57 protein-coding genes, 3 tRNA genes and 1 riboswitch are annotated in these 57671 nt (G+C 29.6%); of the genes, 19 read left to right on the top strand and 41 right to left on the bottom strand.

The annotated features are described in order from the left end of the window. Positions 1-187: 187 nt before the first annotated feature. The 12 genes from AAC008_RS13915 to rmuC form a co-directional block, all read right to left on the bottom strand. Positions 188-721 carry a hypothetical protein gene (locus AAC008_RS13915; protein ID WP_339890025.1) on the bottom strand — a complete coding sequence of 178 codons (534 nt, stop codon included), beginning with the start codon at positions 719-721 and terminating at the stop codon, positions 188-190. A gap of 164 nt (positions 722-885) precedes the next feature. After that, positions 886-1497, bottom strand: coding sequence for a porin family protein (locus tag AAC008_RS13920; protein WP_339890027.1), 612 nt, complete (start codon positions 1495-1497; stop codon positions 886-888). A gap of 171 nt (positions 1498-1668) precedes the next feature. Next, complete coding sequence (locus AAC008_RS13925) at positions 1669-2298, bottom strand: chloramphenicol acetyltransferase (RefSeq protein ID WP_253114208.1); 630 nt, start codon at positions 2296-2298, stop codon at positions 1669-1671. A gap of 794 nt (positions 2299-3092) precedes the next feature. Beyond that, positions 3093-4157, bottom strand: coding sequence for a tyrosine-type recombinase/integrase (locus AAC008_RS13930; RefSeq protein WP_339890029.1), 1065 nt, complete (start codon positions 4155-4157; stop codon positions 3093-3095). A 201-nt stretch (positions 4158-4358) separates the two neighbouring features. Then, the gene (locus AAC008_RS13935) at positions 4359-5009 is read right to left on the bottom strand and encodes a hypothetical protein (RefSeq protein ID WP_339890030.1); all 651 of its coding nucleotides are present in this window, start codon (positions 5007-5009) and stop codon (positions 4359-4361) included. 98 nt (positions 5010-5107) lie between these two features. Further along, positions 5108-7222, bottom strand: a complete 2115-nt coding sequence (locus AAC008_RS13940) for a hypothetical protein (protein WP_339890032.1) — start codon at positions 7220-7222, stop codon at positions 5108-5110. Positions 7223-7240: 18 nt separating this feature from the next. Next, on the bottom strand, positions 7241-9148 hold the full coding sequence (locus tag AAC008_RS13945) for a transglutaminase-like domain-containing protein (protein WP_339890033.1): 1908 nt from the start codon (positions 9146-9148) through the stop codon (positions 7241-7243). 103 nt (positions 9149-9251) lie between these two features. Then, the gene (locus AAC008_RS13950) at positions 9252-11279 is read right to left on the bottom strand and encodes an FG-GAP-like repeat-containing protein (protein WP_339890034.1); all 2028 of its coding nucleotides are present in this window, start codon (positions 11277-11279) and stop codon (positions 9252-9254) included. 14 nt (positions 11280-11293) lie between these two features. Continuing rightward, positions 11294-12409 carry a hypothetical protein gene (locus tag AAC008_RS13955; RefSeq protein WP_339890035.1) on the bottom strand — a complete coding sequence of 372 codons (1116 nt, stop codon included), beginning with the start codon at positions 12407-12409 and terminating at the stop codon, positions 11294-11296. 83 nt (positions 12410-12492) lie between these two features. Then, the gene (locus AAC008_RS13960; protein WP_339890036.1) at positions 12493-13041 is read right to left on the bottom strand and encodes an acyl-CoA thioesterase; all 549 of its coding nucleotides are present in this window, start codon (positions 13039-13041) and stop codon (positions 12493-12495) included. A gap of 2 nt (positions 13042-13043) precedes the next feature. Then, the gene (locus tag AAC008_RS13965) at positions 13044-13418 is read right to left on the bottom strand and encodes a 6-phosphogluconate dehydrogenase (protein WP_339890037.1); all 375 of its coding nucleotides are present in this window, start codon (positions 13416-13418) and stop codon (positions 13044-13046) included. Continuing rightward, positions 13405-14799 carry a DNA recombination protein RmuC gene (rmuC, locus tag AAC008_RS13970; RefSeq protein WP_339890038.1) on the bottom strand — a complete coding sequence of 465 codons (1395 nt, stop codon included), beginning with the start codon at positions 14797-14799 and terminating at the stop codon, positions 13405-13407. The genes AAC008_RS13965 and rmuC overlap by 14 nt, the downstream gene beginning before the upstream one ends. Before the next feature lie 163 nt (positions 14800-14962). On the opposite strand from rmuC, the gene AAC008_RS13975 reads away from it, so the two are divergent. Continuing rightward, on the top strand, positions 14963-15529 hold the full coding sequence (locus AAC008_RS13975) for a pseudouridine synthase (protein ID WP_339890114.1): 567 nt from the start codon (positions 14963-14965) through the stop codon (positions 15527-15529). Positions 15530-15594: 65 nt separating this feature from the next. Beyond that, positions 15595-16050 carry a tRNA (cytidine(34)-2'-O)-methyltransferase gene (locus AAC008_RS13980; RefSeq protein WP_339890039.1) on the top strand — a complete coding sequence of 152 codons (456 nt, stop codon included), beginning with the start codon at positions 15595-15597 and terminating at the stop codon, positions 16048-16050. A gap of 38 nt (positions 16051-16088) precedes the next feature. Here the strand turns inward: AAC008_RS13980 and AAC008_RS13985 are convergent, their stop codons facing one another. The 5 genes from AAC008_RS13985 to AAC008_RS14005 all read right to left on the bottom strand — a co-directional run bounded on the left by AAC008_RS13985 (position 16089) and on the right by AAC008_RS14005 (position 21137). Further along, positions 16089-16859, bottom strand: coding sequence for a dienelactone hydrolase family protein (locus tag AAC008_RS13985; RefSeq protein ID WP_339890040.1), 771 nt, complete (start codon positions 16857-16859; stop codon positions 16089-16091). A 64-nt stretch (positions 16860-16923) separates the two neighbouring features. After that, complete coding sequence (locus AAC008_RS13990; RefSeq protein WP_339890041.1) at positions 16924-17703, bottom strand: ABC transporter ATP-binding protein; 780 nt, start codon at positions 17701-17703, stop codon at positions 16924-16926. Positions 17704-17789: 86 nt separating this feature from the next. Next, positions 17790-18818 carry an iron ABC transporter permease gene (locus AAC008_RS13995; RefSeq protein WP_339890043.1) on the bottom strand — a complete coding sequence of 343 codons (1029 nt, stop codon included), beginning with the start codon at positions 18816-18818 and terminating at the stop codon, positions 17790-17792. Positions 18819-18919: 101 nt separating this feature from the next. Beyond that, positions 18920-20056, bottom strand: a complete 1137-nt coding sequence (locus AAC008_RS14000; protein WP_339890045.1) for an ABC transporter substrate-binding protein — start codon at positions 20054-20056, stop codon at positions 18920-18922. A gap of 217 nt (positions 20057-20273) precedes the next feature. After that, entirely contained in the window at positions 20274-21137 is an 864-nt protein-coding gene (locus tag AAC008_RS14005) for a T9SS type A sorting domain-containing protein (protein ID WP_339890047.1), read from the bottom strand. A gap of 74 nt (positions 21138-21211) precedes the next feature. Then, positions 21212-21506: riboswitch (cobalamin riboswitch) on the top strand. A 29-nt stretch (positions 21507-21535) separates the two neighbouring features. On the opposite strand from AAC008_RS14005, the gene AAC008_RS14010 reads away from it, so the two are divergent. Then, positions 21536-23362 carry a TonB-dependent receptor gene (locus AAC008_RS14010; RefSeq protein ID WP_339890048.1) on the top strand — a complete coding sequence of 609 codons (1827 nt, stop codon included), beginning with the start codon at positions 21536-21538 and terminating at the stop codon, positions 23360-23362. A 4-nt stretch (positions 23363-23366) separates the two neighbouring features. After that, positions 23367-24443: a DUF5074 domain-containing protein gene (locus AAC008_RS14015; protein ID WP_339890049.1), complete on the top strand. Its 1077-nt coding sequence runs from the start codon at positions 23367-23369 to the stop codon at positions 24441-24443. 54 nt (positions 24444-24497) lie between these two features. On the opposite strand, the gene AAC008_RS14020 is transcribed toward AAC008_RS14015, so the two are convergent. Continuing rightward, positions 24498-25940: a S41 family peptidase gene (locus AAC008_RS14020; protein ID WP_339890050.1), complete on the bottom strand. Its 1443-nt coding sequence runs from the start codon at positions 25938-25940 to the stop codon at positions 24498-24500. 136 nt (positions 25941-26076) lie between these two features. On the opposite strand from AAC008_RS14020, the gene AAC008_RS14025 reads away from it, so the two are divergent. Genes AAC008_RS14025 through AAC008_RS14040 form a run of 4 tightly spaced genes read left to right on the top strand, consistent with a single transcriptional unit; the run spans position 26077 to position 28065 of the window. After that, on the top strand, positions 26077-26559 hold the full coding sequence (locus AAC008_RS14025; RefSeq protein ID WP_339890052.1) for a sigma-70 family RNA polymerase sigma factor: 483 nt from the start codon (positions 26077-26079) through the stop codon (positions 26557-26559). 3 nt (positions 26560-26562) lie between these two features. Further along, a complete protein-coding gene (locus AAC008_RS14030) occupies positions 26563-27003 on the top strand; it encodes a hypothetical protein (RefSeq protein ID WP_339890054.1) in 441 nt (146 codons plus the stop codon). A gap of 5 nt (positions 27004-27008) precedes the next feature. Next, positions 27009-27530 carry a DUF4252 domain-containing protein gene (locus AAC008_RS14035; protein WP_339890055.1) on the top strand — a complete coding sequence of 174 codons (522 nt, stop codon included), beginning with the start codon at positions 27009-27011 and terminating at the stop codon, positions 27528-27530. A gap of 1 nt (position 27531) precedes the next feature. Beyond that, complete coding sequence (locus AAC008_RS14040) at positions 27532-28065, top strand: DUF4252 domain-containing protein (protein WP_339890056.1); 534 nt, start codon at positions 27532-27534, stop codon at positions 28063-28065. 32 nt (positions 28066-28097) lie between these two features. On the opposite strand, the gene AAC008_RS14045 is transcribed toward AAC008_RS14040, so the two are convergent. The 7 genes from AAC008_RS14045 to AAC008_RS14075 form a co-directional block, all read right to left on the bottom strand. Continuing rightward, a complete protein-coding gene (locus AAC008_RS14045; protein ID WP_339890058.1) occupies positions 28098-28541 on the bottom strand; it encodes a sterol desaturase family protein in 444 nt (147 codons plus the stop codon). Positions 28542-28661: 120 nt separating this feature from the next. Beyond that, complete coding sequence (locus AAC008_RS14050; RefSeq protein ID WP_339890059.1) at positions 28662-29501, bottom strand: phytoene/squalene synthase family protein; 840 nt, start codon at positions 29499-29501, stop codon at positions 28662-28664. A gap of 2 nt (positions 29502-29503) precedes the next feature. Continuing rightward, positions 29504-30964 (bottom strand): phytoene desaturase family protein, encoded by a 1461-nt coding sequence (gene crtI, locus AAC008_RS14055; RefSeq protein ID WP_339890060.1) that lies wholly within the window; start codon positions 30962-30964, stop codon positions 29504-29506. 1 nt (position 30965) lies between these two features. Then, positions 30966-31865, bottom strand: a complete 900-nt coding sequence (locus AAC008_RS14060) for a MerR family transcriptional regulator (RefSeq protein WP_339890061.1) — start codon at positions 31863-31865, stop codon at positions 30966-30968. 102 nt (positions 31866-31967) lie between these two features. Further along, positions 31968-32050, bottom strand: a tRNA-Leu gene (locus AAC008_RS14065). Positions 32051-32093: 43 nt separating this feature from the next. After that, positions 32094-32166, bottom strand: a tRNA-Lys gene (locus tag AAC008_RS14070). Positions 32167-32195: 29 nt separating this feature from the next. Then, positions 32196-32268, bottom strand: a tRNA-Lys gene (locus AAC008_RS14075). 134 nt (positions 32269-32402) lie between these two features. Between AAC008_RS14075 and AAC008_RS14080 the strand changes: the two genes are divergently transcribed. Next, complete coding sequence (locus AAC008_RS14080; protein ID WP_339890062.1) at positions 32403-32915, top strand: shikimate kinase; 513 nt, start codon at positions 32403-32405, stop codon at positions 32913-32915. Here the strand turns inward: AAC008_RS14080 and AAC008_RS14085 are convergent. The 3 genes from AAC008_RS14085 to AAC008_RS14095 are packed head-to-tail and all read right to left on the bottom strand — an operon-like array spanning position 32907 to position 34368. Beyond that, a complete protein-coding gene (locus AAC008_RS14085; RefSeq protein ID WP_339890063.1) occupies positions 32907-33401 on the bottom strand; it encodes a phosphoribosyltransferase family protein in 495 nt (164 codons plus the stop codon). The two genes, AAC008_RS14080 and AAC008_RS14085, sit on opposite strands and share 9 nt — an antisense overlap. A gap of 6 nt (positions 33402-33407) precedes the next feature. Then, a complete protein-coding gene (locus tag AAC008_RS14090) occupies positions 33408-33980 on the bottom strand; it encodes a methyltransferase domain-containing protein (RefSeq protein ID WP_339890065.1) in 573 nt (190 codons plus the stop codon). Then, positions 33973-34368: a S4 domain-containing protein gene (locus AAC008_RS14095; protein WP_339890067.1), complete on the bottom strand. Its 396-nt coding sequence runs from the start codon at positions 34366-34368 to the stop codon at positions 33973-33975. Before AAC008_RS14095 ends, AAC008_RS14090 begins: the two co-directional genes overlap by 8 nt. Positions 34369-34447: 79 nt before the next feature. Here AAC008_RS14095 and AAC008_RS14100 point away from each other — a divergent pair, with 79 nt between their 5' ends. Beyond that, entirely contained in the window at positions 34448-35341 is an 894-nt protein-coding gene (locus AAC008_RS14100; protein ID WP_339890069.1) for an FKBP-type peptidyl-prolyl cis-trans isomerase, read from the top strand. 74 nt (positions 35342-35415) lie between these two features. On the opposite strand, the gene AAC008_RS14105 is transcribed toward AAC008_RS14100, so the two are convergent. The 5 genes from AAC008_RS14105 to AAC008_RS14125 form a co-directional block, all read right to left on the bottom strand. Then, positions 35416-36369, bottom strand: a complete 954-nt coding sequence (locus AAC008_RS14105) for a transketolase C-terminal domain-containing protein (protein ID WP_339890071.1) — start codon at positions 36367-36369, stop codon at positions 35416-35418. Positions 36370-36380: 11 nt separating this feature from the next. Further along, on the bottom strand, positions 36381-37046 hold the full coding sequence (locus tag AAC008_RS14110) for a hypothetical protein (RefSeq protein ID WP_339890073.1): 666 nt from the start codon (positions 37044-37046) through the stop codon (positions 36381-36383). A gap of 2 nt (positions 37047-37048) precedes the next feature. After that, entirely contained in the window at positions 37049-37897 is an 849-nt protein-coding gene (locus tag AAC008_RS14115; RefSeq protein ID WP_339890075.1) for a transketolase, read from the bottom strand. Positions 37898-38038: 141 nt separating this feature from the next. Next, a complete protein-coding gene (locus tag AAC008_RS14120; protein ID WP_339890077.1) occupies positions 38039-39421 on the bottom strand; it encodes an NAD-dependent succinate-semialdehyde dehydrogenase in 1383 nt (460 codons plus the stop codon). A gap of 5 nt (positions 39422-39426) precedes the next feature. Continuing rightward, positions 39427-39726 carry a hypothetical protein gene (locus AAC008_RS14125; protein ID WP_339890079.1) on the bottom strand — a complete coding sequence of 100 codons (300 nt, stop codon included), beginning with the start codon at positions 39724-39726 and terminating at the stop codon, positions 39427-39429. Between the two features lie 179 nt (positions 39727-39905). Between AAC008_RS14125 and tgt the strand changes: the two genes are divergently transcribed. The 7 genes from tgt to AAC008_RS14160 all read left to right on the top strand — a co-directional run bounded on the left by tgt (position 39906) and on the right by AAC008_RS14160 (position 48945). After that, positions 39906-41036: a tRNA guanosine(34) transglycosylase Tgt gene (tgt, locus tag AAC008_RS14130; protein ID WP_339890081.1), complete on the top strand. Its 1131-nt coding sequence runs from the start codon at positions 39906-39908 to the stop codon at positions 41034-41036. A gap of 4 nt (positions 41037-41040) precedes the next feature. Further along, positions 41041-42129, top strand: a complete 1089-nt coding sequence (locus AAC008_RS14135; RefSeq protein WP_339890083.1) for an LptF/LptG family permease — start codon at positions 41041-41043, stop codon at positions 42127-42129. After that, entirely contained in the window at positions 42116-43003 is an 888-nt protein-coding gene (locus tag AAC008_RS14140) for a DMT family transporter (protein WP_339890085.1), read from the top strand. The genes AAC008_RS14135 and AAC008_RS14140 overlap by 14 nt, the downstream gene beginning before the upstream one ends. A 71-nt stretch (positions 43004-43074) precedes the next feature. After that, the gene (locus AAC008_RS14145; RefSeq protein WP_339890087.1) at positions 43075-44028 is read left to right on the top strand and encodes an acetyl-CoA carboxylase carboxyltransferase subunit alpha; all 954 of its coding nucleotides are present in this window, start codon (positions 43075-43077) and stop codon (positions 44026-44028) included. A 150-nt stretch (positions 44029-44178) separates the two neighbouring features. Continuing rightward, entirely contained in the window at positions 44179-45729 is a 1551-nt protein-coding gene (dnaB, locus tag AAC008_RS14150) for a replicative DNA helicase (protein WP_339890089.1), read from the top strand. Positions 45730-45806: 77 nt separating this feature from the next. Then, positions 45807-47081 carry an asparagine synthetase B gene (locus AAC008_RS14155; RefSeq protein WP_339890091.1) on the top strand — a complete coding sequence of 425 codons (1275 nt, stop codon included), beginning with the start codon at positions 45807-45809 and terminating at the stop codon, positions 47079-47081. Between the two features lie 598 nt (positions 47082-47679). Beyond that, positions 47680-48945, top strand: a complete 1266-nt coding sequence (locus AAC008_RS14160) for a hypothetical protein (RefSeq protein WP_339890093.1) — start codon at positions 47680-47682, stop codon at positions 48943-48945. 67 nt (positions 48946-49012) lie between these two features. Here AAC008_RS14160 and AAC008_RS14165 read toward each other — a convergent pair whose 3' ends face one another. Together AAC008_RS14165 and cphA are read right to left on the bottom strand one after the other, a co-directional pair. Continuing rightward, positions 49013-49288 (bottom strand): hypothetical protein, encoded by a 276-nt coding sequence (locus tag AAC008_RS14165; RefSeq protein WP_339890096.1) that lies wholly within the window; start codon positions 49286-49288, stop codon positions 49013-49015. Between the two features lie 28 nt (positions 49289-49316). After that, positions 49317-51941, bottom strand: a complete 2625-nt coding sequence (gene cphA / locus AAC008_RS14170; protein WP_339890097.1) for a cyanophycin synthetase — start codon at positions 51939-51941, stop codon at positions 49317-49319. Positions 51942-52340: 399 nt separating this feature from the next. On the opposite strand from cphA, the gene AAC008_RS14175 reads away from it, so the two are divergent. Beyond that, a complete protein-coding gene (locus AAC008_RS14175) occupies positions 52341-53213 on the top strand; it encodes a cyanophycinase (protein ID WP_339890098.1) in 873 nt (290 codons plus the stop codon). Positions 53214-53268: 55 nt separating this feature from the next. Beyond that, a complete protein-coding gene (locus AAC008_RS14180; protein ID WP_339890100.1) occupies positions 53269-54111 on the top strand; it encodes an isoaspartyl peptidase/L-asparaginase in 843 nt (280 codons plus the stop codon). 2 nt (positions 54112-54113) lie between these two features. On the opposite strand, the gene AAC008_RS14185 is transcribed toward AAC008_RS14180, so the two are convergent. From AAC008_RS14185 to rplT, 6 genes are all read right to left on the bottom strand, one after another. Next, complete coding sequence (locus tag AAC008_RS14185; RefSeq protein WP_339890102.1) at positions 54114-54674, bottom strand: OST5 family protein; 561 nt, start codon at positions 54672-54674, stop codon at positions 54114-54116. Continuing rightward, on the bottom strand, positions 54674-55630 hold the full coding sequence (locus AAC008_RS14190; protein WP_339890104.1) for a transglutaminase domain-containing protein: 957 nt from the start codon (positions 55628-55630) through the stop codon (positions 54674-54676). The genes AAC008_RS14185 and AAC008_RS14190 overlap by 1 nt, the downstream gene beginning before the upstream one ends. Before the next feature lie 22 nt (positions 55631-55652). Beyond that, entirely contained in the window at positions 55653-55958 is a 306-nt protein-coding gene (locus AAC008_RS14195) for a type II toxin-antitoxin system RelE/ParE family toxin (RefSeq protein WP_339890106.1), read from the bottom strand. Beyond that, positions 55942-56181 (bottom strand): hypothetical protein, encoded by a 240-nt coding sequence (locus tag AAC008_RS14200; protein WP_339890108.1) that lies wholly within the window; start codon positions 56179-56181, stop codon positions 55942-55944. Before AAC008_RS14200 ends, AAC008_RS14195 begins: the two co-directional genes overlap by 17 nt. A gap of 64 nt (positions 56182-56245) precedes the next feature. Then, a complete protein-coding gene (rlmF, locus tag AAC008_RS14205; protein WP_339890110.1) occupies positions 56246-57220 on the bottom strand; it encodes a 23S rRNA (adenine(1618)-N(6))-methyltransferase RlmF in 975 nt (324 codons plus the stop codon). Between the two features lie 48 nt (positions 57221-57268). Beyond that, on the bottom strand, positions 57269-57613 hold the full coding sequence (gene rplT / locus AAC008_RS14210; RefSeq protein WP_026717052.1) for a 50S ribosomal protein L20: 345 nt from the start codon (positions 57611-57613) through the stop codon (positions 57269-57271). Positions 57614-57671 lie beyond the last annotated feature (58 nt).

Consider the following 57671-nt stretch of genomic DNA (forward strand, 5'->3'; position numbering starts at 1 on the left):
TAGGAGAGAAGTTCTTTTGAAAATAATTTTTTCTTGGCTATGAACGCTAACGTTTGACGGCTTGTGGCAGTTGCGTAAATTTAGCACTTAATTTCACAAGTACAAAACTCCTAATGAATTTTCGGAGAAAATTCAAACAAAGACCAAGCCAAGCAATTGCTACAAACCGTTGTTAGCTGCAGTAGTTTCATTCGGAATTGCTGTTTCCAAATCTTTTGGTTTTTTTATTAAATATAAACTCACATGTATTAGTGTAACACCATCCATCTAAACACAAGCAAAATTCTTTTTCTAGTCTTGGCTTTATTTTATATGGATCAGATTCAAGGTTGACAATATATCCAACTATTAAACTATCTTTTTTTGAATTAGTATATCCTAAAAATTGTTTATCATACTTTGCTAAATCTTTTTTAAATAGACGTAAACTTGAGTTTTTTTGAAAGGGTGCTAGTATAGAATCAAAATTTGAAGGTAAGTTTTCTTCTATATATTTAATAGTTTCTACATCAGGAGTAAAAACACCAGTCACTTTGTTAGGATGAGTTAGGATTTTTTTAGCATATTCAGCAGGAAAAATAATTGTTCTGCCTTCACCCAATTTAATGACCTTTATTCGCTCCCTTACATTAGCATTTTTTTCTGTTTTTCTCTTTTCTTTATTTGAGCAAGAGAATAACACAAAAACTGTAATAAACAACAACTTTAGGATATGTTTCATTTATAAGCGTTTTTTTTATTGCAGCTAACGGTTAGCGGCTTTGTTTCAGTGGCTTGTGATTAAACACTGACCAAAGCAAATATAAACAAAATTACGAATCATAGCGGTTTTTCCGAAGGAAAAACCAAGCCCAAGCCATTGAACAAAACCGTTGTTGGCAGTAGTTATTTTTTAATAATAGATTCTAAATTCAATGTTAAGTTTAGATAACCACCAATATTTCTAGATTTGTTTATTTTAGAATTAATTGGGTTTGTTAAATTTATTTCAGGAATTAATTCTAAACCAAAATGTTTGGCAAAATTTACTCCAAAACCTAACATAGCACCAAAACTTTCTCTTTTATAAAAGTCCTCATTTTTTTGACCATCTAATTTTACATTTAGAATATTTGACATTCTGAAGCCTCCAATTATGTAAAACCCTTTATTATAATCTTTATTAACATCATATTTCAAAAGTGTTTGTATTTGTAGTGATTGGATTTCAGCTTTATCAAATAAATAACTTGTAATCTGATTTCCAGTTACCACATAATGCTTGCCTTCCTTTATGTTATTATAAATTATGTTTCCTCGAACTCCAAAACTACTATTGAATTGATGTTCCAGAAATCCACCAAAATTTAAGCCACTATATCCAGCTCCGTCATTTATTGGTCCACCTATACTTATATCATAAGCATTAAATCCAAGTATTGGACCGTAACTTAAGTTTTGGCCTTTAGAATAGCTGAAAATCATTAAAAAAATTATAGAAAGCTTGATTTTTTTCATTTTATTTTTAAGGTTTTGTGTATATAATTACTGCCAACGGATTGCGGCTTGCAGAAGTTGGGGGAAAATATGCCCAAAACTTTTGATTAAGTACTGAATTCAAAAGTAAAAATAAACTTTAAATTCAATACTAAAGCCCCAATTTTTGCAAACCGTTGTTGGCGGTAGTTCTTATTCTTTATCAAGTTGCCTTTGGAATTCACTTAAATATTTTGCCAAGTGAAAACCATCAACTAATCCATGATGTGCCTCAATTGATACCGGAAGATATTTCTTTCCTTCTCGAATGCTAAATTTTCCAAATGTAATTTTTGGAACTGATTCAGTCCTATCAAAGTTTGTTGGATGCAATAATCCTGTAAATGAAGTCCAAGGAATAGTTGAGTGCCTAATTAAATCTTTCTTTATATCGTCATCGTTTAATCTTAGTCCAGTTGAGTTGAGTACTGTCTGAATTTCGTTTTGCAGTTCTTTATTAAAAGTTTCAAAATCATCAGAGAAATTGACGAAAATAAATCCAAAAGTTCCATCTGCTCTTCCGACTGTAGCGCCAGCATTTATTTTCTCAAATAACGCCACTTTATTATCCACTATTCTTAATCTCAATTCTTCTACAGAATTTACAGCAATCATAGACTTATGAAGATAATGGGCAAAAAATGAATTTCCATTTTCTTTCGCATTATCATAAGCTATAGTACAATCAACTTCAGTTGTTATTCCAAAATATGGGCTTGCCATTCTTGAAAAGAATTCAAAATGTTCTTTTCTATTCCAACTTTCGATGTTGATTATTTCCATTTATGTTTCAATTTAGTTTAGTGTTTTAGAATTACCGCCAACGGTTAGCGGCTTTGTTTCAGTTTTGCTGATTAAGCACCAAGCCTTAACAAATATAAACAAATTTTTGATTTAGAAATTACCAAAATAAAAAAAGACCAAGCCTGCAAAATTGAACAAAACCGTTGTTGTGGTTTCGTGGCTGTTTAAATTCAAATTGCGTCAATTCAGAATGAATTTATGTAAGTTGAATTCAAACTCTCAACACAAAGCTTTTCTGCATAGAAATTCCGCAACAAATTTCACGCAAACTTTTCGACAAAGTTCAGTCTTTTGTTTTTAAAATGATTTTGATGAATAAATGATTTTCAGAATTTCTTACGTTAAAAACTAAATATTTTAATGATTTAATGTTTTGATGATTTTATTGAATTTTCGCAAAATAATTCAAGTAAACTTTTCGACAAAGTTCAGTTTTAGGTTTTTACATTAAACACATTATATTCGCAAAATAATTTTCGACAAAGTTCAAGAATCGCAAAGTTTTTCAGGTTAGATTTTCTACAAAAATTGATACAAAATTTTCAAGAATTCAGAAACAAAATTTTACTTCGTTCAGGTTGAAATTTCCAAAAATGTTGATTTGAAAATTATTTTCAATGCCATGAACCACAACTCTTATATATACGAACCTAAAAACCATTTAAATACGTAATATACTGTTAATTAGTTATTTATGAGAATATATATCAAAATACGAAATTCGTTTTTATTTTTTTATATTTTCTCATTAGTCAAATATATAAATTGTTTTCTTACAAATTATCTAATGGACTAATTATTTTTCTTAAACTTAAATCTGTTACTTGTGTATATAATAATGTTGTTTTTATATTGTTGTGTCCTAATAATTCTTGAATAAATCGAATGTCTGTTCCGTTTTCTAATAAGTGTGTGGCATAACTATGTCGCAAACTATGAACTCCTTGCTTTTTAGTAATGTTAGCTTTATCTAACGATTTTCTAAAAAATTGTTGCACACTCCTCGTTGTGTATTGTCCACCATATTGTCCTTCAAACAAATATTCTTTGGGTTTGTACGCTATATAATAGGAGCGAAGCTGCTCTAAAACACTTTCGGGTAAATTAACATAACGATCTTTTTTTCCTTTGGCTCTCTCAATAAAAACACGCATTTCTATACTATCGATATCATTTATCTTTAAATTTATGATTTCTGAAACTCTTAAGCCCATTCCATAAATTAATTTTAAAATAGTATTATGCTTTAAGTTTGGTGTAGCTGCTAAAATTCTTTTAATTTCTTCTATATTAAATCCTTTAGGTAGTTTTAAATGTTTTTTTGGTCGCGGAATTTCTATGGCAAATTTTTCATAATTAAGTACTTTTTCATAATAAAATTTTAAAGCATTTACTCGACTATGTATGGTGTTTTCTGTCAGCTTTAATTTTGTAATGCAATACCAAACGTAGTTTTTTAAGTCTTCAGTTTTTAATTCTGTAGCTTCTCTGGGTTGAATATATATGAAAAATTGAATTAATTCACTGCAATAATTTCTTATTGTATTTTCACTATAGCCTTTTATTTGTATGGTTGCTTTTGTTTTTTTTATTTGTTTTTGATGAAATTCTGAAATTTTAGATGCTAAAAAAGAACTCATCTCTTTTTCAGGGGAAATTCCGAATTTTTCTCTATAAAATTGAACATCTGGAACATACCAACATTTATTGGTTATGCTATATTTATGCCCAACCCAACTTTTAACTTCTTGGGTTAATAGATAGTTTTTTTCAAACTGAATAAAAATAACTTTTTGGTCATTGTGTGTTCCCAATTTAAAGGAAAATGAATTTGGCATATAGTTGATTTTTTGGCGTTTAGTAAATCAAATTTACACTATTTGCAAATACAAATCAAGATTGTTTTCTGTTTTTTTTAAAGAATTTAAATTTAAAGAATTACTGCTTTTTTGATACTTAAAGGGTTCTTATTTGTGATAAAAAAAAAGCACAATAAATAAATAGTGTGCTTTTGTGCTTTTTAGTAGGTAAATTAAAACTTAGCCTCCCATTTTTTCTTGAAATTCTTCCATGGTTACTTTTTCAAATCCTGCAGGAACAATGAATGCGTCTTTTGATACAACTTTAAAAACTTCAGTTGCTTTTAACTCTAATGTTGCTTCTGGAGTAACAATTTTCATTTCTAAAGGAAATCCTTTTAATTTAGATTCTTTAGCAGAAGACATCATTTTTATATCATCAGTTATGTAAAACTCTCCTGTTTTATCGTCATTGTATGTTACAGTAGCTTTATAACATTTAAAACCAGCAACTTCTTTTGTTGCAGTTTTGTCGAAAGTAACTGTTGCTATATTATCTAAATCTGCCATGTCAACACCTTTAGAAGCATTTTCATCTATTCCAGTAATTTCGTATTTGTTACCCATTGCATCCATTGTCATTTTTGTAGATTTTGGATCGTTTATTTTTTTGTAGATTTTAGTTAAAACCATTCCACCCATCATATCAACTTCTACAGCAACATTCTCATTGTCAAAATAGTTTGTCATTATGATGTCTCCCATCATAGCCATTTGTTCGTTATCGCTAGTCATTTTGTATTTTACAACACCACTAGTCATTACTTGACCGATTGAACTAATAGAAACTAATAGCAAAAGGCAAATTGAAATCTGTTTAATTTTTTTCATTTTGTTTAGTATAAAATTTTTTATAAATATATTAAAAATAAATTAGATTATTTATTTCAGATCAAAATCTAATATGAATTTAACTTTTTTGTACTTTTTTAATTTTTCTTGAGTAGTATCTTTTCTTGTGAAAATTGATAAGATGCATCTAGAAATTCTATCATCTTACTCCAATTAGCATTTGGTTCATACGAATGATAGTAGCATTTTGATGTAACAATTGACAATTTGTTGTTCTTAATTTCTGCTACAGTTTTGAAACTCCCAGTAACATTTTCAACGGACACGTTTATTTTTTCTAATCCAGCAACTGTGTATCCTTCTGGAATGTCGAGGTTAATTGTATATTCATAGCTTCTTGGAAAAATAGAATAAATGTTATTTGTTCGTTTACTTTCTTTATCTTCAATGTCAACTTGTGATGAAATGAATTTTCCAATTTCAAGAATATAATTTGGACCAGCCTTTTTAATTAAACTGTTAGTAATTACAAATTTTTCATCATAGGTTAAAGGATCATTTTTTCCAAATCTTCCTGTGTTTTTAATAACTAGTTCGTGTTTGTCTAATTTAACGCCATATTCTTGCTCAGCTTCAGTTTTAAATTTTTCATTTTTGTTGTCTTTAATTTTTTTAATTAAAGCCTCATACTCTTTTTTGTATTGTTCTTTTTTCTTTTTATTACTCACCATGTCTAATAATGGTTTTGTGCCATATTTTTCATAATCTTCATTTACATAATCATAAAATAGTATTTTAGATTCTTGTTCAAACTCTTTATTGTGACCATATAATGATGATGTTTTAGCAACATTAATTGTATTGAAATCTGAAGCTAAAGTTATATTTGTTGTAACTTTTGAAATGTTGTCTTTATAAGTAGATTCGGGAAGTTTTATGCTTTCAATGTCATCTACTTTTCTGTTTTTGGATACTTTTAAGGCATATGCATTTGTGTTTTCAATTTCGTAAGCAAACATTTCGGGAGATGAATATGGTGTGAATAACCCGAAATAAATTGGGTTTTCAGTGTATATCTTTAAAAGAATCTTTGTGTTGCTTTGAATTAAAATATCTTTTATTGGACCATTTTCTCTTCCAGTAGAAACAATGATATCATAATCAATTCTGTTCTTTTTAAGGAATTGCATGAAATAATTTATAAAAGGCTGTTCTTTGGTAAAGAACGTTGGATTATAGCCATAAAGATCAAATGGATACATGATTTTAGCTTCATCAATTACAAAAGCTTCAACATATCTTGTGTAAAATTGATGTCTTGTAAAATAGTAAACTGCTTTAACTTTATCTTCTTGAGAATCAAATGTTTTTCCTTTTAAGAAATCATTAATTACATCAATATCACCACTTGGAGAGAATTTAGTATTATAAAAGTTAAAAATATCTTCTTTAGAAACAACAGATTTTACTATGCTTTCTTTCTCTGGTAAAAAGGCTTCAGCACGTTCTTCAAATTTCCCTGAACGAGCAAAAAATACCTGAAATTTATAACATGGCAGTTCTACTAATGGCAAAAACCAACGCGGAAAATCATTTTTTGGAATGTCTTGTGCTTCTAATTCATATCTTCTTTCATTACCTTTTTTTGTTGGAATTTCTTTTAATTGTGGTGCACCATTATAGGTATTGAAATTTACAAAAAAATCATTTTCTGTTTGAAAAATTAATTTGTAATTCATAATAGGATAGGTACTTCCTAAAGTGCTTTCAACAGGTTCAAAACCAAACGCTTCAATTGAATAAGAATTAGAAACATATTGACTATAAAAATCAATAATATCACCAATTTCAAGTCCTGAAACAGCAATTTTTTTGTAATTATCTACAATTTTAGCTTCTTTTTCAATGTCAATTTCTACTTCTTTACCTGATGGTTTAATAATTTTTATTCCAACAGCACCATCTTTTTCAAATGAAAATTCAGAAAACTCAGTAACAGCTGCTTGATCTAACAGCTTTATACGTTTTCTATAGGATGAAGTAAAGGTGACGCTTTTACCAAATTTGTGATAATCATAATCTTCAAATTTAATGATTTCAACAGCGGATTCGTTTTTATATTTTTCTGGAATAGTTGTGACTTTTTTGTAGGTATCATTTGCACCCCAAAAAAATTCTTTGACTTTGTTTTTATCTTGTGCATTGGCAATAAAAAATAAGCCTAAAAATAGAAAAGTAAGTATTTTTTTCATGGAATTATGAATCTGATTTTATTTAGTTAAAACGATTTGTTCGGAGTAATTTTTTGTGAATTGTAAATGATTTTTTTTCCATTCTTCAAATTTTGAAGATTTTAGAATAGGTTTTTTAAAATCAAACATTTTATGATAAATAATAGTATTTCCTTTTACTTCATATTTTAAGGAAATAGTATAATCTTCGTTATTTATTTCAAAGTTTGTAGGAAGTCTTGATACTTTATAACCTGTAGGAATTTCTAAAATAATTGTAATATCATCATGTGATTTATAATCGAACATAATGTCTTTTTTACGCTCTTTTAAGTCTAAATATTTATATTCTTTGTCGTAATCTAAATCAACATACATTTCATTATCAAAACTAGAAACATGATTCGCTAATTTTGTTTCATAAGAAATATTTAATTTTTGATCTCTGTTACTTAAATCTGAAGTTATAATATTTGAAATGTTATAATTTTTGTCGTTTCCGGATAAAAACCATTTTAAGGCATCTTCTTTTTTATCATTTTTAACATTGTTGTATTGATATAAAAATGTTGCGCGACTTTCTCCAATAAACTCTTTGTTTACAGAACCTGTTAAATTTTCGTTTTCAATTTTATAGTTAGTGATTATTTTTTCTGAATTTGTTATTGATTTTTGTACAGGAACTTTGTCAATAATAAACTTGTTTCCGTCTTCAATTAACACTTCTTTTCCTTGAATTCTTTCAGCATATTCTCCAAATGAATTAAACTTCTCTGTTCCATCTAAAAAGTATTTTTTGCCATCTTTAATTAAGGTGCAAATCATATGATTATCAACAGATAAAGAAGGAATACTATAATCATAAGCAATATGATTTGTTCCAATCCAAGTTAATCTTGCATCAAAACCAGCTAATTTCAACATTTGTTTGGTAAGATTCGCCATTCCTTTGCAATCACCATAACGTTTTTCAAAAACATTTTGAGAATCATCGGGTTTAAAGCCTGCAATTCCGTCTTCAAAAGCAATATATCTTATGTTATCTTGTACCCAATAATAGATGTTTTTAATTTTTTCGTCATCAGTTTTTGCATCTTTAGTCAATTCTTTTACTTTATTTGCAAAAATAGCTGGCTCATCTTTCATAGAATCTACTAATGATTTATACCATTTATATAAATCTGCTGTGCTGTTAAAAAGTGTTTTCTTTTCTGTTTTTTCTGTGTATGATTTGGCAATAAATAAAACATGAGGATACAAATAACTTGGACCTGGAGCATTGTTTTCTTTTACAGATGGATCCATGTTTTTTATGACATATTTATAGATTTTATTATCTCCATCAGGAGTTGTGGTTTTTTTAATATCATAAGAATTAAAGTTGAATTCTTTAATTTCTAATTCTAACCATTTTGGAACTTTAATTGTTATTGTTTTTTCAATTACTGGATATTCATCATTAAAGTAAATGCTTGTGAAATATTTAATATCTCTAATTTCCTTTTCCATTTCATAATCATACGAATAGCCTTGAACAGGAAAGTCTAATTGTACATGTTTTACTTTGGCATCATTATAGAATAAATCATTGCTTTTGTAAAATTCATCTTTTGGATAAAAGGCAGCAGTTTTATTGTTTCTGTATTTTATACTAAATGTTTTTATTTCAGATTCACTATCATAAAACTCATATTTTGAAATATCAGCTCTGTGATTGATGTTCATTAAATTTTCATTTATTTTGTAATTTACTTCAACAGAATTAATACTTTTATTAATGGCAAAACTCACGTTTTCTTCGCTTTTTAGAATAACAATATCGGATTTGTCATATTTTACTCTTAACGATTTAGCTAGCTTAATATCTTCTGGAGTTGGATCGATATTTTTTTGTGCAATAGCAAAAAGTCCAGTTAAAAGAATGAATAGAAATACTATTTTTTTCATAAGTCATAAATAAGTTACAATGATATAAAAAATCACAATATGATTTGCAAAAAAAATAGTCTTTTGTAAATAAAAGACTATTTTTTATAAAGGCTTGACTAATTTAATTCTTCTTTAAGAAACTTTCAGAATATTTTTTGCCATCTTCGGTTTGTATCGTTAAAATGTATAAACCTTCAGCTAAATCTTCTACAGAAATTGTATCGTTTTCATAAAGAATGTTTTTTACAATTTTTCCTTGAGTAGTATAGATTGAAATATTTTTAATACTTAGTTGACTTGCATTAGAAATTGAAAGCGTTTTTGATGTTGGATTTGGATAAATAATGATTTTATTTAATTCAGAATTCACAACACTTAAAGGACTAGAACCTTCAACTACGGTCAGAGCTTGATTACTAGAAGGATTATTAATTACATCAACAGTTCCAGAAGGCCAATGAATTATAACTTGTGTTATTGCAGTTTCTGTTCCAATTCCAAAATGGGCATTCATAGTACTTTGATGACTAAATCCGTGTCCACTTCTTATTTCTCTAATTTGTTTTCCCCAGGCACCATAAATTTCTACTCTTGCTCCAATTCCATTTCTATTGCTGGCAACTCCTTGTAAGTTAACTTTAATCCAATTGTTTGCATTTGGAACATTATAATAAACATTTCCACCATATTGAACATCTAAAAAGCCATCATTGTTTAAATCTCCAATTCCACCTTCGCTGAAAGTTAAATCATAACCAGTAAAAGTTAAATCACCGTTGTTTAAATAAATTTCTTTTCCATTTTGCCAAAAGAAATCTACCCAGCCATCATTATTAAAATCAACGGCTTGTACTTCCCAAGAACCAACTTGTGCGGCTATTCCAGTTGTTGCATAAATGTCTGTAAATGTTCCATCACCATTATTTCTAAAGAATTTATTGGTGTCTGAAATGTTTGATAATAAAAAATCCATATCGCCATCATTGTCAAAATCTTCAATAGCTGTTGACCAAGATTGTGAGCCATCATTTAATCCGGCAATTGCACCAGATTCTGTAAATGTTCCGTTACCATTATTTTTATATAATAAATTAATTCTTTGTGGATCACCAACAGGAGCACCACCACGGCATTTTGCAATATATAAATCCATATCACCATCATTATCATAATCAGTCCACATCGATTGATAGTTTCCTCCAACAGCTAAAGTTGGCATTAAAGAAATGTCAAAAACCAAATCTCCACTCCCTGTATTTCTGTAAGCGTGACTTTGAGCCACATCATGACAAGCCCATAAATCTAAATGTCCATCATTATTTATATCTACGAAATTAGCTCTTTGAGTAAAAATATTTTGAGGATAAGATACTTCGGTATAATTTGTACCCGTTGCATTTGCTTTTACAATGGTTAACCTACTAGAACCTCCAAAAACTATATCATTAAAACCGTTTCTGTCATAATCTCCAGCTGTAATGCTCCAGCTTGGAGTTGTTGTTAATCCAGGTAAAGCAATTGTTGAAGAAATAAATCCTCCACTTGTTTGCTGATGTAAAATTGTCATTGAAGTAGCTCCTACAGTTACAATATCATCTAAATAATCACCATTCATATCTACAACACAGCAAATAGTTGAACTTGATGAAATGCTTTGAGAGGTAAAACTGATTGGAAGAACAATAATTGGTGTTTCTATTATTTGAAAATCAAAACCTGCTGAACTCCAGCGATTATCAAAAGCTATATAATAGGTTGTTCCAGCTGTTACATTAAATGTTACTGTTGATAAATACGAATTTGTATTTCCACTATTGCATTGTAAAACACCTGAGTCATCATCACTTGCAATACATGATAAGCTAGTACATGTTCCTCCGTAAATATGTAATCTAGTGTCTTTGCAAATATTAGCGGCTAAATCTGTTGTTACAGTAACGGTATAAGCTTGTGTTGGAATATATTTATACCATTCACCAGCAGTTGGATTTCCAGATCCAATACAATCAGGAGTTGGAATTTGAGTTCCGTTTACAGCTGCAACTGTATGTGTTCCAACTCCAATAGTTGGAGCAGTATCACAAGTGTCCTGAGCAACTGTTATTTGAAAACTTATTAAAAAGTAAAATAGGATTGTAATTTTTTTCATGTTTTCATCTTTTTTTAGTGACAATCTGCTGGTAAAGAATTTATCCAATCACTAATTAATTGTATTCCTTCATTATGAATTACTGTGCGGCCTATTATAGGCATCATTGTAGCACCTTCTGTTGTGTTCATTCTGTGGATTAACTCGGAATGATTAGCATCACCACCATTTATTACAAAAGGGCCATTTTCTATATAAAATAAAGGTGTCATGCAAACTCCGAAAGTGTCTAAATTAGTATTACTAAAATTAAATCGCATACTAACATAATCACAATGTCCACCGGTTCTATGGCAATGTGCACAATTGACATCTATATAAGATCGTGCTCTTTGTTCTAATGTTTTTGAAGTATCATTCCAATCGACAGCTGAGTAAATTGTTGAAGTATTAGGAACATCATTTCCTAAAAAGCCAATACTTTTCCATTTGGCAATTTGGTTTTGACTTCCGGTTGAATAATTATAATTGGTATTTAAATTTTGAGGTTTTGGACCAATTGGAATAGTTATTTCTCCACCAGTTGTTTGGTTAGGGTTTATTTTATGACAAGTTAAACATTCCGTTTGAGAAGGTGTTTTATAAGTTGTGGTTTTTGTAATGCCATTTTCTTTCCATTCAATAGGAATAAACACTCCTTGTTCAACCGTGTCTAAAAACGCTTCTGTTTGTTCAGTATTCCAAATATAGTCGTAAGCTTTCCAACCGTCTGATTTTCTTATTAGTAATCTAGTTTCAATTATTTTTCTTGTGTTGTTTGGTTGAACATTGTCATAATAAAAAGTTTTTAAAAGAGCCGTTCCAACTGGGAATTCAAATACATTATCATCTCCATTATAAGTTGCTGTTGTTCCATTTGGCAGCCAAACAAAACGCATTTTATGAGCATAGTCAGCAAATAAAGAGGAAGCGGGTTCATAAGGTAGAACACCAGTTGTAGGTAGATGGTTTTTTAGTTCATCTTTAAAAAAATGATAATCAGATAATTTCGAATAAGGAACTTCTTCTAAATTTACAGAAACAGGTATTTCTGCAATAGGTATTTCAATATATACATCATCTTCATCTGAAGAACATGAAATAAAAGTTAAACCAAGAAAAAAAAATATTAAATAGTAGATTTTATTCATTCTATAAAATTTTATATTACATAACAAATATAATTTTTTTTAAGATAAAATGAATTAAATTCAAACTTAATTTACAGTAATTGTTATTTAATCAGCAACTTAACATTATAATTTGATAGATTGTCAAGTGATTTTTCTGATGTATGATCAAATTTATCTTCTAGAATTTTATTTTTCTTTTTTTGATTTATTCGGATGACACAATCGTAAAACCGTCTAACATCTTCTAAGCTTGAAAGTATTAAAGTGGGTACTTTTGCATTATTTCCTTCTTCATCTTTTGCAACCATTGTAATATAACTTGAATTGCAATGCCTGATTATTCCAGTTTTAATATTTTCTGAAACAACTCTAATTCCGACAACCATTGAACTATTACCAACGTAGTTTACAGAAGCTTTTAACGTTAATAACTCACCGATTTCAACAGGATTTAAAAAATCCACAGTATCAACGGAAGCTGTTACACAATATAGACCCGAATATTTGGAAGCACTTGCAAATGCTATTTGATCCATCAATTGTAATAAATAACCACCATGTATTTTTCCGCTAAAATTGGAATGTGATGGTAGCATTAATTCAGTAAAAGTTATTTTAGAATTGTTAACTGTATTAGTTTTTTGTGTCATGTTTAGTTGTTAAAATGAGGAGATTTTTCTGCATAAACATTTTTTATAAAATAGCGAGTATCTCCCCACCAAAAAAATGTTCTATAGCGTTCTACGTATTCAACTTTTACATATTGACCTTGTAGTTCTTTTAATTTCTCAATAGCTTCGGGATTATTATCCATTACTGAAAAAGTAAAAATTTGAGCACCAGAAATTCCTTGACTAATTTCTCCTTCCCAAGTTTTTACAACGTATCCTTTTGTACTTATTTTGATTAATTCACCCGAACGAATACCTTCACTATAAGGTACGTAGTACACAAATGTGAAATAACCAGCAATAAACAACACAATAAACAAAGTGCTGTAGATTAATACTTTTTTAAATTTGCTCATAATTTTCTTCCTTATCAATTAAATTTTCTTCTAATTCGTTTGCTCTTTTTATTATAGTTTCAGGTAAAGCTTTCTTTGCCTTTGCACCCATTTTTTTCAATTTTTCAACACTTGTAACTAAGTTACCTTTTCCTTCAACAAGCTTATTCATTGCATTTCCATATTCAGATTTGGCTTCATCCATTTTCTTTCCAATCTTAATTAAATCAGAAACAAAACCTTCAAATTTATCATACAGTGCTCCAGCTTGACGAGCAATTTCAATAGCGTTTTCTTGCTGTTTTTGATTGGTCCACATGCTATCAATTGTACGTAATGTTGCTAATAGAGTAGTAGGTGTTACAATTACAATATTTTTTTCAAAAGCTTTATTATACAAGGTATTATCGTCATTTAACGCTAATGCAAAAGCAGGTTCAATTGGAATAAAAAGTAAGACAAAATCTGGACTTTCCATTTGATAAATGTCTTGGTAATTTTTAGCACTTAATTGCTCCACATGACGTTTAATTGAGGTCACGTGTTCTTTTAAGTAAATAGCTTTTAAATCGTCATCTTCTTCATTTACAAATCGTTCATAACCTGTTAAAGACACTTTTGAATCGACAACCATTTTCTTTCCGTCAGGTAAATTGATGATTACATCAGGAAGAACTCTCGTTCCTTCTTCATTAGTGAAGCTTTGTTGGACTTCATATTCACGGCCTTTTTCTAAACCTGATTTTTCTAAAACGCGTTCTAAAACTAATTCACCCCAATTTCCTTGTAACTTGCTATCACCTTTTAAGGCTTTCGTTAGGTTGATTGTTTCCTTACTCATTTTTTCATTCATGTCACGTAAACCCAAAATCTGTTGACGTAACGCTGCATGATAATCAATGCTTTCTTTATGAGTATCTTCTACTTTTTTCTCGAAATGAAGAATTTTTTCTTGCAAAGGAGAAAGAATATTTTTCATATTCTCTTTGTTCTGTTCTGTAAATTTATTTGATTTCTCTTCTAAAATTTTGTTGGCTAAATTTTCAAATTCTTTGGTAAATTTTTCTTGAAGTTGTTCTACTTCTTGTTTCTGTTCTTTATTTCGTTCCCAAAGATTTTCAAAATCAACCTCTTTTTTAGATAATTGAATGGCTAAAACTTCTTTTTCTGTACGAATCGTTTCTTTTTCGTTATTCACTTGAAGTAACGTTTTTTCAAACTGTGTTTTATCAGAAATAGATTGATTTTTAAGTGCTTCTATTTGATTTGTTAAACCATTTACTTTTTCTTCTAAACCCGATTTTTCAGATTGTGATTGCGCTTTTAGAAGTAATTTTCCAATAAAAAAACCAATAGCTAATGCTACTAGAAATGTGATAAGAATAAGTAACGAATCATTCATATATTAAAATTTAGGTAAAGTTACTAAAATAATAAGATTTTTGGATAATAGATGTTCAGATATTGAGAACTTTCGATTTTTTACTTCTGCATTCAAAAATCGTTAATCAACAATTATCATTTTTTTGACTTATTAATGTATTTTTGCCAAAATTCATTTTATGATGCATCATCATTTTCTTCTACACAAACCACACAGTTATCTGAGTCAATTTATCTATGAACAAAAACGAAAAAAGCGTTTATTAGGTGAATTATTCGATTTTCCTGAAGGTACAATGGCAATTGGTCGTTTGGATGAAGATTCAGAGGGTTTATTGTTTTTAACTACAGATGGAAAAGTTAGTGCAGATGTTAGAAGTAAAAAAGTGGAGAAAGAATATTATGCTCAAGTTGATGGAATTATAACGCAAGAAGCAGTTGATGAAATGACAAATGGTGTAGAAATTGGAATAAATGGTTCCAAATATTTAACCCGAAATTGTAAAGCGCATTTGATTTACGAATTACCAAATTATATTGGTGAAGGAAGACGAATTAGAGACGAAAGACACGGACCAACGAGTTGGGTTTCGTTAACTTTGACCGAAGGAAAATTTCGTCAAGTTAGAAAAATGACAGCAGCTGTTGGGTTTCCAACTTTGCGATTAGTTAGAATAAGAATAGGCAATACGACTTTAGAAGGATTAAATACAGGAGAAGTTATTGAAGTGGAAAAATTACAATATTAATTACAATTTAATAAATCAATATTTAACTCACAATTCATAAATTACAATTCATAATTAATTTAATAATGCTAAACATAGTTTTAATAGAACCCGAAATACCAAACAATACTGGAAATATTGGACGATTATGTGTTGGAACAGAAAGTCGTTTGCATTTAATTCATCCGTTTGGATTTGAAATTAATGACAAGAATTTAAAACGATCTGGTTTAGATTATTGGGTGCATTTAGATTGGAAAGAATATCAATCAGTTGCAGAATGGAAAGCTCAAATTCCTGATTTGTCAAGAGTTTTTTTAATGAGTTCTCATGCTGAAAAATCCTATTTAGAACAAGAATTTCAAGATGGTGATTGGTTGGTTTTTGGAAAAGAAAGTGTTGGTTTGAGTGAAGAAGTTCTAGCTCAGTTTTCTAATTATTTAAAAATTCCGATTTCTGAACATGTACGAAGTTACAATTTAGCTAATTCAGTTACTTTTTTAATTGGTGAAGCTAAAAGGCAGATTGCTTTAAATAAATAAACCTGAAAAAATTCAGGCTTATTTTATATTTTTTTGAATTACTTAAAAAGTTCGTCAAAGAAAATTTTCATGGCTTCCCAACTTCTTTTATCTGCTTTTTCGTTGTATGCAGCACCTTTGCTGTTGTCTGTTCCAGCATCTTTGTGTGTAAAAGCATGAACAGCATTTGCATAAATATTTAATTGCCAATCAGCTTTTGATGTTCTCATTTCGTCTTCAAAAGCACTGACTTCTTTTGCAGGAACATAAGGGTCATCAGCTCCATGTAGCACCAAAACTCTTGCCGTTATTGGTTTGGCTAAACGACTACCATCTTTTCCTAAACCACCATGAAAAGAAACTACACCTTTTACTTTTAAATCACCACGAGCAGCTTCAATAGCACCTGTTCCTCCAAAGCAATAGCCAATTACAGCAATTTCATCGACATTTGCTCCAGCTTTTACTAATTGATCAACAGCTAATTGAATTCGTTTTTGATAGGAAGAAAAATCTGTTTTATAGTAACCCGCTAATTTTCCTGCTTCACTTGTGTTTTCTGGTTTGTTACCTAGACCATAAACATCAGCCACGAAGGAATAGTATCCTAATTCGGCTAATTTTTCAGCACTTTCTTTTTCGTGATCGCTTATTCCCATCCAAGCATGTAAAATAATTATACCTGCTTTTTTAGCATTTGGTTTTGTTGGAGTTGCTAAAAATCCTTCTAATTTTTGATTTCCGTCTGAGTAAGCAACCGCTTTTAATTGTGCTTGGGTATAAATAGTTGAAAATAAAAGAACTATTGCGCTTATTTGTTTAATTGACATGACTTGATATTTTTTACTAAATTACGAATTCTTTACTTATAAAGTATTAAACAAAATGTAAGTTTTATTTAATGTTAAACTTTCCATGAAAAGCATCAAATTGGATGTTTTCATTTTTAAAAATAGTATTAAAAACACCATCTTCAATTAAGTTGCAAGGCTGGTTTTGAAAGATTTCATTTTCTGTAATGACAATCATTTCATTGCATAATTGAATGGCTAAATCTATATCGTGAGTGGAATATAAAATTGTTTTGCCTGTTTCGTGCGTTAATTTTTGAAGTAATTTTAGTAAAGTGACTTTATGGACTAAGTCTAAATGTGTAGTTGGTTCGTCTAAAATGATTAAATCTGTGTCTTGTGCTAAAGCTCTTGCAATTAAAGTTTTTTGCAATTGTCCATCACTAATTTCATAATGTTTTTTATGTTGAAACGAATCGATTTCAGTTAATGCAATTGCTTCATCAATTTTTAATTTATCATCATTTGAAAGTGTTCCTAACCAATTGGTATAAGGTTGTCTTCCTAAAGCTACAATTTCATAAACGGTTAAATTGCTAGGAGGAAGGTGTTCGGTTAAAACAATACTTAATTCTTTAGCTAGATCTTCAGGCTTGAAGGTTTCTATTAGTTTGTCATTAATAAAAACACTACCTTCCAAGGGTTTAATTATCCCTGTAATTGTTTTAAGTAAAGTTGATTTTCCTATTCCATTAGCACCAATTAATCCAATTAATTTTCCAGAAGATAAATTGATGTTTAGATTTTTTGCAATAGTTGTTGTGTTGGATTTTGAGGTATATCCAATTGTTAGGTTTGTTGTATGTAGGACTTTTTTGTTCATTTGTTTTTTTGTTACACAAAGCTTCTCAAAGTATTACACAGAGTTACTCTGAGTTTTTTTGTGTTTCTTTGCGAATCTCTGCGTAATTAGCTAAAATTTTTCTTTCTAACCAACAACCAAATAACAATTGGTGCTCCAATCATTGATGTTATTGCATTTATAGGTAAAGTTAAATCACTTCCTGGTAATTGCGCTATTATGTCACAAAATAATAAAATGATTGCACCTAATAAAATCGTACTCCAAAATAAAGTCAAATGATTGCTAGTTTGAAATAATAACTTTGCCATATGTGGAACCGCTAATCCAATGAAGGCAATTGGTCCAACAAAAGCTGTAATACTTCCTGCTAAAATACTTGTCGCTATGATGATTAAAATTCGAGTTTTTTTGAAATTTATTCCTAAACTATTGGCATAACGTTCTCCTAAAAGTAAAGCGTCTAATGGTTTGATGACTAAAAAGCTAATTCCTAATCCAGTGAAAGTTAAAATTGCTAATAAACTGACTTCATTCCAACTCAAATTGGCTAAACTTCCTAATGACCAAAAGGTGAATTTTTGTAATTGTTCTGCCGTTGAAAAATAAGTTAAAACAGAAACAATTGCACTTGTAAAACTTCCAAACATTAATCCGACAATTAAAATTGCCATAGTATCTTTAAGTTTTTTGGATACTAATAAAACAGCCATTAATACTAAGGCACTTCCTAAACCAGAAGCAACTACAATTCCGTATGAAGTTAGAAATAAATTGGAAAGAAAACTAGGTAAAATTCCAGTACCTAAAATCACAAATGCAACACCTAAACTTGCACCCGAACTTAACCCTAAAACATAAGGTCCAGCTAAAGGATTTCTAAATAAAGTTTGCATTAATAAGCCACTAATTGAAAGTGCCATTCCAACTAAAATTGCTGTAAATGCTTTTGGTAAACGAAAATTATAGAGAATGATTTCCCAGCTTTCCTTGTTCATTTTTTGGCTAAAAATTCCTTTTAAAATTTCTTCGTTTGGAATTGTAACAGAACCTAAACTAATATTCACAAAAAACAAAAGTACTAAGGCAACAAGAAGTGCTATAAATAGTATGAAATGTTTTTTTGTATTTGGCATTAGTTGAATTAAATTTTTAGCAATGCTCAAAGATAATACAAAGTATTTTAATTTAAGAAAAACCATCCCGTCCTTCGGACACCCCTCCAAAGGAGGAGAATTTACTGCAATTGCTCAAAAAAGAACAATTCATAATTAGGTAAAAGTTCTGGATGTAATATTTTAATCATGTCTTTTAAGACTAAATCTGGTCGATTTGGTGCTAATTCATAATATATAACGCCACCTGTTTTTCCTTTTTTGGTGCTGAAAGAATAAATATTTTTAGTTTCAACAGCTTTAAAGAATTTGTAATTTTTATTGTCTTTTAAAATTTCATCGATAGAAGTAAATTGTCCTGGTCCAATCCAAAAATCAGCATCTTTTGCTTGGTCTAAAACAGTTTCGAAAGATAAAGCTAAACTGCCAGTGCCTTCTGTGTCTGCCCAAAGGTAATTTCCGTTAGCTTCTTTTAAGAATAGAGCAGCCCAACTATCTCCTTGTGGTAAAAACCATTGGTCTTCATAAATTGATCCAGCAAAAATTGTGGGTTTTGTTTCGGCTTTTTGTGCTAATTTTAAAGCTTTATTGTAGCTTTCTTCAATAGCTTCAAATTCGGCAGAGGCTTTTTCTTTCTTATCATATAAAGCACCAAAGAACTTAATCCATTCTGCTTTTCCTAGAGGTGTTTTTTCTGTCCAATCTGAATTGAAAATTACTTTTTGTCCGCTTTTTTCTAGGTTTTTATAGGTTTTTATATCACCATCAACACTGTAGCCTACAATTATATCTGGATTTAAATCTAGAATTACTTCTGTATTTAAACCTTGATTTTTACCTATTTCTCTAACCTTTCCTTGATCAATACGTTCTCTTGTGGTTTCAGAAGAAATGTATTTTAAAGTAGGAAAAGCAACCAATGTATTTTCGACACCTAACATTTCAAGAGAAGGTATATGTGTAGTTGAGGTAACAATTATTTTTTGAACAGGAACTTGAATTGCTATAAATTGTTGTAAACTATCAGGAATGGTTACGTTTTCTTTGTGCAAAACATAAGTAAAAGTTTCATCAGATTCTGGATATGTGTTTTTTACTTTTAGAATTGAAAAGTCATCATATTCAACTATAGAAAAACCTTCTGCATGAACAATCTGGTTTTCGTTAACAGTAGCTTTTGCTATGTTTTCTGTTTTTTTGCATTGGGTTAAACCCAAGAAAAGAAGCGTAAAAAAAAGGGCTTTTGGTAAGTGCTGCATAAAAAAATATACTTTACACAAAAGTAGAATTTTGTTTTGAAATAAATGCAGATTTGTAACAAATGATGCAAAATATTTTTTCAAAGAAGTTTAACTTTACAATAAAAAAATGAGAGATAATTCAAATACCTTTATTTATATTGTTGCTGCAATAGTTTTACTTCATTTCATTGTAGGATTTGCTTGGTTGATTTATAAAATGACTAAAAAGAAGTGATTAATTTTTAATTATTTTTTTTGTAACAATATTATTATCTTCTGATTGAAGTTGTAATAAATAAGTGCCCAAATTTAATTTTGCTAATTCAGTATTTAATTCATCTTTTGACTCGGTTTCAATTATTTTTTTTCCAATCAAATCAATAACAGTATAGTTTTTTATTGCAAAATCTGTATCAATTGTAATTATACTTTGAAAAGGGTTTGGATAAACTATTGTCTCTTTTTTATTAAAATTTTTAGAATTTAAAAGATAACTCGGATTAATATATTCAGTTAAATTTATTACAGTATTGTATGCGTTTAAATCATTTCTTAATAATGTTGCATCACAATTACAAACTACAATATATGTTTTTAATAAGTCAGGATTAGTTGTTGTTGTAGATGCTTGTGTGTAATAGTATACATTGTGATTTACAAATATTTGATTTAAACCAGCATCATTTGTAGTTATTATATTATTAGAGTTTAATCCAGTTGGAACTCCAATTGTTCCATCAGTTAATCTTGAATAAATAGCATCACTAAAATAATTATAATCTGCATATGAAGCACTTTCTATTACTGAGTTATATGCTATTAAATCATTTAGAAAGTTTGTCCCATTACAATTACTACATTCTGTATACATAATTCTATTAGTCAAACCTGGTAAAGGATAACCACCCCTCAAATTGTAAGTATACGCATTATGATTTTGAAGGATTAAGTTTAATCCTGTATCATTAGATAATGTATAGGGAGGAGTTGTATTAGGATACATACCTCCAACACTTGCGTTAACTAATCTAATTTCAATTCCAGTTTGAGAAAAACATAAATTAAAAGCTAATAAAATTAAAAGTAAAGTTTTTTTCATAACGTAAACATTTAACAGTTAATCAAATATACAAAAAACATTTATTGTATTACTTTTTAACCCAAAATAAAGTATCTTCGCATCAGAATTAAGGTTGCTTGTTCAATTTTGAACAGCATTAAAAGGGAATCGAGTGAAGATTGCTGAATGATGATTAACGATTGCTGATTTAAGAATATAAAGCTTCTGAAATCAAAAATCTGAAATCAAAAATCTACAATCTAATTCTTGAGCTGTTCCCGCAACTGTAAGCTATTAAGCTTGTTATTATCTACATTACCACTGAGTTATCTGAACTTGTTTCAGATTCTTGGGAAGGTGAATAACAAGACGCAAGCCAGGAGACCTGCCTAATTTATTAACTAAATATGACTTTCGGGAAGAAAAGTTTATAAGATATGTTTAAAAAATTAGCTTTGTTTTTTGCGTTAACTGCTTGTTCTCTTATTTGGGCACAACAAGATTCTATTTTTCATTTACGAGAAGTAGTGCTAACCGATTCGCAATTAAAAAACTTTTCAGACACTCAAAATACAAGCCAACTTAATGATAGTGTGATTCAAAAAAATCAAGCTTCATTGACTGCTTTGTTGCGTTATAATTCAGTGATTTATTTCAAGGAAAATGGTAATGGAATGGTTTCTTCACCTTCTTTTAGAGGAACTACTGCTCAACAAACCGCTGTTATTTGGAATGGAATAAATATCAACTCTCAATTAAATGGTCAAACTGATTTTAATACTTTAAGTACACGAGATTTTAATTCCATAACGGTAAGAGCTGGTGGTGGAAGTGTAATTTATGGAAGTGGTGCTGTTGGAGGAACGATTCATTTAAATAATGATGTTTCTTTTAAAGATCAATTTATAAATAAACTGCAATTAAATTATGGAAGTTTTTCAACTTTTGGAGCCAATTATACTTTAGATGTTGCAACCGATAAGATTTCTGTAAATGCAAGTATATCGCACAATCAATCTGAAAATGATTATGAATACATTGGTTTTGATAAGAAAAATGAAAACGGTCAATATGAAAATACAAGTTTCAATTCACATATAGGTTATAGAATAAATAGGAATAATGAAATTAAGTTTTTTAGTTATTTGTTTGATGGTAGTCGAAATTTTTCAGGCACAATTGCTTCCCCTTCAAAAAGTAACTATTTAGATTTCAATACTAGAAATTTATTGGAATGGACTAATTATTCAGGTTTGTTCACATCAAAAACTAAAGTCGCTTATTTAACTGAAGAATATAAATATTTTGAAAATAAAGCTTTAGAGAATTTCTCAACTGGAAATGCCAATACATTTATTGCTAAATATGATTTGTTATACAATTGGACTTCAAAAATTAAAGTCAATTCAATTATAGATTACACTCAAAATTCAGGAAGTGGCTCTAGTTTGTCAAATAACAAAAGAGAAATAGGTTCTTTTAGTTTGTTGTTCAAGCATCAAATAAATGATAAATTATCTTATGAAGCGAGTCTTAGAAAAGAGATCACTTCTAATTATAAAAGTCCGTTGTTGTATTCTTTAGGAGGAAATATTCAACTGTCAAATTGGTATGCGATAAAATTTTCAGGGTCAAAAAACTTCAGAATTCCGACATTCAATGATTTGTATTGGCAAGGAAGTGGAAACTTAAATTTGAAACCAGAAAGTGCTTTGCAAGCTGAAATGGGTCAAGTTTTTACTTATAAAAAAGCTTCTTTAACTACAACTGCTTTTTATTCTAAAATCACGGATATGTTGCGTTGGTTGCCAAATGCTTCTGGTTTGTGGCAGCCTATTAATACTGATAATGTTTCTATTTATGGATTAGAAGCTTTGTTTCATTGGAATAAGAATTTCACTAATTCAAGCCTTCAAATAAATGGTACTTATGCTTATACGGTTTCAGAAAATGACGATACCAACAAACAATTGATTTATGTTCCTTTTCATAAAGCAACTTCAAGTATAGCTTTTCAATATAAGCGAACCACTTTCACTTATCAAAATTTGTTTAATGGTGTTGTTTTTACTTCTAGTGATAATTCTTATGAACTGAAAGAGTATTTAGTTTCTAATGTTTCTTTAGATTATAAAATAGGTGCTAAAAAACCTTTAAATCTTGGATTTCAGATTCTGAATTTGGAAAACAAACCTTATCAAAATGTTTTATCGAGACCAATGCCTGGTCGTAATTATATGATGAATTTAACCTTTAATTTTTAATACAATGATTTTTAAAAGAGTAATTATGATTGCAGCAATTGCTGTGTTTTTTGCTTCATGTTCTGATGATGACAATAATGGAACTACTGATAATTTGCCATTAGGAGCTTATGATAATGGTGTGCTAATCTTAAATCAAGGAAACTTTGGACAAGACAACAGTTCTATTTCTTATTTGTCAAATGACTTTGCTACTTTTCAAAACAATGCTTTTTTAGCGGTTAATCCAACAAAAGTACTTGGTAATACGGGTCAAGATGTTGGTTTTTATAATGATTTAGCTTTTGTAGTTTTAAATGCTTCAAATAAAATTGAAATTATAAATCGTTATACATTAGAATATGTGGCTACAATTGATTCAGGTTTAGATAACCCAAGGTTCATTGCTTTTGCTAATGGAAAAGGATATGTTACTAATTGGGGTGATGGTGGTGTAACAACTGATGATTATGTGGCTACATTAAATTTGACAAATTATACAGTTTCAGGATCAATTCCTGTTGTAGAAGGACCAGAACGAATTGTAGAAAATAACGGAAAGTTATATGTTGCTCACCAAGGAGGTTATGGTTATGGAAATACAGTTTCTGTAATTAATTCTACTTCAAACACTGTTACAAATACTATTAATGTTGGTGATGTACCTAATTCATTACAAATTGAAAATGGAAGTTTATACGTTATTTGTGGAGGAAAAGCTTCATGGACAAATGATGAGACTTTAGGGAAATTAATAAAAATAAATTTAGATACAGAAACGGTTTCCACTTCGATAGATTTTGCTGTTGGAAATCATCCTTCCAATTTATATATTGCTGATAATTCTATTTTTTATACGCAAGATTCTGATGTTTTTAAAATGAGTTTAACGGCTTCAAGTTTACCAACAACATCTTTATTCTCAACAGTTGGACAAGGAGTTTATGGTATTTATAGTTTTGCTGTTGAAAACAATAAAATATATGTAGGTGATGCCGCTGATTATAATTCAAACGGAAAAGTTTATATCTATTCTAATACAGGAGCATTAGAAAACGATTTTACTGTAGGAGTTATTCCTGCTGGATTTTACTTTAATTAATTTAGAATTTTATATATAAAAAAAGGCTTCCAATTGGAAGCCTTTTTTTATTCTCTATTTTAAGCTTGGAGGATTTTCGATATACATTCCTTTTTCAATTCTATCTAAGTTTTTAGAATCTGTAACATGTTCAAATACTTTTGTGTTGGAATTTAAGTTAATTCTTCCGTTTGTATTTATATGATTTAAGGCTAAATTTAATAAAGGTTCAGTGTTTTCTCCTAAAATGCCTAGATTTCCATAATTTTCTGTAAAAGTAACATTTGGTAAAATTCCACTTGAATACTCACCAATACCATTTTTATTTAGAATTTTTAAGACAATTGGTTGCATGGCATATTTGTGATTTGGGTTCAAATTTTCTTTTCTAAAAGTAGGTGAGTCATATATGGTTATTGAACCAACGTTTTTTCCTGTTGTAACATCACCAATTTGAGTGACATCAATATATGGTTTTAAACTATTTATAATTAATTCACTAGCAGAAGCTGTTGATTTAGTTGTTAAAACATAAATTTTGGTTAGATTCAAACTATTAATTCCACTTCCATTACTTAAAGTATTAGTGAATTTATTGAGTAATGCATCTGGATTTACAGAATTAAAATAACTCATTCTTTTTTCGTTCCATTCTTGTTTTGCAAAAATTTGTCCGTTAAATTGTCCAGTAATCATACTAGCCAGATTTGTAGCAACATTTACAGATCCACCTGAATTATATCGTAAATCCAATACCAAATGTGTTATTCCTTCTCCTTGAAAATAAGCAAAAGCATTATTCAATTCACCTTCATAGCTAGAATAAAAACCATTATACATTAAATAACCTACTTTTTTACTTCCTACTTGATGTACGTTTTTAATTAAAACAGGATTTTCAGAATAAGGAGTTTTAGTTAAAGTGATTGTATTTCCGTTTGGAGTAATGTTTCCATTGTCATAATCGGCCATGTCTAATGTAAAAGTATCATCAGATAATCCAGAAGGATTTAAAAAGCCATCACTATCAACAGTTAACGGCACACCATTTACTGCATAAAAAATATCTCCTCGTTGAATGCTTTTTGTAGAGGCATCAGAATTTGGAAGAATATAACGCACAAAACCAAATACTTCAGTTGAACCAGGTGTTTTTCTTTTAAATCCAAAATCAGCACCACTATTTTTAGAAGTACCTTGTAATGCGGATTCTAAAACATTGTAATCACTGAAAATTACACTATATTTATCAATATTTCCTGGCTCATATCTTAAATGCCTAAATAAAGATTCAGGAGTATAGTTGGTTAAGAAATTTTGAAAATCAGCATCAGTTGCAAATCTATTATCAACTAAATCAGGAGATTTTTTTTGCCAATAATAATATTGGTTTAAACCTGTCCAAATGAATTCATTAGTATTTCTGTAATGCAACACATCGTCATAATCATCACTACAGCTTTGAAAAATAAACAAAAAACATATTGTTAATAATATTGACTTTAAGACTTTTTTCATAAAAGGATTTTAATTTTTTAGCAATTTATTATTATAACTACAAAGTTCCTATTTTGGTATGTAAATTTATATTATTTTAAATTATTGTAACAATTTTAATTTACATTCGTCTTAACTTTATAAACAAACGAATAACATGAAACAACATGAGTTTATAACTCTAATTAAACCTTTTAAGGATAAGCTGTATCGTTTAGCCAAAAGGATGTTGATAAGTAATGAGGAAGCAGAAGATGCAACTCAAGAAGTTTTGTTAAAATTATGGAAAGCTGAAACTAGTGCATTTAAAAATGTTGAAGCTATGGCAATGACCATGACAAAAAATTATTGTTTAGATCAACTGAAAGCAAAGAGAAGTAATAACTTATCAATTACACATAATAATTATAGCGATAATTTATCTTTAGAAAATCAGATAATTAGTAAAGATAATTTATATAATGTTGAAAAAATAATAAACTCATTACCTGAACAACAACGCATAATTGTTCAGTTGAGAGAGATTGAAGAATATGAATTTGCTGAGATTGCTAAAGTTTTAGACATGAATGAAACAGCAATTAGAGTTGCATTGTCAAGAGCAAGAAAAACAATTAGAGAAAAATTTAGCCAATTATAGATTATGGAATTGCAAAAAACGGAAGAATTAATAGAAAAGTATTTAGAAGGTAATACTTCTTTAGCAGAGGAACGAGTTTTAAAAAACTTTTTTTCTAGTGGTAATGTGCCTTTGCATTTGGCGAAATATCAGTCTCTTTTTGGATATTATAAAGTTGCTAAAAATGAAACAGCTAAAGAATTTATACTTCCAAAAAAGGAAAATAATTATATTAAATGGTTTGGTGTTGCAGCAAGTCTTGTATTTGTATCCCTAATTGTATTTATGTTTTTACAAAATAACACACCAAAACAAGAAAATTTAGATACGTTTGAAAGTCCGGAAGAAGCTTTTGTAGAAACACACAAAGCCTTGCAATTGGTCGCCAACAATATAAATTCTGGTCTGGAAAACGCATCTTATATTGAAGAATATGAAAAAACTAAAAAAATAATTTTTAAATAAAAATCATGAAAAAAGCAATCGTTTTATTATTAGTCGTTTTACCAGCATTTTTGTTTGCCCAATCTTCTTTTGATAAGTTTGAAGGTAAAGAAGGTGTTAGTTCAGTAAACGTGAGCAAAAAAATGTTCGAAATGATGAGTAAAGTTAAGGTTGATGCAAAAGATAAAGAAATGCAACAATACCTTAATTTGCTTAAAAAATTGGACAATTTAAAAGTATTAACAACAAGTAGCGCAAAGATTGCCAATGAAATGGAATCTTCTGTAACGTCTTACTTAAAGTCAAATCCTTTAGAAGAATTGATGCGTGCAAACAGTGATGGTAAAAATGTAAAAATTTACGTCAAATCAGTTGGAAATAGTACAATTGTCAAAGAGTTATTGATGTTTATGGAAAGCAGTTCAAAAGACACACCTTCTGTATTGCTATCATTAACAGGTGAATTTGATTTGGATGAAATATCATCTTTAACAGAACGATTAAACTTACCAGGTAAAGACGAATTAAAAAAAGCTTCAAAAAAATAAGATGAGAAATTTAATTATAATTTTATTTTCAATAGTCACTTTAGTAAGTTGTAATACCAAACCAAGTTTGCAAAAATACTTTGTAGACAATACAGAATCCAAAGATTTTGTAGCTATAGATTTAGGTTCAGATATTATAAATACTGAAAAAATGTCATTGACAGCTTCTGATAAAGAAGCTTTAAAATCATTTGAAAAAATGAATGTACTGGCTTTTAAAAAAGAAGAAAGTAATAAAAGCAATTATGATGTTGAGGTTCAAAAAGTCAAAACAATTCTAAAAGATACAACTTCATACAACGAATTAATGAAATTTGGCTCTGGAAATGATGGTGCTTCAATCTATTTTGTGGGTGATGATGATCATATTAATGAGTTTGTACTTTTTGCAAATAAGAAAGAAAATGGATTTGCAGTGGTTAGAATTTTAGGAAAAGATATGAATCCAATGCATATTATGAAAATTATTGGTTTGATTCAAAAATCAAATATAAATTTGGATCAACTCAAACCTTTACAAGATATTATGAAATAAAAAAAAGCTCCTTAATTGGAGCTTTTTTTTAATTATTTTTTAAAATACTTCCAAGGAACAACAAGCATTCCAAAACATTCACCTTCTTCTTTTCCAATATGTTTGTGATGCATTTTGTGAGCCCTTCTTAAAGCTTTTGCATATCTATTGTTCGCGTTTCTAAATATCTTAAACCTTTGATGTATGAAAATATCATGAACAAAGAAATAAGCTACTCCATAAGCTAAAATCCCTAATCCTATAGCTAATCCAAAATTAAAAGAGCCAATGCTCCAAGTATAAAAACAAGTTATGCTTACAATTGCATAAAATATAAAGAAAGCATCATTTCGTTCAAACCAAGAATCGTGGTCTTTTTTGTGATGATCTGCGTGTAAATTCCACAAAAATCCGTGCATAACGTATTTATGAGTAAACCAAGCCATAAATTCCATTAGGCAAAATGTAAGTATAAATATAAATATCTGAAGAAACATAATTTTTGTTTTTAATTGTAGACTCTTTTTTCTGTCACTCTGAACCTGATTCAGAGTCTTTTTTGACTATTGATAATTAATTTTTTAAGATTCTGAATATAGTTCAGAATGACAAACATTTTAAATAATATTTAATCTGTATTTAACGTAGCATCTAGCTAAAAGCTGCATTTTTTGATAATCTGAAACTCTAATTCGTGTATTTTTAATTTCCAAAGAAGGAGTTTTTTGTAACTTTTTCAACAGTTTTTTATAATAACGATAAGCTGTGTAAACTCCAAATTTTGCTTCCAAAGGTAAGTTTTTTATGCCTTCGTATGCAGCTTCAAAATCACTTTCAATATCAGCAATAATTTCTTGTTTCGATTTTTCGTCTAAGTGATTCAAATCTGTATTTGGAAAATAAGTTCGATTTAAGTCTTCAAAATCAGCTTTTAAATCTCTTAAGAAATTCACCTTTTGAAACGCTGAACCTAATCGCATTGCAGAATCTTTTAATTCATTGTATTTCTCATCGTTTCCTTTTACAAACACTTTCAAACACATTAAACCAACTACATCTGCAGAACCATAAATGTATTCTTGATATTCTTCAGTAGTTGAATATTCATTTTTACTTAAATCTAACTTCATACTTTTCATAAAAGCATGAATCATTTCTTGTGGAATATTGTGCTTATTTACTGTATGTTGAAAAGAGTTTAAAATTGGGTTTAAACTTATTTTGTGTTCTAGTGCATCGGCTAAATCTTGATCAAATTTAGCAAATAGAAATTCTTTATCATAATCATGAAATGAGTCTACAATTTCATCTGCAAAACGTACAAAACCATAAATGTTATAAATATCTTGTCTAATGCAAGGTGCAAGCATTTTTACGGCACTCGAAAAAGAAGTGCTGTATGCTTTAGTGACTTTTACACTACATTCATTTGAAACTTTGTCAAATAGTGCTTTCATAATTATTGATATTTTTCTATTAAATCTGATACTAATTTTCCAGAAATTAATGCTGGAGGAACTCCTGGGCCAGGAACTGTTAATTGTCCAGTGAAATATAAATTCTTAACTTTTTTACTTTTTAATTTTGGTCTTAAAAATGCTGTTTGTAATAATGTATTTGCCATTCCATAAGCATTTCCTTTGTATGAATTGTACTCTTTTATAAAGTCATTTACACAAAAACTTTCTTTAAAGATTATGTTTTCTTTTACTTTTTGATTTGTTAGTTTTTCAAAACGAGTCATTATTTTTTCAAAATATTGATCTCTTAATTTATCATTATCTTCTAAGCCTGGTGCTAATGGAATTAAAAATATTCCAGCTTCCTTTCCTTCTGGAGCAGAATTCTCATCTGTTTTTGATGGAAAACTAGCATAAAATAAAGGTTCTTCAGGCCATTTTGGCTTATCATAAATATCAGAAGCATGCACATCAAAATCAACATCAAAGAATAATGAATGATGTTCTACATTTTCTATTTTCTTATCAAAACCTACATAGAATAGGAGAGAAGAAGGTGCAAATGTTTTTTTATCCCAATAGTTCTCTGAATACTGTCTGTCTTTTTGTTCTAATAAAGTTTCAGAATGATGATAATCTGCGCCACTTAAAACAATATCACTATTAATTACTTTTCCGTTTACTTGAATTCCTGTTGCACTTCCGTTTACAACAAATATTTTTTCAACGTTTGAATTGGTTTTAATCTTAACACCTAATTCTTTGGCTAAAGCTTCCATGGCTAGAATTACTGAATACATCCCGTTTTTTGGATGCCACGTTCCTAATCCAAAATCAGCAAAATTCATAAAACTATAGAACGAAGGTGTATCGCTTGGTTTTGCACCTAAAAATAAAACTGGAAATTCTAAAATCTGAATTAACTTGGTGTTTTTGAACCTTTTTCTAACGTCTTTTGATATGTTACTAAAGAATTGATTTACTTTTTTTGATGTTTCTAATGTAATCAATTCCATTGGAGATTCTCCGGGACGATATACGAGATCTTTTATCGCAATATTGTAATTGCTTTGCGCTTCATCCATAAAGTCTCTTAAAACTTCTCCACTACCTTTTTCTATAGATTCAAATGTAATTATTATTTCTTCAAGATTATCAGCTATAGTAACAAATTCTAATTTACCAAAATATACCTGATAAGCTGGACTCAATTTAATTAATTCGTAATAATCTGATGGTTTTTTATTGAAATCACTAAAAAAACGTTCAAATACATCTGGCATCCAATACCAAGTTGGACCAATGTCAAAGGTGAATCCTTCTTTTTTTAATTGTCTAGCCCTTCCTCCAATAGTGCTATTTTTTTCATAAATAGTCACATCATTACCTTTTTGAGCTAAATAGCAAGAAGCAGCTAAAGCCGAAAAACCAGAACCAATAATTGAAATTTTATTTTTCATTTTATAAACTTGTAACACATTCAGATATTGAGTTGTAAACTTTAGTTTTGTCAGATAGTTTAGACTTGTTTATTTCAGAAGTTAACCTTCCTAATAATATTAATTCATGATGGGTGTCTTTTAATAAACTTTCTTCTATTTTTTCTATGTATTCATCTAAATTATCAGCAGTTGGTTCAACAGTTAGGTAACTTACGAAGGTTATTTTTTCAAAATAATTTTTTAAATCAATTAAGCTTTCAACAGGAACACTTTCTCCTAAATAAATAGTTTGATAGCCATTATCTAAAAACTCATAATTTAAATACATCAAACCTAATTCATGAATTTCGTTTAAAGGTAGATATAAAACATACACTCTATCTGTTTTTATTGCAGGTTTGCTTTGAATTTGTTCTGTTATGCTTAAAAGTTTTTGCTTTATTAAATAAGAAATGAAATGTTCATGTGCAGGTGAAATAGTATCAGTTTGCCATAAATAACCTAATTCTTCCATTAGAGGAATAAAAACTTCATTAAAGACCTCTTTGAAAGTTTTATCTTTAAGTAACTCTTCATAGGTGTTGAAAAATAAAGTGTGATCAAAATTCATCATTGCCATTTTGAATGATTTAATAGCATGTGTTTTGGCACTTTTTGAAGATATGATTTCTTTAACTTTTAAAGGAATTTCTTCCGGACTTAGTTGAGCAATTTTAGATATTTTATAACCATAGTTATGAAGTAGTACAATGTTTAAAAGCTTTTGAAGGTTTTTAATATCATAACATCTTATGTTTGTATCAGTTCTCATTGGTTCAAGGATATTATATCGTTTTTCCCAGATTCTGATAGTGTGAGCTTTTATGCCTGAAAGGTTTTCAAAGTCCTTAATGCTAAATATATTTTTTACACTGTTCATTGTTTTTCTATTTTCGTTAAACAAAAGTAATAAAAAATATTAGTTTGTGCAATAAAAATAAAAAAAAGATAAACAAAATGTATTGTTTATCTTTTTTTAATGTGACCATGGAGGGATTTGAACCCTCACGCCCTTGCGAGCACCACCCCCTCAAGATGGCGAGTCTACCGTTTCTCCACATGGCCTAAAACAAAAAAAAGCTAAGCGTGATGCTTAACTTTTTTAAAGTGACCTGGCTGGGGCTCGAACCCAGGACCCCATCATTAAAAGTGATGTGCTCTACCAACTGAGCTACCAAGTCGATGCATTCATTCGATAATTGTAAAATTGTGACCTGGCTGGGGCTCGAACCCAGGACCCCATCATTAAAAGTGATGTGCTCTACCAACTGAGCTACCAAGTCATTCAATATTATTCCCTGAATGCGGGTGCAAATATAAAACCTATTATTTAAAAACCAATGGGATTTTATTATAAATTTGTATTTTTTTTAATCATTTTTTATAAATGCTTGTTATGTAACGAATTAATGGAAATATGAAAATAATATTATTAGGTTATATGGGTGTAGGGAAGACATCTTTGTCTAAAAAACTTTCCAAAAAATCAGGAATTCCTTGTTTTGATTTAGATGAAATCATTGAAAAAAGCGAGAATTCTTCGATTTCTTCAATTTTTAAAGATAGAGGAGAAGTCTATTTTAGAAAAATTGAGCACCAATTATTTAAAGACTTTATAGAAAAGGAAGAAAATTTTATTTTAAGCCTTGGTGGAGGAACACCATGTTATGCCAATAATCATCTTTTATTGCAAAATGAAGGTGTTGTTTCGATTTATTTGAAAGCAAGTATTGATAATTTAACAGCAAAACTAAAAGATAAAAGAGCAAAAAGACCTTTGATTAAGAATTTATCAGAAGATGAGTTGCATGAATATATTGCAAAACATCTTTTTGATAGAAATTATTATTATCAAAAATCAAAGTTTACTGTTGTTGTTAACGGGAAATCTAAAAAAGAAATAGTTAAAGAAATTCTTCAATTAATTTAAATAGACATACATATTCTCTTTTTCAAAGACAACCTGAATGTGTTCTTGTAAAGAAGTTGAAAGAGAAATACCTTTAAAATCTGCTTTTACAGGATATTTTTTGTGATTTCTATCAACAAGTACAGCAGTTTTGAATTTGTTTAATGGAACTTCTAAAAAGTGTTTTACACCATATATAAGTGTAGTGCCTGAATTTAAAACATCATCAATAAGTACTAAACCTTTATTGCTATATTCTTCTTTAGTAATAGATGTTTTTATAGCTTCTTGAGGATTTGTTTTGTTTATAAAGACCTCACATAAAGTTATTTTTATTGGAGAAATTTTTTGTAATTCATCAGCAATTATTTGAGCAAAAATAAAACCACTTTTACTTATTCCAGCCAAAACTACTTCTTGTTCATCTACAAAAGTTTCATAAATTTGATAAGCTATACGTTTTGTTTTATGCTGTATCTCTTCTTTGTTTAATATTATATTTTGCATGTTAGTTTATTTTTTTTCAAAGATAAAAAAGAGTTCACTATCTTTTCGTGGTTTAATAGAATTATATGATTTTTCTAATGTTTTTATATTAAATTTTTCTGAAAATAATTTTAAATATTCTTCTTCAGAACCTCCAAAAGGCGGACCAACTTCTGTAAGTGGAAAATCAAAAAGTAATCCAGCTAATTTTCCGTTTTCTTCTAGTAAAGAATGCATTTGTGTAACATATTTTGTTCTCAATTCTGGATTTAAAGCACAAAAGAAGGTTTGTTCAATTACTAAATCAAAAGTTTTTGCTAAATCAAAAAAATCACCTTGAATAAAGTTTTTCGTAAAACTAGGGTTTCTTTTTTTTAGCGCTTCTAAAGGTTGTTCGGCAATATCAATTACTGTTATATTAGAAAAGCCTTTTTCAATCAAATAATCAAATTCATGTCCGTTTCCTGCGCCAGGAATTAGAATGTTTAGTTCTTTATTTTCAATTTGGTCAATATATTCTTTTAATGGAGTTGTAATTTTACCTACATCCCAACCGGTTTCATTGCTTTTGTATCTATTTTCCCAAAATTCTTTATTCATCTTTTTTGGCATCTTCGTCTTTTTCTTCCCAAATATAGTCATCTATTTCTCTACGGTCTTTTTTGGTTGGTCTTCCATCACCTTTAGCCCTGTAATGATCTTTGGATAATTTCAATAACTCTAAATGTTCAAAAGCTTCTGGTGGAGTTTCATCTTTCCTATACATATCAACCAATTTTGCTCCAACTCTATTTAGAGGAATATCTAAAACCGTAATTTTATAATTAATTTGGTCTTTTCGTAATGTAATTTTATCTGAAGTAAAAACTTCTCTTGATGCTTTAGCTGTTTGATTATTAACAGTAACATGCCCTTTTTTTATAGCCTCAGAAGCTATATTTCGGGTTTTGTAGTATCGCATACACCATAAGTATTTATCTATTCTCATTTATTTTTAAAATGTATGTTAAATATATTTACAAAAATAAATCAAAATTGTATCTTGCACCACTATAAAAAGGAAAAGAATGAAAAATATTTATAAAGTATTGTGTTTTGTTTTATTGGCAACTGTTTTTGCTGGCTGTCCTAGTGATGATAATGTTTATGCAGAGCCACCGAAACCTTATGCAGAGCAATACCCAATAGATGAAGCTGCAATTGAGGATTTTTTAGCAACTCATTTTGTAACTGTTGATGCTGATTTTAATACTACTTTTACTAAAATTGAAACAGGTGGAACAGAAACTCCTATTAAGAATATGTCAAATCTTGCTTTTAAAATGGTTGATAGAAATGACTTAACTTATAAGTTGTATTATCTTGTTTTAAATGAAGGTGATGCTGCTGGAGAAAGTCCAATAAAAGTCGATTCATCTTTCGTTTCATACAAAGGAACTTTATTTGATAATACTGTTTTCGATACTGCTGAAAGTCCTGTTTGGTTTATGTTACAAGATGTTGTTCCAGGTTGGGGAGAAATTATACCACAATTTAAGACTGGAACGTCGATTGAAAACCCTGATGGTACGGTTACTTATCAAAACTATGGTGCAGGTGTAATGTTTTTACCTTCAGCATTTGCTTACTATAATGGTTCTATAGGTGTTATTCCTCAATATTCTCCTTTAGTTTTTAATTTCAAATTGATTAATCAGAAACATATTGATCATGATAGTGATAGAGTTTTATCTGTATATGAATATTATGATCCCACAAAAACAGACGGAAGTTTATTAGATACGGATGGTGATGGTGTGCCAGATTATTTAGATATTGATGATGATAATGATGGTACTATAACTAAAGAAGAGGTTAAGTACTTTGATGTAAATGGCGATAAACAATATTACGAATTTGCTAATATTCCAACATGTAGTGGTGGAACTTTAAAAAAGCATTTAGATTCAAGTTGTCAATAAAAAGATAAATTACAAACATAAAAAAGCCAATTCGAAAGAATTGGTTTTTTTATGTCAATTAAATAATTATAAATTTATTTTCTAGAAACTGCTTTAATAGCTGCATTCACAATAGCTTCATTATTTAATTTATATTTTTCCATTAGTTGGTCTGGTGTTCCACTTTCTCCAAAACTGTCATTAACAGCTACAAATTCTTGAGGTACTGGATTGTTGGAAACTAAAGTTCTTGAAACACTTTCTCCTAATCCTCCTAATATATTGTGCTCTTCTGCAGTAACAACACAACCCGTTTTAGCAACTGAATTTAGAATTGCTTCTTCATCTAAAGGTTTTATTGTGTGAATATTGATGACTTCAGCAGAAATACCTCTTTCTTCTAGTTTTTCAGCAGCAATTAAAGCTTCCCAAACTAAATGTCCGGTAGCAACAATTGTTACGTCTGTTCCTTCATTAAGTAAAACAGCTTTTCCAATTACGAATTCTCCGTTTTCTGGTGTAAAATTAGCTACGCTTGGACGTCCAAAACGTAAATAAACTGGGCCATGATGATCAGCAATGGCTATTGTAGCTGCTTTAGTTTGATTATAATCACAAGTGTTGATTACGGTCATTCCCGGAAGCATTTTCATTAATCCAATGTCTTCTAATATTTGATGCGTTGCACCATCTTCACCTAGCGTTAAACCAGCGTGAGAAGCACAAATCTTAACATTTTTATCTGAATAAGCTACTGATTGACGAATTTGATCATAAACTCTTCCAGTAGAAAAGTTTGCAAATGTTCCAGTAAATGGAATTTTCCCTCCAATGGTTAATCCAGCTGCGATTCCAATCATGTTTGCTTCTGCAATTCCAATTTGGAAAAAACGTTCTGGGTGATTCTTTTTAAAGTCGTCCATTTTTAATGAACCTATTAAGTCTGCACAAAGTGCTACTACGTTTTCGTTTTTTTGACCTAGTTCTGTTAAACCAGCACCAAATCCTGAACGTGTATCTTTATTTCCTGTATTTGTATATTTTTTCATTTTGATTTGAATTAAAAGTAAAATTTAAAATTGAATTCAACTTCTTTAGTTTCTGTATAATTTAATTCTGTATTTATGGTGTCACCCGTAACATTTATAAATCTCACTAAAACATCATCTTTAGTTAAAGGTATTTTAAATTCATTTATAAAATTACTTTTTTGGTAATTATAATAATTTTTTTGATTTGGAATCGTATTAAAAATATAATATCCATCCTTTAAAATCTTCTTTTTATTTTTCTTTCTATTTGTATAAACATATAAAGCCGAACGCACAGTAATCTTGTTTTCAATAGAATCTTTTACGTAAGTAACCTCTGTGAAAGTATCCCTTTTATCATGATAGTTATTACCATATATAGCGTAAGAACTTTTGTATTTCAACCGGTTTAAATCTTCTATTTTTTTAAAAGTAAAGTTTAAATCAAAGGTTGCTTCTATATTGTTTTTTAAATCGAATAATTCAGCCTTTTTATATTTTTCATTCTGTATAATAGTAATTCTGTACGTAGAATCTTTTGAATTTCTTATTTCAATATGTTCGCCAACAAAATTGGTGTACTTATTTGTAAACTTAGCAAAAGAGATGTTGTCAAAATCAAGACTTACTCCTTCCGTTTGGCCATAAGACATTACATTTATAATGAGAAAAAATAAAAAGTGAAATTTAGTCATTTTTAATAATCTCCTAAAGTTTCAGCATTTTGACCTAATGCATTTGCTAATTGTTCATCATTAGGTGCTTTTCCGTGCCAAGCGTGAGTATACATCATAAAATCAACACCGTTACCCATTTCTGTATGTAAAAGGACACAAACTGGTTTTCCTTTTCCGGTTTTAGATTTTGCTTCAGTCATACCAGCTAAAATAGCATCAATATTGTTACCTTCTTTGATGTCTAATACATCCCATCCAAAAGCTTCAAATTTGGCTCTTATACTTCCCATTGGTAAAACTTCATCTGTAGTTCCATCTATTTGTTTTCCGTTAAGGTCAATTGTAGCTATAATATTATCTACTTTTTTAGCAGAAGCATACATAATTGCTTCCCAGTTTTGACCTTCTTGCAATTCACCATCACCATGTAAAGTATAAACTAGATTTGAATCATTGTTCAGTTTTTTAGCCTGAGCAGCTCCAAGTGCAACAGACATTCCTTGTCCAAGTGAACCAGAAGCAATTCGAACTCCAGGTAAACCTTCGTGAGTTGTTGGATGACCTTGTAATCTAGAGTTTAATAATCTGAAAGTTGCTAATTCTTTTACAGGGAAATAACCACTACGGGCTAAAACGCTATAAAAAACAGGAGAAATGTGACCGTTAGAAAGAAAGAATACATCTTCATTCATTCCGTCCATGTCAAAACCTTCTTTTCTTTCCATTAGGTTTTGGTAAAGACAAACTAAAAATTCTGTACAGCCAAGAGAACCACCTGGATGACCTGAATTTACAGCATGTACCATTCTAAGAATGTCTCTTCTAACTTGTGTAGTTAAATCGTGTAGTTGTTGTGTGTTTGGTTTCATTTTATTTTTAAAATTTGAAAGTACAAATATAAGCAGTTTATTGCGATTTATTTCTACTAACAAAAAGCGACTTTTCAAAAGTTATCTACAAAAAAAAATGCCTTACCTAGGCAAGACATTTTTTATTGTTTGTTTTCAAACTTACATTTTGTCATTTTCAGAAATAACTCGAATTAATTTTTTATTGACAAATTCATCAATTCCTAATGCTGATAATTCGCGACCATAACCCGATCTTTTTGTTCCTCCAAAAGGTAATTCTGTTGAGGATTTTGTTGGTTGGTTGATGAAAACCATTCCAGAATCTATTTGATTGGCTACATTTTTGGCTCTTTCTAAATCTTTTGAAAAAACAGAACCACCTAAACCAAAATCGGTAGCATTAGCTAGTTCAATTGCTTCTTTTTCATTTTTCACCCTATAAAAACTCGCCACAGGTCCAAATAATTCTTCCTTATATAAATCCATTTCTGGAGTTATGTTAGAAATTATTGTTGGTTGCATAAAGTTCCCTATCAAATCAGCTTTTTTACCACCAGTTTCAATTTTGGCTCCTTGAGAAACTGCTTTTTCAACTTGTTTTAGAATAGTGTTTAAGGCGCCTTCACTCGAAAGAGGTCCAAGTTGAGTTTTAACATCCATTGGGTCACCTAGTTTTAAAGCACTCATTTTAGTTGTAAATTTTGATAGAAATTCATCGGCAACTTCTTCAACTACAATAAAACGTTTAGAAGCTACACAACTTTGTCCATTGTTAACGGTTCTTCCGTAAATAGCTAGAGTAGTTGCTCTGTCTATATCGGCATCTTCTAACACGATGAAAGGATCACTTCCTCCAAGTTCTAAAACAGATTTTTTAATGTTTTTTCCTGCAGCTTCTGCTAATGATGCACCAGCTTTTTCACTTCCTGTTAGAGAAGCACCTTGAATTCTTTTGTCATCTAATAATTTAGAAACTTTTGAACCAGGCATGAATAAATTGGTATACAAACCTTCTGGAGCATTTGCTTCTTTGAAAATATCTTCGATTGCTTTTGCACATTGAGGTACGTTTGAGGCATGTTTTAATAAAATTGTATTTCCAATCATAATGTTTGGAGCAGCAAAACGAGCAACTTGATAAAAGGGGAAGTTCCAAGGTTCAACTCCTAACAAAACTCCAACAGGGCTTTTTCTGATAAAAGCTTCACCAGTTTCAACTTTTAAAGTTTCATCGGCTAAAAAAGACTCTCCATTTTTGGCATAATATTCAAAAATAGAAACAACATAATCAATTTCATATTCAGCTTGCTTAATTAATTTTCCCATTTCGGCTGTGATTAATTTTGAAAGCTCTGGTTTCTTTTCTTTAATAATTGAAGCAACTTTATTTAAAAGTTTAGCTCTATCTTCAAAGGAAGTAAGTTTCCAAGTTTGATAAGTTTTGTGTGCTTTTGTAATTGCTTCTTCAATTTGAGTTTCTGTCATTTCATTAAATGACTTTAATTTTTCTAATGTATAAGGGTTAATCGATTGTATTGACATAGTTTTTATTTTGTATCAGCTTGACTATAATAATTGTTTTCTTCATCTTCACTTCCAATGTTTTCTTGTACATCGTCAAGTTCAGCGCCAGGAACATCTAAATCAATTCCAGTTTTAACGTCTTCAAATGATTTTTCGTTCATTTTTCCGGGAGTAGTATCAGTTGACTTTGTTTTTGAAATATCCTCCGGATTAATCTCTTTTTCTTCTTTATTGTTATTGTAAATGTCTTCAGAGGCTGGATAATTCATTGCATCTAATTTCGATTTAATCGCTCCTTCTTTTGGATTTTTATTGTTTTTCATGATTTTATATTTAATTGTTAATTATATAAATTTACGTTTTTAAGAACAAAAAATATTACAATGTTTTCACAAATTGTTCTATAATTTTCATAAAAATTACTTTTTTCTATGTTAAATAATAGTTTAAAAGCTAAGGCAACGTTTGGAAAACAATTATATTTGCCGAGTAAAATTTTTATATGAAGTTCGATTTAATTACAAGAGACCCTAAAAGCCAAGCAAGAGCAGGAAAAATAACAACAGATCACGGTGTAATTGAAACGCCGATTTTTATGCCTGTTGGAACAGTTGCTTCCGTAAAAGGAGTGCACCAACGTGAATTAAAAAACGATATTAATCCAGATATTATTCTTGGAAATACCTATCATTTATATTTGCGTCCACAGACTAAAATTCTTGAAGCAGCAGGTGGTTTACATAAATTTATGAATTGGGATAGAAATATCTTGACAGATTCAGGAGGTTATCAAGTGTACTCACTTTCTTCAAACAGAAAGATAAAAGAAGAGGGTGTAAAGTTTAAAAGTCATATTGATGGTTCGTATCATTTCTTTTCACCAGAAAATGTAATGGAAATTCAAAGAACTATTGGTGCAGATATTATCATGGCTTTTGACGAATGTACTCCTTATCCGTGTGACTATCGTTACGCAAAGCGTTCTATGCATATGACACATCGTTGGTTGGATAGATGTATAAATCATCTAGAACACCTTCCTTTTAAATATGGTTATGAACAAACGTTTTTTCCAATTGTTCAAGGAAGTACTTATAAAGATTTAAGACAGCAATCTGCAGAATATATTGCAAATGCTGGAGCACAAGGAAATGCTATTGGTGGATTATCAGTTGGTGAACCAGCAGAAGAAATGTACGCAATGACAGAAATTGTTACTGCAATTCTTCCGGAAGATAAACCAAGATATTTAATGGGTGTTGGAACGCCAATCAATATTTTAGAAAATATAGCTTTAGGAATTGATATGTTTGATTGCGTAATGCCAACACGTAATGCAAGAAACGGAATGTTGTTTACAGCATATGGTTCAATTAATATAAAAAACAAAAAGTGGGAAGCTGATTTTTCTCCTATTGATGAAATGGGACATACTTTTGTTGATACTGAATATACAAAAGCATATCTTCGTCACTTGTTTGCAGCAAATGAATATTTAGGAAAACAAATTGCTACTATTCATAATTTAGGATTTTACATGTGGTTAGTTCGTGAAGCTAGAAGACAAATAATTGCTGGAACTTTTAGAGAATGGAAGGATAAAATGGTTGTTCAAATGAACCAACGTTTATAGTTTTATGAATATAATTGATAAATACATATTAAAGCGATATTTAGGAACTTTTTCGGTTATGCTGCTGATGTTTATTCCAATTGGAATTGTCATTGATGTATCTGAAAAAGTAAATAAAATGATTGAAAAGAAAATCCCAATTTCAGACATTTTAGTCTATTATGGAGACTTTACAGTCTATTTCGCTAATTTATTGTTTCCTATTTTTCTTTTTTTATCAGTTATTTGGTTTACTTCAAAATTGGCTAATAATACAGAAATCATCGCTATATTGAGCTCAGGAATTTCGTTTAATCGTTTTCTAAGACCTTATATTGTTGGAGCATCTATTGTTTCAATATCTGCATTATTGATGGGATTTTTTCTTGTACCAATGGCAAGTAAAGGATTTAATGATTTTAGATACACTAATTTAAAAGGAAATAGTCAAACAAGAGAGACCAATGATATTTATCGTCAAATTAAGAATGAAGATAATATTAGTGAATATATTTATGTTAGTAATTATAATTATTTAAGTAAAACAGGATTTAATTTTACGTTTGAAAAATGCATTGGCAATAAAATGCAATATAAAGTAACTGCTAGTAGAATTAAATACAATGAAGAAACTAAAAGTTATACCCTTTATAATTATAAAAAAAGAACTATCGGCAAATTAGACGATATTTTGGAGTCTTACGAAAAGAAAATTCAAAAATATAATTTTGAACCCGATGATTTAACACCAGTTTATTATGCAGCAGAAACTATGTCGATTTCCGAAATTAATGATTTTATTGACAAAGAAACACTTAGAGGAAATTCTAACATAAACACTTATTTGGTTGTACTTTATAAAAAATATAGTTTGCCAATTTCAGCTTTCATTTTGACGATTATTGCTGTAGCTGTCTCAGCTATGAAGCGAAGAGGAGGAATGGGTGTTAATTTAGCAATTGGAATAGTTATAGCCTTTACATTTATTTTCTTTGATAAAGTGTTTGGCACAATTGCAGAAAAATCTAGTTTTTCACCTTTATTAGCAGTTTGGATTCCTAATATCGTTTTCGGAATTTTAGCCATTTACTTACTTCGAAATGCTAAACGATAAACTAAAAAACTACCTTCATCTTCATGTAATTGTATTTATCTGGGGGTTTACAGCTATTTTTGGAAAGTTAATTTCTCTTGAGGCATTAGATCTAGTTTGGTTTCGAATGTTTTTTGGAGCACTTTTTATTGTTGGCTTTTTGATATATAAAAAAGATAGCATTAAAGTACCTTTTAATGTGTTAATTGGATTCATTGTTTCAGGAATAATAATTGCAGCCCATTGGTACACTTTTTATCAAGCTATTAAAGTTTCTAATATTTCGATAACACTGGCTTGTTTGTCTACAGGAGCATTTTTTGCATCATTAATTGAACCTGTTTTTTATAAGCGAAAAGTTATTTGGTATGAAGTTGCTTTTGGACTCTTTGCTGTAATTGGAATTTCAATAATATTTAACGCAGAGACAGATCATGAATTAGGAATTATTTTAGCAATAATCTCTGCTTTTTTATCAGCATTGTTTTCAGTTATCAATAGTAAATATGCTAAGATATATGATGCAAATGTTATTTCTTTCTACGAATTATCTAGTGGTGTTTTCTTTTTAAGCCTATACTTATTGGCAACAGAAAAATTTTCAACCTCATTTTTTCACTTGACTTTTGAAGATTTTGCTTGGCTAATTGTTTTAGCTTCAATATGTACAGCTTATGCTTTTTCTGCTTCTATTAAGGTCATGAAATTCTTGAGCCCTTTCACCGTAATGTTAACAGTAAACTTAGAACCTGTTTACGGAATAATTTTAGCCTTATTTATTTTTAAGGATTCAGAACACATGAACTCACTTTTTTATGCTGGTGCTGCAATAATTCTTTTAACGGTTATAGCAAACGGAATAGTTAAGAACAGAAAAAAGTTAAAAACTAATTAAATTTATGTTAGATAAAAGTTATAAAAATTTTATATTTGTATTAACAAAAACAAACTAAACATAAACCATATATGGAATATTTAGATTTTGAATTACCAATTAAAGAACTTGAAGATCAGTTAGATAAATGCATGGTAATTGGTGAAGAATCAAATGTAGATGTATCAACAACCTGCAAACAAATTCAGAAAAAATTAGACGAAACGAAGAAAGAGATATATAAAAACCTTACAGCTTGGCAACGAGTACAGTTATCTCGTCATCCAGACCGTCCATATACTATGGATCATATTAATGCTTTAACAGAAGGGACTTTTCTTGAACTTTTTGGGGATAGAGGAGTAAAAGATGATAAAGCAATGGTAGGTGGTTTAGGAAAAATAGGAGGTCAATCGTTTATGATTATTGGTCAACAAAAAGGATATAATACCAAAACACGTCAGTTTAGAAATTTCGGAATGGCTAATCCAGAAGGATATAGAAAAGCATTACGCTTAATGAAAATGGCTGAAAAGTTCGGAATTCCTGTTTTGACATTAATTGATACTCCAGGGGCTTATCCAGGTTTAGAAGCTGAAGAAAGAGGACAAGGTGAAGCTATTGCTCGTAATATTTTTGAAATGTGTAGACTTAAAGTGCCAATTATTACAGTTATTGTTGGTGAAGGTGCTTCAGGTGGTGCATTAGGAATAGGAGTTGGAAATAAAGTATACATGTTAGAAAACACTTGGTATTCTGTTATTTCACCTGAATCTTGTTCGTCAATCTTGTGGAGAAGTTGGGAATACAAAGAAATAGCAGCTGAAGCATTAAAATTGACTTCTTTTGACATGAAAAAACAAAAGCTAATTGACGATATTATACCAGAACCACTTGGTGGAGCACATTATGATAGAGTTACAACTTTTGCGTCAGTAAAAAAATATATATTAAAAGCTTTTGATGAACTAAAAGAGTTATCAACAAAAGATTTAGTAGCTCAAAGAATGGATAAATACAGTAATATGGGGGAATTTAAAGATTAACAACCCAAATTCTTACTTTTTAGCTAAATCCGTCTTTTTCAATAACTGACGGATTTTTTTTGTATGTTGTTAACAGAAAATTTTATTTACTAACATTGTTTTTTTAAAAATCAAATTTCAATTTTAAATGAATTGAAGTACTTTAGCATTATGGAAAATCTCAAAAATATAAACCCTTATAAAGTAGATAAAACTACTATTATAAATCTTGAAAAAGGAAAATTGCCTCCCCAAGTTTTAGACCTTGAAGAAGCAGTTCTTGGAGCAATGATGATTGATAAAAAAGGGGTCGATGAGGTTATCGATATTTTGCAAGCCGAAGCTTTTTATAAAGAGTCTCATAAACATATTTTTGAAGCTATCGTTGAATTATTTAATGATACTCAACCAATCGATTTATTAACGGTTTCTGCTCAATTGCGTAAAAATGCTAAACTAGATTTAGCTGGTGGAGATTTTTATTTAATTCAATTAACACAAAAAGTTTCTTCTTCTGCACATATCGAATTTCACTCAAGAATTATTCTTCAAAAATTTATACAACGTAGTTTGATAAAAATTTCAAGCGAAATTATCGAAGAATCGTATGATGAAACTACAGATGTATTTGATTTATTGGATAGAGCAGAGTCAAAATTATACGAAGTTACACAAGGGAATATTAAACGTAGTTCTGAAACGGCACAAAGTTTAGTAATTCAAGCCAAAAAAAGAATCGAAGAAATTGCAGGTAAAGAAGGATTAAGTGGAGTTCCAACTGGTTTTCATGCTTTAGATAAACTGACTTCTGGATGGCAACCTTCTGATTTAATTATTGTAGCTGCTCGTCCGGGTATGGGTAAAACAGCTTTTACGCTTTCAATGGCTAGAAACATGGCTATTGATTATGGTAAACCGGTTGCCTTTTTCTCCTTAGAGATGTCTTCGGTTCAGTTAATTACGCGTTTGATTTCTTCGGAAACAGGATTATCATCCGAGAAATTAAGAACTGGAAAATTAGAAAAACACGAATGGGAACAACTTTCTATTAAAGTTAAAAATCTAGAAAAAGCTCCTTTGTATATAGATGATACTCCTTCTTTATCCATTTTTGATTTACGTGCTAAAGCTAGACGTTTAGCTTCGCAATACGGAATTAAATTAATTGTTGTTGATTATTTGCAATTAATGACAGCTGGTGGTAATGGAAAAGGTGGTGGAAATCGTGAGCAAGAAATTTCAACTATTTCCCGAAATTTAAAAGCTTTAGCAAAAGAATTAGCAATTCCAGTAATTGCACTTTCTCAACTTTCGCGTGCGGTTGAAACGCGTGGTTCTAGTAAAAGACCTTTACTTTCTGACCTTCGTGAATCTGGAGCTATTGAGCAAGATGCAGATATTGTATCATTCATTTATCGTCCAGAATATTATAAAATTGATGAATGGGATGATGAAGAACGTTCTCCAACTCAAGGTCAAGCTGAATTTATTGTTGCAAAACATAGAAATGGTGGATTAGATAATGTACGATTGAAATTTATTGGAAATCTTGGTAAGTTCGATAACTTGGATGATTTTAGTTCTCCTTTTGCTGATTTACCTTCAAAAATGAATTTAGATGATCAACAAAATCCATTTGCTACTCCAAAATTACCTTCAGCAAATGAAGCGTTTGGAAGTAACTTCAATGATGACGATGACGATTCAGATGTGCCATTTTAATATATAAATCCACTCAAAAGGTGGATTTTTTTATGCTTTCTTTTAGATAATTTCTCTTATCTTTGATAAAAAAAGGAATGCATTTACTTAGAAAAATAATAATACTCTTAATAATTTTATTTTCATTTTCAGCAAAAGCTTCATTTGTGTTAATTCCAATGGAAGCTGAAGGGCAACAAAATCATTTAAAAGCATACGGAATTACATTTTGGGCTTTAGAGAAAAATTATAAAGTTAATTGGCTGTTAAACTATCGTGGTGGTTCATTTTTGTTTCCAGATGCAGAAGAAATTCGTAAAGAATGTCAAATTAGAGGTGTAACTTTTGAAATTTTATCCGATGGTCAAACAGCAACAATCTTAGAAGAAATAAGTAGTCCTTCGCAAAATCAAGAAACAGTTATATTAGAAAAAGCTCCAAAGATTGCTGTTTATACTCCAAAAGGAAAAAAACCTTGGGATGATGCGGTAACAATGGTTTTGACTTACGCTGAAATTCCATACACAGAAATTTATGATGAAGAAGTATTAAGTGATCAACTTATATTATATGATTGGTTGCATTTGCATCATGAAGATTTTACAGGTCAATATGGAAAGTTTTTTTCGGCTTACAGAAATGCACCTTGGTATATTGAACAAAAGAAAGATGCAGAAACATTAGCTGCAAAATTAGGTTTCAGTAAAGTTTCTGAAGAAAAAAGAGCAGTTGCAATAAAAATAAGAGGCTATGTAATTGGGGGTGGATTTATGTTTGCCATGTGTTCTGCTACTGATAGTTTTGATATAGCATTATCTGCAGAAAACGTAGATATTTGTGAACCTATGTTTGATGGTGATGAAAGTGAAGCCAATTACCAATCAAAAATTGATTACACTAATACCTTTGCTTTTAAGGATTATATTTTAGAAAGAAATCCACTAGTTTATGAGTTTTCTGATATAGATACTACAAATGATCATGGAAAAGGTGCTCTTGCTATGGATAATGATTATTTTTCTTTAATGGAATATTCAGCAAAATGGGATCCAATTCCTACAATGTTATGTCAAAATCATACAACTTTAGTAAAAGGTTTTATGGGGCAAACAACAGCTTTTGAGTCTTCTAAAGTAAAGTCAAATGTTTTAATAATGGGAGAATGTAAAATTAATGGTGAAGCAAGATACATTCATGGTACAAAAGGAAAAGGAATGTTTACTTTTTATGGTGGTCATGATCCCGAAGATTTTCAACATAGAGTAGGAGATGCTCCAACGGTTTTAGATTTGCATCCAAATTCTCCGGGATATAGACTAATTTTAAATAATGTACTGTTCCCAGCCGCTAGAAAGAAAAAACAGAAGACTTAATAGGTATATATAACTCCTTTTAGTATTTTAGTTTTTTAATTGATAGATGTTATTTTTTGATTATAATTTAATCATTTGACAAATAGTGTAAAAATAACACAAGTTTTTTGTTAAAATGAATCATTTATTACGGCTAAACCTTTTTTGTATTACACTAAACCCTCATTCATGTAATTAGTAGTTGTAGTGTATTAAATTTTAGTTGTAGTTTTAACATATCAAAAACAAACAAACAATTATTAAGTCATGAAAAAGCAAGCTACACAACAAAAACAATATGCTTTTTTTCAAATCGAAAGAAGCGAATTTGTAAACTACAATTATAAAATTTATCGAGTCAAAAAAAAGCGATAAATTCTACTTTATATATTTAAGAATTATTCCCAAATCTACTATCAATTTCTGTTTGAAAAAGCTTTAATTTTATTTGTGTCCCTTAATACAGATGAGTTATAATAGCACCTCGAGGCAAACAGATAAAGGTATCTTATATTATTTTTTATATTAATTTTTTGCTAAAGAAATTTGGCACAGAATCCTAGTACCCAAAACAAACTTAACAATTAGACTTTATTTGTCTCAAAAAAATACTAATATCATGAAAAATCTACTTACTATATCAATCCTTGCATTAACATTATCTTTAAGTGCACAAAATTTTGAAAGTTACTCATTCAGTGGTGGTCACACTACAGCAAAAAAATCTGACGGAACTCTTTGGGGTTGGGGATATGCTTCTTCTGGTCAATTGGCAACTTTAAGTCAAAACGAACCTAAACCAGTTAAATTAAGCGAAGAGAAAGATTGGAAAACAGTTCAAACTGGAATAAAAAATACTTTTGCTATCAAACAAGACGGAACACTTTGGGCTTGTGGGAGTAATGAATATGGTGCTTTAGGAATTAATTCTGAAGAACAAGTTGTTGAATACTTTCATCAAGTTGGAGAAGATTCAAACTGGATTAAAGTTGCTCCTTCATATTTATTTACTGTTGGTATAAAAGCAGACGGAACAATTTGGGCTTGGGGTCAAAACGATTCAAACCAAATGGGAAATAAAACAAAAAGTGCTCAAGAATTATCACCTATTCAAATTGGAGAAGCTTCAAATTGGATTGACATTGCAACTACAACTAATAAAACGGCTTTTGCAATAAAAGAAGATGGAACAATTTGGGGTTGGGGTTTAAATGATTCTAACATGATTGTTGCAGATTCAAGAGTTGGTAACACTTATTTACCAACACAAGTAAATAATGATAAAGACTGGGTTAGAATTGAAGGTGGAAAAAACCATGTTATTGCTCAAAAAAATGACGGAACAATTTGGGCTTGGGGAGAATCTAGTATGGGACAATTAGGAAGTGGTGATTTAGTTTCTTACACAAACAGACCGCAATTAGTTTCTGCTGATAAATGGATTGATTTCTCTGCCGGATTTGCTGTTTCTTATGCCGTTAAAAATGATGGAACATTATGGGCTTGGGGAAGAAATAACTTCGGACAACTTGGTGATGGAACTACTGAAAATCGTAATGTACCTGTTCAAGTAGGAACTGACAAAAACTGGAAAACTGTTCAAGCAAAAGGATTTCAAGCAACTATGTTGACTAAAGCTGACGGAAGTGTTTGGTATATGGGATGGAATACATTTGGTTCATTTGGAAACGGTACTTATACTAACGCAATGGTTCCAACTAAAAATGATAATCTTAATTTATTAAATACACCTCAATATAATCATAGAGAAGTTTTAGCAGCTAACAAAAAAGCTAAAGGAAGAATGCAAGAAAAAGATTTACAAGCTAACTTAGATGCTGCAATTAAAAGTAAAAATGAAGTTACAGTTCTAGATAAAAATTAAATAATTGTTTGTTTTGATAAAAAACCCAAATTCTAATTACTGAATTTGGGTTTTTGTTTTTTAAGCATTAAAAGAAACTTCTTAAAGTAATAAAACTAGATGTTGCTAATAATAAAAGGCTAATTATATTTAGTACTTCTTTTTTGTTTTTGAATAAGTGCTTTATTCCAATTCCTAAAAAGACTAATTGCGCTATTAGAAATGGAATTGTCAATAATTCACTAAATACTCCAATTAAAACAAAATCTATTTTATAATAATTTAATATGTAAATTATACCGAAGTATGAAACAATTATTAAGTTTGCAATAGTTAAATTTTTAGTTGTTACTAATTTATTCACTTATTAAAATATTTTTGAATTAAACTAATTAAACATTCTGCTCTTCATTTTCTTTGTCTAAATAGTCTTGAACGATATCAATGGCATTTGCAACAACATCACTTAAAGCAGTAATAAATGCTCCGTCTTCAACTGTGTCTATTGCATGTTTTATAGCTTCAGTTTCTAATGGAATTATTTCATAAGTAGTATTACTGTTTGCTTCATTAATTCCTTCTAAAATTAAATCTATAATTTCTTGTTCTGTTCTACCTCTTAAATATTTTTCTTGTCTTATGATGATGTGATCAAACATTCTTCCTGCAATTAAACCGCATTCTTTAATGTCTTCATCGCGTCTGTCTCCAACACCAGCAATAATTCCAATTTTTTTAGCAGCTTCTATATTATTTAAATAATCTTCAATACCACGATATCCAGCAGGATTGTGAGCAAAATCAATCAGAACTTTGAATTTTCTAAACTCAAAAATATTCATGCGTCCAGGTGTTTGAGCCACACTTGGAATAAAAGTTTTTAAAGATAAACTAATATCGTCTGTTTTAAATCCCCATAAATAACTCGCAAGAGTTGCTGCTAAAACATTAGCAATCATAAAACGAGCTTTTCCATTTAAAGTTAAAGGAACATGAGTTGCTCTTTCAACTCTAATTTTCCATTCTCCTTTTTTGATGGTAATGTATCCATTTTCGTAAACAGCAACGGTTTTCCCTTCTTTACAGAGTTTTTTTATAAACGGATTTTCTTCATCTAAACTAAAATAAGCTACGTTGCAATCTAAAGTTTCTCCAATTTTTACACATTGTTCGTCTTCTCCATTTAATATTGCCCAACCGTCTTTTTTTACACTGCGAACAACTACGCTTTTTACTTTTGCTAAATCTTCTAAAGTATGAATGTCAGCTAAACCTAAATGATCTTCAGCAACATTAGTCATTACAGCAATATCACAACGACCAAATCCTAAACCAGAACGTAAAATTCCACCACGAGCTGTTTCTAAAATGGCAAATTCTACTGTTGGATCTTTTAAAATATATTCAGCAGAAAGTGGTCCAGTTGTATCACCTTTTTCCATCATATGGTTTTGAATGTAAATTCCGTCTGATGTAGTAAAACCAACTTTGAAACCATTATTTTTTACAATATGAGCAATTAAACGAGTTGTAGTTGTTTTTCCGTTTGTTCCAGTTACTGCTATAATTGGAATACGACTTTCTTTTCCTGGAGGATAAAGCATGTCAATAACTGGAGCAGCTACATTCCTTGGTAATCCTTCAGATGGAGCTAAGTGCATTCTAAATCCAGGTGCAGCGTTGACTTCTAAAATACAACCACCATTTTCTTTTAACGGTTGCGTTAAGTTTTCGGCCATAATATCTACACCACAAATATCTAATCCAATAACTCTAGAAATTCTTTCGCAAAGAAAAATATTTTCTGGATGCATCATGTCAGTAACATCTACTGAAGTTCCCCCTGTGCTTAAATTGGCAGTTGATTTTAAATAAACTACTTCACCATTTGCAGGAATTGTATCAACGGTGTAACCATATTTTTCTAATAAATCTTCTGAATCTCTATCAATTTCTATTTGAGTTAATACATTTTCGTGACCATAACCACGTCTTGGATCTTTATTGGTAACATCTATTAACTCTTGGATTGTGTTTTTTCCGTTACCAACAACATTAGCAGGAACTCTTTTGGCAGCAGCTACTAATTTGTTATCAATGATTAAAACCCTAAAATCAAAACCAGTTACGAATTTCTCTACAATAACTCTTCTGCTATATTTTTTTGCATAAGCCAATCCTTCAACTGCATCTTCCCAATTTTTGACATTAATAGAAGCACCTTTTCCATGATTTCCATCTAAAGGTTTCAGAACAATTGGGTAACCTATTTTTTTGATTGTATCTTCTAAATCTTCTTCATCTACACAAATATCTCCATCGGCAACAGGTATTGAAGCCATGCTTAACATTCGTTTGGTTTGTTCTTTATCACAAGCAATATCTACCGCAATATTACTAGTTTTGCAAGTAATTGTTGCTTGGAAACGTAATTGATTTATTCCGTAACCTAATTGTACTAATGAATTTGTTCCCAAACGAATCCAAGGAATATCTCTTGCAACAGCTTCTTCTACAATGCTTCCTGTACTTGGTCCAAGTCGAACACGCTCACGAATTTCACGCATTTTTTGTAAGTCACCTTCTAAATCATAATCTGTTCCTGAAATTAAAGCTTCTGCAATTCTTACTGATGATTCGGCTGCAAATAATCCTACATTCTCTTCGGTATAACTAAATACAACATTGTAAACTCCAGGTGTTTTCGTTTCTCTTGTACGACCAAAACCTGTATCCATTCCTGCTAAAGTCTGAATTTCTAATGCAATGTGTTCAATAACATGACCCATCCAAGTACCTTTGTCTACTCGCATAAAAAAGCCACCTTTACAACCTTCTGAACATCTGTGTTCTATCATGGTTGGAAACATAGTTTCAATTCGCTCACGAAAACCTTTAATTTTATCGGTTGGAGATTGTTCCATTTCCTCTAAATCTAATCGCATTTGGATTAGCTTTTTTCTTTTTACACTCCAAAGGTTTGGTCCACGTAAGGCTTGAATTTTAAGTATTTTCATTATTGGTCTTTATTTTTTGTTGTAATAGTTACGAATCTGTTAAAATTAAGGATTTTTTGCTTTATTATTTTAATTTTTTTGAAAGAAATTTAAAATTATTTTCTGTATTTTGAAACTAATGTTGATTTTCAGACTTTTACAAGCCTTAATAAACAAAAAAGACGACTATCTTCAAGCCCTGATAGGAATGGCATCCTTTTTTGTGCTGATTTTTTCTTTTTAACAAGTTATTTGACAAAAAAGATATAATGGATAGCAGGAAAAAGAATTGTTAATAAGCCAAGTGTTTTGCTCAAAAATAAAGAAAGAAAATTGAAGGTTGATAGTATGAATTTATTACTTTTGCCAAATGAATTCGATGGATAGAATTTATACTAATTGGGGGAAATATAACACTATATGAACTGTAAGGGTAAATTAATTATTATTGGTGGGGCTGTAGATAAAGGCAGTTTCGCGGAAAAAGAATTCGATAAAGACGTTGCAAAAAATATTAATTTCTTCGAAAAAGGAATTTTGAAACGTATTATTGATGAATCGAAGCATAAAAATAAATCGAGAATTGAAATTATACCAACTGCATCTAGTATTCCTAAAGAAGTTGGTGCTGAATATGTAAAAGCTTTACGTTATTTAGAAGCTGAAAACACAGATGTTTTAAATATCGAAAATCGTGAACAAGCTAATAGTGAAGAGACTTTAGCTCGTTTAAAAGCTGCTGATGTAGTTATGTTTACTGGTGGAGATCAATTGCGTTTAACATCTATATTAGGTGGAACAAAGTTTCATGATATGTTGTTAGATAAATACGAAAATGAAGAATTTGTTTATGCAGGAACTTCAGCTGGTGCAGCTGCTGCATCTAATCACATGATTTATCAAGGTAGTAGTAGTGAAGCCTTATTAAAAGGTGAAGTAAAAATCACAAGTGGTCTTTCGTTTATTGATAATGTAATTATTGATACGCATTTTGTAAAACGTGGAAGAATTGGTCGTTTGTTTCAAGCAGTTGTTAGTAATCCAAGATTGTTAGGAATTGGACTTGGTGAAGATACTGGACTTTTAATTAAGAATAACAATCAAATGGAAGCTATTGGTTCTGGTTTGGTAATTTTAGTAGATGGAAAAGAAATTAAAGAAACTAATTTAACCGAAATTTCTTTAGGTGAGCCAATTTCTATAAATCATTTAGTTACTCACGTTATGAGTATGCACGACTTTTTTGATTTGAGTACCTATAAAATGAAGATTCATACTTCTCAACACGCATAAATTTATTATAAATATATTTCAGCATCATGAGTTGCTGAAAAAAGTTCAGCATAAAATGAAAATAATAATTCACGGTGGTTTTTTTTCAGAATCTAGTACAGATAAAGATACAAAAGTTGCAAAACAACAAGCTTTACTTCAAATTGTAAAAAATTCTTATAACTATTTGCAATTTCATACAGCATTAGAAACAGTAGTTTATGCTGTTTCTTTGTTGGAAGATGATGCGTTATTTAATGCTGGAATTGGTTCTCAAATTCAGAGTGACGGAAAAATTAGGATGAGTGCTTCTTTAATGGATGGTGTGACTAATAAATTTAGTGGTGTTATTAATATTGAAGAAGTTAAAAATCCGATTCAGGTTACTCAAATTTTATTAAATGTTGATGATAGAGTTTTAAGTGGTGAAGGTGCAACTCAATTTGCAAGAAATCATGGTTTTGAAAAATTCTCTACTGAAATTCCACAACGAAAAGCTGAATATGAAGCAAAAGTAAAATCAAACGGTCAAGGAACAGTTGGTTGTGTAGCTTTTGATAAAAACGGAAACATTGCAGTAGCCACTTCTACTGGTGGAAAAGGTTTCGAAATTGTAGGAAGAGTTTCTGATTCGGCAACTGTCGCAGGAAATTATGCAAATGCTTACTGTGGTGTAAGTCTAACAGGTGTTGGCGAAGATATTACAAGTAATGCAACAGCAGCAAAAATTGTAACTCGAGTTACTGATGGATTTACATTAGAACAAGCTTTTGAAAAAACATTTGAAGAATTAAAGCCTTATGATGGTTTTGCAGGTGCAATTGCAATTGACTATAAAGGAAATATTTTTCATAAAGACTCACATCCAAGTATGGTTTTTGCTAGTTTTGATGGGGAAAAGGAAGAGGTTTTTGTGTGATTTTAGTTTTTGATGATTTTTAAATCTGTCTTCACTTGACTCGGTTTAAGAATTCTATCTTTTATTTCAATATTAATTTCGTACTTTATATCATATAGTTCTAAAATTGAATCTAATTCTTTTTTAATTTTCAAATTACTTTTTTTGTCTAATAAATGTCTGTTTAACATTCCAAAAGCATAACTTAATAAAACAATCCCGATACTAATAAATACGGTTGTTGATCCTATTAAAAATACAGTTGACTTTCCTATATTTATTTTTAATACTTCAGAAATATATTCGTAGAAAAAAAAGGTGCCTAAAAATACACAAATAGCTAAAAGTAAGAATACTGTAAAATAAATATAAACTAATTTTTTCTCAATCTTTATTTTTTTAAATTCAATATTTATTTCAATAACTTTAGCTTTAAGATTCTTACTAAACTTAATTTTATTACACTTTTTGTCAAAATTTGGTTTCTCATTTGTTAGAATGCAAAAGATTCCGTTATTAAAACTAACATTGTGATTTAAAAATAGTTCACAGTGTTTTGTTAGGTTTGTTTTTTCAGGATTCATTATTTTATTTTAAAATTTATAACATCTTTGTATTCTAAATATGAACCATCGGAATCAAATATTGTAATATTGACTTTTATAAATGTATTAATTTTGATAGATTTTTTTTCAAATTTTATATAGTCAATACCATCTTGAATTAAAAATATTGAATTTGGAATGTTATCAAAAAGTACATTGTCGTAGCTAAACTTTAAATTAGCCTTAATGCTTTTTAAGTTTGATTTATACGTAAAATAATAATAATTATCATCTTGTAAAACTTTAGGTGATTCTTCAAACCCTAGTTTAAACCATTCTGCATTTATGTAAATTGATTTATTAAATTCTTCTAAAGTTACTTTTTTTTCTAATAATTGCCATTCTGGTTTTTCTGGAAAATGTGTAATTATTGCTCTTTTTGGATCAATATCAAAATAATAGTCTGAAATATCTAGATTATCAGTGTTACCAGAATTCCCCCAAGTTGTATCGACTATTTTCCATTCATCATTTATTTCAATAACATTCCAAGCGTGGCTAAAGTCAGAGTCTTTATTTATGTCTAAATAATTATTTCTTTCGTCTCTGATGTGACCATGAATAGTATAACAATAGATGTCTGCTCTGTCCATAAAATGTTTAAATAAAACAGAATACCCCAAACAAATAGCCTGTCTTTTTGTAAAAACTGATTCTGCTGATAGGTTATATGAGTAATCTTTTTCATAATTATAATCTATCGTTTTCATTTTGTTTAGTAATTCAAAATCATAGTTTACATTTAGGCCAATCCAATAATAAAAAAATTTTGCTTTTTCATAATCATCTTTAATATTTATATTAGCGTAATTTACAAGTCTATCAATTGTGAATGTCCTTCCTTTTAATTTTTCAGCTAATTCCTTTCCAGACTTAATTTGAGAAAGACAATTACTTGCAATCAGAAATAATATAATTAAGTGAATTTTTTTCATTAGAGCTGATTTTGGATTATTCTTATTTTAAGTTCTTCTTTTCAGGATTTTGCTTGTTGAAAAAGAAAGATAGTATTTCAATATCATTGACTAAAACTCTGTAATACATAGAATTTAATGAAAGAATAACAGCTCTTCTGATTTCAGGTTTGAAATCAGATGATTGAAACAAATAGGGATTTTGAGAAATAAGATTTAATGTTTTTTCAATAGAACTTGCTAGTTTTTGCAATTCTTTATCAGTCCAATTTTCTTCTAAGAAAGTAATAATTTCTTCTAATTCTTTTAAAGAATTGTCTGTCCAAAGAATTCTATAACCACTTTTCATAAAGCTTTCTAGCTTGAGAATGATTGTTTAGTTTTCCTTCTTCAACATCTTTTAAACCACATTCTATAGATTTTTTTTCATTTTCAGAAATAGAATCCCACCAATCTTTGCTCTCTTTTTTTCTTAAATCCATAATTTTATTCAAAATAGAAACATCATCAATGGTAGATAACCATTGAATTAATTCTATTTTTTTATTGGATAATGTTGTTTCAGAACTCATAATGAAAGATTTATAAATCAAAGATAATAATTAATTTGTAAAGTAATTAAAATGAAATAATAAACTATTTAATTACCTTCAAATCCTTAAAACTCCAAAAAACCAAGCGACTTGTTTTATTTCCTTGACTCAAATCAATAGTTTTTACATCAACTGTTCCCACTTTTTTAAGTAATTTGTAAATTGATTTTAGATTTTCTTTCTTAGAAACTAATGTTGAAAACCATAAAGACTGTGTTTTGAAATGTACACTTTCATAAATCATGTTAGTTATAAAAGCGATTTCTCCACCTTCACACCATAATTCATTATTCACACCACCAAAATTTAAGGTTGGTTTTGCTGTGATTTCATTCTTTAAATTTTTTACTTTTCGAATCGTACCTTTTGTAGCTTCTTCTTTTGAACTGTGAAAAGGAGGATTACATAAAGTCATATCGAAAATTTCACCTTCATTAATAATGCCTTTGAATATATTTCGCTTTGAAGATTGCATTCTAAGTTCTACTAAATCTTTTAAACCTGAATTTGATTTTACAATTTTATCAGCCCATTTTATGGCTTGACCATCAATTTCAGAACCTACAAATTGCCAACCATATTCATTAATTCCGATTATTGGATAAATACAATTAGAACCAATTCCTATATCTAAAACTTTGATTTTTTTTCCTGTTGGAATTTCTCCATAAACTTGGCTCAATACATCTGCTATATGATGAATGTATTCAGCTCTTCCTGGAATTGGTGGACAAAGAAAACCTTCAGGAATATCCCAATATTCTATATTGTAATAAGCTTTTAATAGAGCAGCATTTAAAGTTTTTACAGCTTTTGGATTTGAAAAATCGATACTTTCATTTCCGAACTTATTGATAGCAACAAATTCTTTTAAAGTTGGAGTAGTGCTAATTAATTTTTCAAAATCGTAAGCAACATTATGTTTGTTTCTTGGGTGAAAGCCCTTTTTTTCTGGAGTTGTATTCAAAATAGTATTTGTTTTTGGTAAAGATAAAGCTAATAAATAAAAAAATCCCAACCTTTCGATTGGGATTTAATTTATAAGTAAGATAAACGGTTAGACGTTTTATTTAATTTTATTTACAACAGCTCCAAAAGCTTCTGGGTGGTTCATAGCTAAATCTGCAAGAACTTTACGGTTCAATTCGATGTTGTTAGCTTTTACTTTCCCCATAAACTGAGAATAACTCATTCCGTGTAAACGAGCTCCTGCGTTAATACGCATGATCCATAATGAACGGAAGTTTCTTTTGTTTACTTTTCTATCGCGGTAAGCATAAGTTAATGCTTTCTCTACTGCGTTTTTCGCTACTGTCCAAACGTTTTTACGTCTTCCAAAGTAACCTTTGGCTTGTTTTAATACTCTTTTTCTACGTGCTCTTTTAGCAACTGAATTTACTGATCTTGGCATAATTTTAAATGTGTTTTGTAGTAGGCGTCTTATTTTTTCAAAGTACTTAGTTGCTCTA

Source organism: uncultured Flavobacterium sp., assembly GCF_963975515.1.
Taxonomy (GTDB): domain Bacteria; phylum Bacteroidota; class Bacteroidia; order Flavobacteriales; family Flavobacteriaceae; genus Flavobacterium.

What these genes read in the sequence shown, in the direction of transcription:
- AAC008_RS13915 (WP_339890025.1), bottom strand. Translation starts at nt 721, where the DNA reads ATGAAACATATCCTAAAGTTGTTGTTTATTACAGTTTTTGTGTTATTC.
- AAC008_RS13920 (WP_339890027.1), bottom strand. Translation starts at nt 1,497, where the DNA reads ATGAAAAAAATCAAGCTTTCTATAATTTTTTTAATGATTTTCAGCTAT.
- AAC008_RS13925 (WP_253114208.1), bottom strand. Translation starts at nt 2,298, where the DNA reads ATGGAAATAATCAACATCGAAAGTTGGAATAGAAAAGAACATTTTGAA.
- AAC008_RS13930 (WP_339890029.1), bottom strand. Translation starts at nt 4,157, where the DNA reads ATGCCAAATTCATTTTCCTTTAAATTGGGAACACACAATGACCAAAAA.
- AAC008_RS13935 (WP_339890030.1), bottom strand. Translation starts at nt 5,009, where the DNA reads ATGAAAAAAATTAAACAGATTTCAATTTGCCTTTTGCTATTAGTTTCT.
- AAC008_RS13940 (WP_339890032.1), bottom strand. Translation starts at nt 7,222, where the DNA reads ATGAAAAAAATACTTACTTTTCTATTTTTAGGCTTATTTTTTATTGCC.
- AAC008_RS13945 (WP_339890033.1), bottom strand. Translation starts at nt 9,148, where the DNA reads ATGAAAAAAATAGTATTTCTATTCATTCTTTTAACTGGACTTTTTGCT.
- AAC008_RS13950 (WP_339890034.1), bottom strand. Translation starts at nt 11,279, where the DNA reads ATGAAAAAAATTACAATCCTATTTTACTTTTTAATAAGTTTTCAAATA.
- AAC008_RS13955 (WP_339890035.1), bottom strand. Translation starts at nt 12,409, where the DNA reads ATGAATAAAATCTACTATTTAATATTTTTTTTTCTTGGTTTAACTTTT.
- AAC008_RS13960 (WP_339890036.1), bottom strand. Translation starts at nt 13,041, where the DNA reads ATGACACAAAAAACTAATACAGTTAACAATTCTAAAATAACTTTTACT.
- AAC008_RS13965 (WP_339890037.1), bottom strand. Translation starts at nt 13,418, where the DNA reads ATGAGCAAATTTAAAAAAGTATTAATCTACAGCACTTTGTTTATTGTG.
- rmuC (WP_339890038.1), bottom strand. Translation starts at nt 14,799, where the DNA reads ATGAATGATTCGTTACTTATTCTTATCACATTTCTAGTAGCATTAGCT.
- AAC008_RS13975 (WP_339890114.1), top strand. Translation starts at nt 14,963, where the DNA reads ATGCATCATCATTTTCTTCTACACAAACCACACAGTTATCTGAGTCAA.
- AAC008_RS13980 (WP_339890039.1), top strand. Translation starts at nt 15,595, where the DNA reads ATGCTAAACATAGTTTTAATAGAACCCGAAATACCAAACAATACTGGA.
- AAC008_RS13985 (WP_339890040.1), bottom strand. Translation starts at nt 16,859, where the DNA reads ATGTCAATTAAACAAATAAGCGCAATAGTTCTTTTATTTTCAACTATT.
- AAC008_RS13990 (WP_339890041.1), bottom strand. Translation starts at nt 17,703, where the DNA reads ATGAACAAAAAAGTCCTACATACAACAAACCTAACAATTGGATATACC.
- AAC008_RS13995 (WP_339890043.1), bottom strand. Translation starts at nt 18,818, where the DNA reads ATGCCAAATACAAAAAAACATTTCATACTATTTATAGCACTTCTTGTT.
- AAC008_RS14000 (WP_339890045.1), bottom strand. Translation starts at nt 20,056, where the DNA reads ATGCAGCACTTACCAAAAGCCCTTTTTTTTACGCTTCTTTTCTTGGGT.
- AAC008_RS14005 (WP_339890047.1), bottom strand. Translation starts at nt 21,137, where the DNA reads ATGAAAAAAACTTTACTTTTAATTTTATTAGCTTTTAATTTATGTTTT.
- AAC008_RS14010 (WP_339890048.1), top strand. Translation starts at nt 21,536, where the DNA reads ATGTTTAAAAAATTAGCTTTGTTTTTTGCGTTAACTGCTTGTTCTCTT.
- AAC008_RS14015 (WP_339890049.1), top strand. Translation starts at nt 23,367, where the DNA reads ATGATTTTTAAAAGAGTAATTATGATTGCAGCAATTGCTGTGTTTTTT.
- AAC008_RS14020 (WP_339890050.1), bottom strand. Translation starts at nt 25,940, where the DNA reads ATGAAAAAAGTCTTAAAGTCAATATTATTAACAATATGTTTTTTGTTT.
- AAC008_RS14025 (WP_339890052.1), top strand. Translation starts at nt 26,077, where the DNA reads ATGAAACAACATGAGTTTATAACTCTAATTAAACCTTTTAAGGATAAG.
- AAC008_RS14030 (WP_339890054.1), top strand. Translation starts at nt 26,563, where the DNA reads ATGGAATTGCAAAAAACGGAAGAATTAATAGAAAAGTATTTAGAAGGT.
- AAC008_RS14035 (WP_339890055.1), top strand. Translation starts at nt 27,009, where the DNA reads ATGAAAAAAGCAATCGTTTTATTATTAGTCGTTTTACCAGCATTTTTG.
- AAC008_RS14040 (WP_339890056.1), top strand. Translation starts at nt 27,532, where the DNA reads ATGAGAAATTTAATTATAATTTTATTTTCAATAGTCACTTTAGTAAGT.
- AAC008_RS14045 (WP_339890058.1), bottom strand. Translation starts at nt 28,541, where the DNA reads ATGTTTCTTCAGATATTTATATTTATACTTACATTTTGCCTAATGGAA.
- AAC008_RS14050 (WP_339890059.1), bottom strand. Translation starts at nt 29,501, where the DNA reads ATGAAAGCACTATTTGACAAAGTTTCAAATGAATGTAGTGTAAAAGTC.
- crtI (WP_339890060.1), bottom strand. Translation starts at nt 30,964, where the DNA reads ATGAAAAATAAAATTTCAATTATTGGTTCTGGTTTTTCGGCTTTAGCT.
- AAC008_RS14060 (WP_339890061.1), bottom strand. Translation starts at nt 31,865, where the DNA reads ATGAACAGTGTAAAAAATATATTTAGCATTAAGGACTTTGAAAACCTT.
- AAC008_RS14080 (WP_339890062.1), top strand. Translation starts at nt 32,403, where the DNA reads ATGAAAATAATATTATTAGGTTATATGGGTGTAGGGAAGACATCTTTG.
- AAC008_RS14085 (WP_339890063.1), bottom strand. Translation starts at nt 33,401, where the DNA reads ATGCAAAATATAATATTAAACAAAGAAGAGATACAGCATAAAACAAAA.
- AAC008_RS14090 (WP_339890065.1), bottom strand. Translation starts at nt 33,980, where the DNA reads ATGAATAAAGAATTTTGGGAAAATAGATACAAAAGCAATGAAACCGGT.
- AAC008_RS14095 (WP_339890067.1), bottom strand. Translation starts at nt 34,368, where the DNA reads ATGAGAATAGATAAATACTTATGGTGTATGCGATACTACAAAACCCGA.
- AAC008_RS14100 (WP_339890069.1), top strand. Translation starts at nt 34,448, where the DNA reads ATGAAAAATATTTATAAAGTATTGTGTTTTGTTTTATTGGCAACTGTT.
- AAC008_RS14105 (WP_339890071.1), bottom strand. Translation starts at nt 36,369, where the DNA reads ATGAAAAAATATACAAATACAGGAAATAAAGATACACGTTCAGGATTT.
- AAC008_RS14110 (WP_339890073.1), bottom strand. Translation starts at nt 37,046, where the DNA reads ATGACTAAATTTCACTTTTTATTTTTTCTCATTATAAATGTAATGTCT.
- AAC008_RS14115 (WP_339890075.1), bottom strand. Translation starts at nt 37,897, where the DNA reads ATGAAACCAAACACACAACAACTACACGATTTAACTACACAAGTTAGA.
- AAC008_RS14120 (WP_339890077.1), bottom strand. Translation starts at nt 39,421, where the DNA reads ATGTCAATACAATCGATTAACCCTTATACATTAGAAAAATTAAAGTCA.
- AAC008_RS14125 (WP_339890079.1), bottom strand. Translation starts at nt 39,726, where the DNA reads ATGAAAAACAATAAAAATCCAAAAGAAGGAGCGATTAAATCGAAATTA.
- tgt (WP_339890081.1), top strand. Translation starts at nt 39,906, where the DNA reads ATGAAGTTCGATTTAATTACAAGAGACCCTAAAAGCCAAGCAAGAGCA.
- AAC008_RS14135 (WP_339890083.1), top strand. Translation starts at nt 41,041, where the DNA reads ATGAATATAATTGATAAATACATATTAAAGCGATATTTAGGAACTTTT.
- AAC008_RS14140 (WP_339890085.1), top strand. Translation starts at nt 42,116, where the DNA reads ATGCTAAACGATAAACTAAAAAACTACCTTCATCTTCATGTAATTGTA.
- AAC008_RS14145 (WP_339890087.1), top strand. Translation starts at nt 43,075, where the DNA reads ATGGAATATTTAGATTTTGAATTACCAATTAAAGAACTTGAAGATCAG.
- dnaB (WP_339890089.1), top strand. Translation starts at nt 44,179, where the DNA reads ATGGAAAATCTCAAAAATATAAACCCTTATAAAGTAGATAAAACTACT.
- AAC008_RS14155 (WP_339890091.1), top strand. Translation starts at nt 45,807, where the DNA reads ATGCATTTACTTAGAAAAATAATAATACTCTTAATAATTTTATTTTCA.
- AAC008_RS14160 (WP_339890093.1), top strand. Translation starts at nt 47,680, where the DNA reads ATGAAAAATCTACTTACTATATCAATCCTTGCATTAACATTATCTTTA.
- cphA (WP_339890097.1), bottom strand. Translation starts at nt 51,941, where the DNA reads ATGAAAATACTTAAAATTCAAGCCTTACGTGGACCAAACCTTTGGAGT.
- AAC008_RS14175 (WP_339890098.1), top strand. Translation starts at nt 52,341, where the DNA reads ATGAACTGTAAGGGTAAATTAATTATTATTGGTGGGGCTGTAGATAAA.
- AAC008_RS14180 (WP_339890100.1), top strand. Translation starts at nt 53,269, where the DNA reads ATGAAAATAATAATTCACGGTGGTTTTTTTTCAGAATCTAGTACAGAT.
- AAC008_RS14185 (WP_339890102.1), bottom strand. Translation starts at nt 54,674, where the DNA reads ATGAATCCTGAAAAAACAAACCTAACAAAACACTGTGAACTATTTTTA.
- AAC008_RS14190 (WP_339890104.1), bottom strand. Translation starts at nt 55,630, where the DNA reads ATGAAAAAAATTCACTTAATTATATTATTTCTGATTGCAAGTAATTGT.
- AAC008_RS14195 (WP_339890106.1), bottom strand. Translation starts at nt 55,958, where the DNA reads ATGAAAAGTGGTTATAGAATTCTTTGGACAGACAATTCTTTAAAAGAA.
- AAC008_RS14200 (WP_339890108.1), bottom strand. Translation starts at nt 56,181, where the DNA reads ATGAGTTCTGAAACAACATTATCCAATAAAAAAATAGAATTAATTCAA.
- rplT (WP_026717052.1), bottom strand. Translation starts at nt 57,613, where the DNA reads ATGCCAAGATCAGTAAATTCAGTTGCTAAAAGAGCACGTAGAAAAAGA.